Raw genomic sequence first — 57,054 nt, forward strand, 5'->3', positions numbered from 1 at the left:
ATCCAGCCAGTGGAGTAAGACCCCTGGTAGACTACCAGGTAGATAGGCCGGGCGTGCAAGCACAGCAATGTGTTCAGCGGACCGGTACTAATAGGTCGAGGGCTTGACCAGCAAAAGGCGGAGGTTGGAAATTGGAGGTTAGAAGTTGGAAAGACTACTAGCGCCAAGGATAATCCAACCAAAGTGAAAAAGCCTGGGCTTTAAAAAAACAAATCGCTGTGCAGTTTTGAAGGGATAATGAGTTTGGTTATCCAATTTCCAACTTCTAAATTCAAACGTCTAATAAGTTTTCCGGTGACCATACTGGAGAGGATACACCCGTTCCCATCCTACCCCTCCGGGGCACACGCGAACACGGAAAGTTAAGCTCTCTAAGGCCGATGGTACTTGGGCTTATGCCCTGCTGTGTGCCCCGTAGGGGTAGGAGAGTAGGTAGTTGCCGGAATTGATTTTAGTAAGCCTCCTGGTTATGTGCCTGGAGGTTTATTATTATGTATATTTATAGTTAACGCTTGCTTGGTACAGGAAAACAATTATGTACAATAAAATATTACAAGAATGTTAACAAAAATATTACAAGAATGTTAACACCCTCAACTGTTTAAAAAACAAGCCCGGAAGTTTGCGCCAGCAAGGAGGGTTTGACAATTTTTGATGGAATTTCTTCATTATATCAACGTAGACATGACAAAATGTTTGCGTTGATTTTTTTTGTGAATCAGAATGGGGGTATAGAATGAAAATATTCATTACCGGGGCTACAGGGTTCATCGGGACCTATAAGCAGGAGGGGCTTTTGGTTTTAACAACTTTTATATTAACTAGCTGATTGGGGGTTGTTACTATGCCGGGTCAGGAACGGTTGAAAAATGATATATTATCTAACGATTTATGTTCCGCATGCGGGCTGTGTGTGGGTTTATGCCCATATATAAAAACCAGGCGGGACCGGGTGCGGGTGATTTACCCCTGCGGGCTGGACCAGGGCACCTGTTACAGTGTGTGCCCTAAAACCGGGCTGGATCTGGGTGAAATGGACCGGAGGGTGTTTGGCCGGGAAAGGGAGGATCAGGCCTTGGGGGTGCTGCAGGGCATTTACTTTGCCCGGGCGACGGCGGGTAGTAAAGCCCCCGGTGCTCAGTACGGTGGTGTGACTTCGGCGCTGGCCGCCCTGGCATTACAGCAGGGGTTAATAAGCGGGGCGATACTCACCGGTGGCGAGGCGGACAATCCCCATCCGGCCCTGGCCCGCACGGCAGAGGAGGTATATGCCTGCGCTGGGTCCAAGTATGTAGGTGTACCCACACTGGCAGAGCTGAACCGTGCCCTGCGCGATGGTCTGACGGGCCTGGGGGTGGTGGGTCGGCCCTGCCAGGTGGCGGCGGTGCGTAAAATGCAGCAGGGCAATCTACCGGGGGCACAGTTTAATGCCAGCGCAGTGGAGCTGGTATTGGGGTTATTTTGTGTTGCCTCCCTGACCCCGGACTTTTACAATTTTTTAGCCGAACAGGTCAAGGGAGAGAAAATCATAAAAATGGATATCCCTGAGGACGGTCCGGTGGTGGAAACCAGTGCCGGGAATTACCGCTGGTCCATGGATGACCTGCGTCCCTATGTACACAAAGCATGCAATCTATGCCTGGATCTCACCTCTGAGTGGGCCGATATATCAGTGGGGGCCACGGAGTATGATAAAGCCTGGAATACGCTGGTGGTCCGGTCGGATCAAGGGCGTGGTTTATTGGACTTGGCTCTGGAAAAGGGGGTCATCGAGATAAAGGAATACCCACCCCAAAGGTTGCCTGTATTAAGGCGGGCCGCCCTGAATAAAAAAATGCGGGTGCTGACCGGTAAGGGATATCAAGGGGGCCTGCCGGGCTGCCCGGTGGTACCCGAAGAATATCGCAGGCAAATTGAAGTACAGTGGGGAGGTGTCAGCCAGTGACCATTATGGGAGTATGTGAAGAACTGGCCGGAGTGCGGGTGGCGCTGACCGGAAATGAATCCCTCGCCCGGGGCGCCCTGGAGGCCGGCGTAGCTTATGCCGCATCCTATCCGGGTTCACCCACTGCCGAGGTGCTGGGCACCCTGGCCAGGGTTGCTAAAATGTTCAATCTTTATGTAGAATGGTCGGTTAATGAGAAGGTTGCCATGGAAGGGGCGGCGGCCGCCTCATTTACTGGATTGCGTTCGCTGGTGGTTATGAAAGCCGACGGTCTTAATGTGGCTTTGGACTTTGCCAGTGCCCTGGCTCTTTCGGGTACCCGGGGCGGAATGGTTATTGTGGTGGGGGATGACCCTGGTGCCCACTCCAGTGTGCGGGAAGAGGATTCCCGCAACCTGTGCAAGGCATTGCACCTGCCCATATGGGAACCGTCTTCGGTGCAGGAAGCCAAAGACATGACCCGGGAGGCCTTTGCTTTATCGGAAGAATTAAAACTACCCGTGGTGGTGCGCTGTGTCACTCGAGTGTGCCATGCCAGCGGGGACGTGGAATTGGGGGAAATAGCCCGCCCTGAGCGCCGGCCCCAGTTCGGCCGGAATGACCGGGTGATTACCTTTTCCATTCAACTGCATGCCCGGCTGGAGCAAAAATTGTCCCGGGCGGCCGTTATGGCCGGCGACTCGATATTTAACATGTATACCGGGCCTGATAAGGCTGCCCGGCTGGTTATTGCCAGTGGTCCCAGTGCCATGTACGCCCGTGAAGCACTGGATATGCTGGAATTGGCCGGTAGTGTGGGGGTGCTGAAGCTGGGTATCACCTGGCCACTGCCGGAAACGCTGCTGCTGAATTACCTGAAAAACGCTTCGGAAGTGGTGTTTACTGAAGAAGTAGAGCCCTTTGTGGAAGATAATGTCCTGGCCCTGGCGGCCAGGCACTGGGATGAGCTGGGTAGCATCAGGTTTTACGGTAAACGAAGCGGGCATGTGGCCGGCCCGGCGGGAGCCGGCATTGGTGAGTTGAATCCAGATTTACTGGCTGACTCACTGGCTAAAATATTTAATGTGCCCCGGACTGAACAGGCCGTGTTGACTTCCCAAGAGGCCGAGGCGCTGCTGGGTGAAAAGATGCCGGGTCGGGAACTGGCCCTGTGTGCCGGGTGCCCGCACCGGGCCTCCTTCTGGGCTATCCGCACGGCTTTGGAGTTGGATGGCCGGGAAGGTATCGTTCTGGGGGACATCGGCTGCTACACCCTGGGGATAGCAAGGACGGGCTACTATTTGCTGCAAACAATGCACTGCATGGGTGCCGGGGTAGGTATAGCCGGAGGTTTGGGCAAGCTGGACCGTTTCGGATTCAATAAACCCGTAATTACCGTGGTGGGGGATTCCACTTTCTATCACGCTGCAATACCGGCACTGGTTAATGCCCGCTATAACCGCGCTAACTTTATGTGTGTGGTGCTGGACAATGAAACCACAGCCATGACCGGTCACCAGCCTCACCCGGGGCGGCAGGCCACCGCCACCGGTGAACCTGCGGATACCGTGTATATGGAAGAAATTATTCGGGGCTTGAACATACCCTATGCTATCTCCGATCCTTATAATGTGGAAGACACCATTAATGCTGTTTGTGACATGCTGCAGCAATCCGGTCCCCGGGTGCTGATAATGAGGCGCACCTGCGCCCTGGCGGCGGTGAAGGGTAAGCAGAAAAACCGGGTGTATGTGGATTGGGATAAGTGCATTGGCGACGCCTGCGGCTGTGGCCGGTTCTGTAGTAAAGTTTATGCCTGCCCCGCCAATATTTGGGACGCAGAACACGGCAAGGCCCGCATCGACGAGGCGGTATGTAACGGCTGTGGGGTCTGTGCCACCCTTTGCCCGCAGCGGGCCATTGTGGTGGAAAGGACGGTGGAATAAATGAGTGCTTTTGTGGAACCGCTGAATATCATCATTACCGGTGTGGGTGGTCAGGGCAACGTGCTGGCCTCTCAGGTGGTTTCCGTGGCTGCGGTGGAGGCCGGGTACAGGGTGGTGGTGGGTGAAACCTTTGGTGTTTCCCAGCGAGGCGGCTCAGTTATGAGCCACGTGCGCATTTCCAAAAATAAAACCTACGGCCCTTTGATTCCCCGGGGACAGGCGGGGGTGATTGCAGGTTTTGAACCCCTGGAGACTTTACGGGTGATGTTTAATTACGCCAACCCGGACACGGTGGTGATTATGAATGACCGCCCCAATTACCCACTGGGCTGTTTGCTGGGGGAGGACAATTACCCTGAACCGGCTCGTATCGAGGATACCATTAGAAGGCGGGTGACCCGGTTGTACTGCTTGCCGGCCACTGAACTGGCCAAGGAGGCGGGCAGTCCCCTGGCGGCTAACATGGTAATGACCGGCGCACTGGTGGGCAGTGGTTTATTGCCCTTTGGGCGTGAATACTTCACTCGAACAATTGAAATTTTGTTTAAGGATGGCGTACGGGATTTAAACCTGACCGCCTTTGAACTGGGCTACCGGCTGGTGGCCGGGTAAAGAGAGAGCTGCGTTTGTTCAAAAATTGCTAATGAATATCTTGTGATACTGAAAAAAGCAAGCAACACTGTTCAAAATGGCAGTGTTGCTTTTGATCTGTTCAGTAAAAAGAAAGCAAATAGCGCCCGACTTTACCGCATATAAGCTAACCTTAACAACCCTGTTGGAGGTATCCAGTTGGTTGTATTTCTTTTACTCCATATTTTTTACGCCTGGCTATGCCAATGCCTTAACGACTTCATCCCGCAGTACCTTGACGCCCGCTTTTTCCAAACCGCTAATAATTTCAACCCAACTGCCACCTATATATTCATGGTTTCCCGGCACGGCATAAATACCATACCGTGGTGCCAGCCTGCGCAAAGTATACTCCATATTTTGTTCAATAAAAGGCAGAGGATTTTCATCCACTATATCACCGGGCAACAATATTATATCCGGGTTTAATTTTGTAATTATAACTACCAATTCGTTTAAACGCTTGTTGTGCACTATATTTCCCAGGTGCAGGTCGGAGACTGCCACCACATGCAGCTGTTTAATATTACCCGCCTGTTTGGGGATATTGATGTCATAATGGACCACCTGCGGGTTCCTAGCATTCAACCAACCATAAATTACAATAATTAGTACAATCATAACTACCCCTAAGCCAATCAATGGTGCGGCGGGGAATTGGTCAAAGGCTCCCCGGGGTAGAAAAGTTATATGTTTATACGTAAAACGAACCAGCTCCAATAATCCAAGCACCATAGCGAAATAAACCATGACGGCAAGCCAATAGGAACCCAGTATAGTTAAGAACCGGAATATCTCCGGTGAAAGGAATCTTTCCCCAAAACGTCCCGCTATATAGGACAGGACGATAAACCAGAATATAGACCAGTATAACCCGACGGGCAGATTAGGTATGAACTTTCCTAACAACTGCCACATACGCATACCGATCCAGTAGTTGAGTAATCCGTATATTAAAACAATTATTGATAAGACCAGTATTCGAGCCATACAGGCAACGCCACCTTAACACCTTACACTGCCCATTGTACAAAATTCTCCAAACGCAAAGGTGTCAGCTGTAATTTCCGGGGAGCCTTTTACATGTCTTTGGTAGTCATTAAATCATATCAGATTGTTTTTGCCGGTAAGTTTTAACCCGGTAAGTTTTAACGTATTTTTTAGTATACTTCGTAATATAGCAATAATTGCTGAAGGTTTTTACAGTAGCGCATGAGGCCGGAACTGTAACCTTATAGTCCAATGTATGCCATCGTCAACCTGGGTGCCGGGTAAAAGGAAAAAATCCTGTAATTTAATTCAGGAGGTACAAAACAATGGCAAGAAGAACCATATTGACGAATTCATGGGGGCAGTAACGATCCACAGGAGGTATGGAGGGAATCACGGGAATTGTTTGTATTAGGCCGGTCTGAAAGATAGACCGGCAACCTTTTTTGTTTTATTATGGACAGCCAAACATAGGGGGAATTTAAGATAAGGCATCTACGAAATGGTATTTATGGCCTATCTCCTTTTTTTATAATTAAGTTCAAAAATTTTTGTTGGGACTGCGCGGCAGAAGCGGCGGCTTTACCCATTATTTTGCGAAGATTTGGGTCAATTATCTCTGTTTCTACGAGAGCATAAGCCAATGCAGCCATTCTGGTATCTTTTTCGTAGTCTTGAAGCATGTCCATGTCTGTAAATTTCATATATTTCACTCCGTTGTTATAGATTCATAATACTGTTGTAAAGTACGAGCACCTTGCTTTAATATTTTGGCTTCATCTTCAAAAGCATTTTTAATTTCTTGGTCAACTGCGTTGCTAGCAAAAAATTCACATTTTCTAGCTGCAACTTGAGTTTCTGAAATCATTTTTACAAGGTACGCACCTTCTTTTATTCTTTGAACTGTCATTGGGTCAAATTCTCGTAATTGTAACTTAGCGTTCATTGCTTTAAATAAATTTAGCATTATAAACGCCTCCCTCTTTTAATATTTATATTGTATGCTTTCCAATAAAAATATACATTAAGGAACCGGGTTAATGCCCCGGGTTTATTTTGCTTTTAAGCCGCCGTTTAGTTTGCAGGGGACAATTGTCCCCATACGTTTCACCCAAACACTATATACAAAAAACGACGGACGTATTAAACTTACGTCCGTCGTCAAACTTTTGCCATTACTAGCTTTCCTGGTGTCGGAGGCGGGACTTGAACCCGCACGGTCGCCCATACGCCCCTCAAACGTACGCGTCTGCCTATTCCGCCACTCCGACTTGACCTGTCATGCAAATAAAATTATATGATTATGGCTGCCGTTTGTCAAGGGTGTATATTTAACCATAATAAAATATTGCTAATTACCGACCTGCGACACCGGGGACGCCGTTTGTGCGCACAGGCTGGATTTTATGATCAACCCGGTCACTGTTTGTCGTATAGCCAGGTATAAACCTTATAATTCCACAATACCTTGCGCACAAAATTTCTTGTTTCCGGGTAAGGGATCGCGGCTATGTCTAAGATCCCACCCGATATCTTGTCTTCCTCCAGCCATTTGCGTACATTGCCCCGCCCTCCGTTATAAGCGGCCAGCACCATTATTTTGTTGCCGGCGAATTCATCCTCTAGATTGGCGATATACCAGGCGCCTAGGCGGATGTTGGTTTCCGGGTCAAACAGCAGCTCCGGGTGGTAGGGATAAAGGTTGATTTGTTCGGCAATCCACGCGCCTGTTTCGGGCATGATTTGCATCAATCCCCGGGCATCTTTGGGGGAAACAGCGTTGGGGTTGAAATTGCTTTCAGTTTTCATTACTGCGGTTAAAAAATAAGGGTCAATTCCGGCCTTGTCCGCATATTTTAATATTTTATCGCTGTAGGGCATGGGATAAAGCAGTTTAAGTATACTGGTAAAGTTAACGAGAACCAGTAGTATAAATAGGAATAATATGAATCTGAATTTATTCAGCCTGCGCCTGCGGGCGGTCAATGGTATCACTCCATATTTGCTGCAATTGTTGTAGTGTTTCACCGGGGGTACCGCTGTTGTCGATAACCCTGTGGGCATAGGGAAGCTTGTCTTCCTGGGGCATTTGGGCAGCCAGGCGGCGGGTCACTTGCTCTGCGGTGGCGTTGTCCCTTTTCATTACTCGCTGGATTTGCGTCTTGGCATCCACGGTTACCAGCCAAACCTGGTCAACAATATTATTCATTCCCGTTTCAATGAGCAGCGGGGCCTCGATAACCAGCAGGGGGGCGTCCCGTTTAGTTTTATAATCGGCGATATCCTTTAATATTTCGGCCCTAATGGCGGGGTGTACAATAGAGTTCAGGCGTTTTAGGGCTTCCGGATCATTGAAAACTATTCGAGCCATTTTAGGCCGGTCCAGGGTACCGTCGGCATTTAATATGCCGGTGCCGAAATGCTTGATGATTTGGTTTAGCGCCGGTGTTCCCGGGGCTACCACATCCCTGGCCACCTGATCGGTATCAATTACCCTGGCCCCCATTTCCTTTAAAAAACGGGCCACGCTACTTTTGCCGCTCCCTATATTGCCGGTAAGTCCAACTACTAGCATATCTTATTCCCCCCAAAAAGCAATTATTAATATTTCTTCCGGTTTTATAAGTATCCTGCTGTAGACCTTGCTATAATATGAAAATTTTCGAGAAAATTTTTGTCCGGCTTGCGCCGGACATATGGAATAATAGTGAATTAAATTGTTGTTACAGATTTTTGCACAGTTGGTTTAATAAAGTTTAAGCCTGACCCCTTAATGCATTTTAAATAAACCCAGGGCAATGAGTATAAAACCGGGCAGCGTGGCTATTTTTTGGTTTAGACCTCTATTTCCGGCGCTCATGCCGGCCAGCAGGCCCAGGTAGGTGAGCATGAAATGTCCCAGGCCCACCATCAGGGCAGTGTATAGTATGTTAAAGCCCAGCATGGATACGGCAAACCCGGCGGCGAATGCATCCATGGCCAGGGCCAGGCCCAGCAATACCGCCTCCCGGCCTGAAATTACACCGGAACGGTCCAGGTCGGCCCGGTAGGGTTCCCGCAATATTTGAATAACCAGTCCCAGCGAGCGGATATGGATCTGTATTACCGGGTCGGGTATATCAGCTTCTTTTTCCGTTTCCATTTCTGGTTTGGCCCGGGCTTTTTTACGGTTTTCCTGTAAGGATTGTATCAGCACCCATATGCCGATGGACATTAAAATAACCCCGCCCAGTCTGTGGGCAAAGGTTGCGGAGAAGTAACCGGCTACTGTATTGCCCAGCACCATAGAAACGGCGATGGCTGTCATGGACATGATACTGATAATGGCCAGCGATGTGACGGGCAGCTTTATATTGCGTACACCGTAAGCCACGCCCGCTGCAAAGGAGTCCATGTTCAGCGCCAGCGCAAACACTGCCAGAGCTAAAAGCTCCATTTGACTTTCCCCCCTTGTCGCCATAAATTTTGCTCTTCTCAATACTATGGCGGGGAAAGTCGAAGTGTGCATGAGTGCGCCGGGTGCGCGTGGACTAATGTGTGGCTATTGTTTCCGCTGGCAGGCGGGGCAGAAGTAAGAGCTGCGACCGCTTACTTTCATACGGGCAATGGTGGTGCCGCAATGGGGACAGGGGAGGCCTTCGCGGTTGTATACCCGCAGCAGTTTCTGGTAGTTACCCTTTCGCCCGTCACCGTCCACGTAGTCCCGGAAGGATGTGCCCCGGTTTTGGATCCCTTCCCGAAGCACTTCAATGATGGAGTGGTACAGGTTGGCTATCTCCCGGGGGGACAGCGAATTGGCTATGCGCATGGGATGAAGACGGGCCCGGTGCAGGGCTTCATCGGCGTATATATTGCCCAACCCGGCAATAAAGGTTTGATCCAGCAACAGCGTTTTTAGGCGAACCCGTTTGCGTTTAAGCTCCCGGCGTAATAAGTTCCTGGTGAAATCCTTCTCTAAAGGCTCTGGCCCCAGGTCCTTGAGCCCTTTCACCTGGTTTAATGCCTGCTTGGGGGCCAACTGGATACGCCCGAATTGACGCATATCCGCAAAACGCAGTTGGTTGCCGTTGCTCAGCGAAAAGATGACGTGGGTATGCCTGGGCAGCGGCTCGCCCGGTGCAGCATAGATTAGCCGGCCGGTCATGCGCAGGTGAATAATCAGTACTTTGTCGCTGCTTAAATATAGCAGCAGATACTTGCCGCGCCTTCCCAGACCGGTAATTTTGCGTCCTTTGATTTGTGCGCCAAATTCCTGGGGAGAGGGTTCCCGGATGATTTTGGGCATGGCTATATCCACACTATCAATGGTTAGCCCGGTTAATTTGAGTTCCAGGGTTCTTTTTACTGTTTCAACTTCCGGTAATTCAGGCATGTTCACGGCACCTTTCTAACGTCATACCAGTTGGGGCCCAGTTTTAGATCCACCACCAGAGGCACGTCCAGATGTAGGGCGTTCTCCATGTATTCCCTGACCAGTTTTTTAACCTCGGTAAGTTCATCCGGGGGAACGTCGAATATCAGCTCGTCGTGCACCTGTAAAATCATCTTTGTGGCCATGTGTCGTCTCTTAAGTTCACCATGTATTCTTACCATTGCCAGCTTTATTATGTCCGCGGCGCTTCCCTGGATAGGGGTATTGATGGCCGTGCGTTCGCCAAAGGCCCGGGTTACCCGGTTACGGCTTACAATATCCGGCAGGTAGCGGCGGCGGTTGAGCAGCGTAGTGGTGTATCCTTTTTCCCGGGCCTCGGATATTTTACGGTCGATAAATTCTTTGACCCCGGAGTAACGCTCAAAGTAGCTGCGGATATATTTGCCCGCCTCGGCCCGGGGTACCTTGATATCCCGGGACAGGCCATAATCGCTGATACCGTACACAATACCGAAGTTTACCGCTTTGGCCCGGCTACGCATTTCCGGTGTTACCTGTTCCATGGGTACATTAAACACCTCGGCGGCTGTGCGGGTATGGATATCCTGCCCTTTTTTAAACGCGCCGATCAGGTTGGCATCCCCGGACATGTGTGCCAGAATGCGCAGCTCAATTTGCGAGTAATCCGCAGTCAGGATCAGATTACCCGGACGGTGGGGGACAAATACCTTCCTTATCCTGCGCCCTTCTTCCAACCGGATAGGGATGTTTTGTAAATTGGGATTTGAGCTGGACAGCCTGCCGGTGGCGGTCACATCCTGGTGAAAGGTGGTGTGAATCCGGCCGCTGGTGGGGTTAATCAGGCCGAACAGCCCGTCGATATAAGTTGATTTAAGTTTGGCCAACTGGCGATAAGCCAAAATTTTATCCACGATAGCGTGGTTTGGAGCCAGTTCCTCCAGTACCGAGGCATCGGTAGAAAAACCGGTTTTGGTTTTCTTAATTACCGGCAGCCCCATTTTATTGAATAATATGTCACCCAGCTGTTTAGGTGAGTTGATATTGAATTCCTCACCGGCCAGACGGTAGATTTCCAACACCAGGCCCTCGATTTGCCGGCCGGTTTCTTCAGCCATATTGCATAATATTTGGGGGTCTACAGCTACCCCTTCCATTTCCATATCCGCCAGTACCGTCACCAGCGGCAACTCCACTTCGTAGTACAACCGGTCCATACCGGTTTCCACCAGTTTTTGCTGCAGGAGCTGTTTAAGCTGCCACAGAGTGTCCACCCGGGCCGCTGTGGCGGCTTCACCTCCGGTGGGTAAAACCAATTGCAGGTACTGCAGGGCCAAATCCGCCAGTGAATTTTGGGACATGCTGGGATTAAGCAGGTAAGCGGCCAGTTGGGCATCAAAATCAAGATTCCTTAGTGTACGGTTATGACGATGCAGCAGCCACAACACCTCTTTACCGTCGGCGCAGATTACTTTTACCCGGGGGTCGGAGCAAATATCGGCTACAAGGTCCAGCGCTGCGACTTGTTCCTTTACCGGTAGAAGGTATGTTGTACCAACGGGGGAGATGGACAGGGCCGCATAATTAATTCCTGCTTCCCGGGTGCCGGAAAGATCCAGTGCCACCATGCCGGAGGCAATACAATTACTCCTTATTTGACTTAATTTCTCCTCAGATGACACCCGTCGATATTTAGCACAATATGTCTTGAGTTCGTCCTGGCCGTTCTTATTATCTTCCAGGCCAGCTTTATTGATGATGTTATGGACAAGAGTCTTAAATTCCAGTTTGCTAAAAATATCCAGCAGGGCCGGGTAATCCGGCCCCGGCCATTTAAACTGTTCCATATCCATATTTAACGGCACACGGCGGTCAATGGTAGCAAGTTTTTTAGATAGCTGCGCCAGATCCCGGTGTTCTATTATTTTGTTTCGCCAGCGGGTGGGTAACTTATTGGCTTCGGCAATTACGTTCTCAATGGTGCCGTATTCCTGAATCAGCTTAAGAGCTGTTTTTTCGCCGATGCCCGGCACGCCGGGAATATTATCGGAAGTGTCTCCCATTAATCCTTTTATATCAATGATTTGTGGCGGGCTGACCCCGTAACGGTCCCAGACCCGTCCTTCATCATATTCCTCCATTTCGGTTATGCCCTTCTTAGTTAGAAGCACCCGTACCCGGGGTGAAACCAGTTGCAGGGCGTCCCGGTCTCCGGTTAGTACAATTGACTCGATGCCCTTGCCATCGGCAAAGCCGGCGAGGGTACCGATAATATCATCGGCCTCAAAGTTTTCCAGTTCCAGGGTGCAGATACGCATGTGGTGCAGCACCTCTTTCAGCAGTGGGAACTGGGAACGTAGCTCGGGCGGGGTAGCTTTGCGCTTGGCCTTGTAATCTGTGTAGGTGGCATGCCTAAAGGTGATTTTGCCTTTGTCAAAGGCCACCGCAATATAGGTTGGTTCTAATTCCCTCAGCACTTTAAAAAGCATATTGGTGAAACCGTACACAGCATTGGTAACTGTGCCATCACTGGTGGACAGCGGTGGAATGGCATGAAAAGCCCGGTGAACCAAGCTGTTACCATCTATAATTAGAAATTTTTCAGGGGACATACGGCACCTACCTTTTAGTTTTAGATACTGGTTCTATTCAAATATTTTCACCGGATAAGTACAAAATACCTGCTTATGTTAAGCCGTTAATGGACCTGGCATTACCTGGCATTTATGAAACAAATTTTTTCGTGGCAGGATTTTTTAGTTTAACGGGCGAAGTATGTGTAATCCAGGCACGGTCAGCCAAAGCGCAAAGTACCTTTAAAGGTTGTCCCCGGGGAGGTAGGTTCAAAGTGCCCAAGCGTTTATTGATTTTAGTATGTGCGTTATTGTTTGTATTTAGTTCTTTCAAACCGGCCGAGGCCGTTGGGGACCTGGAAAATGGCGCTGCCATGGTGCTGGAATTAATGGATTTGATGCATCAATACCACATCAGCAATCCGGATGTTTCGGTTTTGACCAACGGGGCGATTCAGGGTCTGCTGGACAGCCTGGAAGATCCTTATGCCGATTATTTCAGCGATGAAGAGTTGCGGCAGTTTACTGATGCTATCAATGGTGATCTGATGGGAGTGGTTGGCATTGAGGTAATGGCCGGCGAGGGATATCCCTTGGTGGTAGGTGTAATACCCGGTACCCCGGCTGCCAGGGGCGGTGTTAAGGCCGGTGATATTATTGTGGCCATAGACGGGCAAGACATCTCGGGCTGGCCATTGGTTGATGTGGTTGAAAAAATACGCGGCCCCAGTGGTACAAAGGTGGTACTTAAGCTTCACCGCGGGGATGTAACTTTGGATATTGAGCTTAGCCGGGCGGATGTCCATGTGCCTTCGGTACAATATGAAATGCTGGCCGGAAAAACGGGGTATATCAGCGTAGCTTCCTTTGGTTCCAGCACCGGCCGGGAATTTGATGATGCTGTACGCAGGCTCCAAGGGCAAGGTATGGAAAGTTTGATTATTGATTTGCGTAATAACGGCGGTGGCTTTGTACTGGAAGCGGTGGATATACTGGATAACTTTCTTGCCGAAAATACACTGGTGGCCAGTATTGTGGACGGCAAGGGCAATCGGGAGGATATACGCAGCCAGAAAAAGCCTGTAATAACCTCTTTGCCCATGGTGGTTATCGTCAACGACTTAAGTGCCAGTGCCGCTGAAATACTGGCCGGAGCGCTGCAGGATTATAAAATGGCCACCTTGGTGGGCAATGTAACCTTTGGCAAAGGTGTTGTGCAAACAATTATACCCCTTAGTTCCGGGGGAGCCCTGAAAATGACGGTATCTAAATATCTGACCCCGGCTGGTAATGATATTGATAAGGTAGGTTTAACTCCGGATCATTATGTTTTTACAAATGAGCTGCAAAGGGAAGTGGCCTGGCAAATACTGCATCCCGGGGATATACTCCGCTTAACCGTAGAGCCCGGCACGGGCCGGGCGGCTTTAAACGGCCGGGTATTGGATTTGGCTATTAATGTTGAGAAACGAGGTAGTATTTACTTGCTGCCGCTTCGCCCGGTGCTGGAAGCGTTGCTATATCAGGTATTCTGGCAGGACGGTGTGATCAAGGTTTTATCGGATCAAGGGGAAGTGCTGAGCATAAATCTCAACGGGGATGGTATTGACAGCCGGAATGAAATTATTTTAAAAGGCGGAGTAAGTTATCTGACTGAGAATATTTTAAAGCAGTTGAATATTGATATTATTAAGGATGAAAACAAAATCGCTTTAACTAGATTAAAGTGACGGTAATAGTCATTACCGGTTTATAAGGGAGGTGCTTTGAGTGCCGGATAGACAATGCTTGAGCGGTAAAGGAAATAAAGCTGGTATGGGAAATGGACGAAAAGGTAAAGTGATTGATATAAATAAATACCGCTGGTATCGTGCAGGGCAGCATCTCCGTACAAAGCTGGCCGAGTTTGCCGACCATGAAATGCTCATGGATGAGGTTGGTATAGCTAGAGGACTATATTTTAGTGTTATGGATCCGGATTTGGTGGATGAAGAAGACGAATTTTTAATGGAGCGTTTTTTTGAATGGTTCATATTTGATTACCGAATTCGCGGTAGAACATTATTGGAGTATGTTAAAATGGCCGGTAGATTTACCGCTGAAGAGAAAGAGCTGCTGGATAGATGGGGTAAAACCAGAAGTTCAATATACCAGGTGGTACAAGTCAGTGATGATGCACATGCCATAACTTTAAACGATTTGATCAACGGCGGTAAGGTGGTGGTCCGGGACCCGGATGTCGTGCGGGAACTGGTGCCGGGACAGGTTTTGTTTATCAGGGTCTTACCGGTGGGTGATGAATTCGAATTTTCCACCGGCGGGCTAATTCTACCTGCCTATAGCAAAGATTACATCATAAGCCGGATCAAGCTGGACGCTCGTCTCTACTGGAGCAAAAAAGGCGGCCAGGGCAAGTGGAGCACTTATCTACAGAGCCGGGCCCACATAATTAATGCTTTGGTAATGGAAACAGCGTCCATTGTATGGAGTCTTGAGGAACATTATGAAAAAAACATTGGTGTAAATGCCATTGACCAAGGGGAGCCCAATCCTCAAGTAGCCCAGCATGTTACCAATTTATTCTTGGATTATTTCTATCACCGCTGGATAAATGAGCCAATGGAAATTTTACAGGGAAGGACACCTCTTGAGGCTTCCCGTACCAAAGGCGGGCGTAAAAAACTGGAAACACTGCTGCGGGAACTGCTTAAGATTGAAAAAAACAGGGCCCAAAAGGGCGAACCTTATTATGATATGTCAAAGGTTTTTAAAAGACTGAATCTTCCCCTTGACGAAAATTCAACCGCTGAGAAAAATAGATCCAAGAATCCACCTTCATCTTCAGGAGCTGGTAAAGGTTATGCCGATGTTGCCCGGTTGATTAGGAGCGGTTTGACGGAAATGGGTTATCCCTCCAAACAAGTCAGTAAAGCTGAAAAGCTGTGGCGGGATTACAGCCAGTTGGTCTCTCCGACTTTTAAAAAGCCGGAAACCTGGGCGGCGGCGGTTATTTATGCCGTAGCCAAGGGTACAGGCGATAAACTAGTAAATCAAAATACTCTGGCCCGGCAGTACAATATATCAGCTTCTGCAATTTCCAGTAACTACAGGAATATTTGTCGCACCTTGCAAATAGATAAAGATGAGGAAAGGTAGCGTAACTTAAAAGGATTTAACGTTATTGCCTTTGGGGGTGTCCGAAACTGGAGTTTATTAATGTAGTGCTGGAGTTTTTAACCCATGAGGTAACCGCATTTATAGCTTCGCTGGGTTACTGGGGTATTGCCCTGGGCATGGCCATTGAAAGCGCTAATATACCTTTACCCAGTGAAGTTATTTTGCCCTTTGGCGGATACCTGGTTTCCACCGGACGGCTGGATTTTTTCTGGGCCGCTATGGCGGGAACGCTTGGTGGACTGGGGGGATCTATTCTTTCTTATTACATCGGTTACCGGGGCGGAAGGCCCTTTTTGCTGAAATACGGGCGCTATATAGGCTTTTCTCAGAAACATTTCAACCAGGCCGAAGCATGGTTTCACCGTTATGGTGAGGCCACAGTTTTTTTTACCAGATTAATGCCTGTAGTTCGTACTTTTATTTCTCTGCCGGCGGGCATTTCAGGCATGAATTTTTTTAAGTTTGTATTTTATTCCTTTATTGGTTCGCTGCCCTGGTGTTTTTTCCTTACCTATCTGGGCGTGAAGATGGGCGAAAACTGGATGGCTTTAAAGCCCTGGTTCCACCGTTTTGATTTTGTAATTGTAGCTGTAATTATAGGTGGTTTGCTATGGTGGTTTGTACGCAAAGGACGTAAGCAAAAGGTTCATTAACTTGACACAACTAAAAATGCGAAGGGGAACAGGGTTGTTCACCTTCGCATTTTTTATTGCGGTTCGTTTCATAATAACCTTTAGTCTACAACACCGGGTCCCAATTTAAGCAGTTCACTGACGGTTACCAGGCTGTAGCCTTTATCGCGCAGCCCGTCAATCACGGCGGGCAGTGCGGCCGGTGTGCGATCACAGGTGTCGCTGGCGTGCATTAATATAATGTCACCGGGACGTACATTTTCCACAACTCGGTTGACGATTTGTTCCACTGATTTATCCTTTTGCCAATCCAGGGAATCATTGCTCCATTTGATGGACTTATAACCTAAATCATCTATGGTTTTCCGTACCATATCGTTCCAGTCGCCGTTGGGGGTGCGTATCAGGTTGGGTTCGGCACCGGTCACTTCTTTGATGGCCTTATGGGCTGTCATTACGTCATTTTTAATCCATTCCGGGTCGTGTTCGCTGTAGTTGACATGTTCGTTGCCGTGACTGGCGATTTCATGCCCTTCGGCAGCAATCCTTTTTGGAAATTCAGAATGCTTTTGTACCCAAGGGCCGCTTAAAAAGAAGGTTGATTTAACGTCCTTCTCTTTTAAAACGTCCAGTACCGGTCCCGGCACACGGGTGCCCCAACTGATATCGAAGGTTAACGCCACAACCGGTTTGTCAGTCTGTACTTTATAAATTTCAAAGGGTTTGGGTTCTACATCCGTGGCTATGGTGTTTTGCTGTAACATCGCCATAAACAGGCCGGCGGTAAAAACCAATAGTGCGCCCAGTAAAAGGTTGCGCTTCATCCTTTTCAGGTTCAGCAGGTAAATACGCATCGTCCTCACCTCTTTTTTACATTTCACGTTATTAATATGGTATTTCCAGGGAAAGGACGTTATGTTATATTTTTAGCTGTTCTTTAAAGCAAATTATACCAAAGGCGGTGTTTTGGTTGTTCATTGTGCAAGCGATTAAGGAACTTTATGGTTTTGTGTCCAACTATACAAGGAGGTTTATGTTTTGCTTGCCGGCAGTATTAATACTATCCTTAACCTGTGCTCTTGTGCCGGCCGGAGCGAATACCCCTAATATTAACGCCCGAGCCGCTATATTGATGGACGCCAATACAGGCCAGGTCTATTATGCGAAGGAGGCCGGAAAAAGCAGGGAACCTGCCAGTTTGACCAAGCTGATGACCGCTATTCTGGCCGTGGAGAGCGGCAAGCTGGATGAGGTGGTCGAGGTGAGCCAGCGGGCGGCTTCGGTTTCCGTAGGTTCCACCATTGGCTTGAACAAGGGCGACCGCATCACCCTGGAGAATTTGCTCAAGGCGGCCCTGGTTACTTCGGCAAATGATGCAACAGTGGCTATTGCCGAACATATAGCGGGCAACCATGACAGTTTCGTATACCAGATGAACAGAAAGGCGGTATTGCTGGGTGCCAGGGATACCAGATTTGTAAATACCAATGGTTACCATGACCCGCAGCACTATAGCACTGCTTATGATTTGGCGCTGATTACCCGCTATGCCCTGCAGAAGCCGTATATCAATGAGCTGGTTTGCACCAATGAGACCGTTATCAGGTGGGTTCGTCCTGAAAAAGATAAGGAGGTCCACAACACCAACCGTTTGCTACGTACCGGTGAGGTGGAGGGTATAGACGGGGTTAAAACAGGCAGCACGGCCAGGGCGGGCAACTGTTTGATAGCCTCGGCCACCAGGGGGGACAAGCGGCTTATTGCGGTGGTCCTGCATGCCGGAAACCGGTACCGGGAAGCGGCAAAATTACTGGACTATGGTTTTTCAGAGGTGCGGCCCATTACAATTTTCCCGGCCGGTAAGGTAATGGCCGGTATGCGGGTCAAAGACGGTGTTTATAATACTGTGCCCCTAACGGTGGCAGATCCTGTTCGGGTTAATCTAGCCAAAGACCAGCTGCAAAGTATCAAACTTAATATATTGATGGATGACGAAGTAACCGCACCGGTGCGTCAGGGGCAGTTGCTGGGCTATGCCTTGTTTACAATAGATGGTTACCGGGTGACTAAAGTTCCCCTGGTGGCGGCCCGGGAGGTACCGCCAGCATCATTGTTCGCCAGGATTATGTACTGGTTTTCAGGTTGATAATAATTTTACCGCCTAACTGCTCCTTAACAACCGGGGCAGTTTTTTTTCCCGTAGCTTGCAATTGTGATATAGTAAAATGAGGGTTATCAAGATAATACATACCAGGGGGGAAAAATGGATGCAGTACAGGCAACTGGGCCGTACGGGGCTTAATGTGTCGGTTATCGGTTTTGGTGGCATTCCCATACAGCGGGTGTCTGCCGGGAAAGCTGCGGACATTGTGCGCCGGGCATTGGACAAGGGAATCAATTTTTTTGATACCGCCCGGGGATATACCGATAGTGAAGCTAAACTGGGTGAGGTATTAAAGAAAAACAGAAAGGAAGTAATCATTGCTACCAAGTCAATGGCCCGGACCAAGGAGGGTATGGCCTCTGATATTAAAAAGAGCCTGGATACCCTCGGTGTTGATTATATTGATCTTTATCAATTGCATAACGTAAAGGACCGGGCCGCCCTTGAGCAGGTTTTCAAGCCGGATGGTGCAATGGCCGCTCTAAAAGAGGCTAAAGCTGAGGGTGTTGTAAGGCATATTGGTATCACAGGGCATCTTAGGAATTACCTGGTGGAAGCTCTAAAGTCGGGTGAGCTGGAAACGGTACAGTTTCCCTTTAATGTAGTGGAAGCTGATGGAGCCGGGGAGCTGTTTGAACAGGCAAAGCAATCAGGTGCAGGGATTATTGTGATGAAACCACTGGCCGGAGGGGCCATTAAAAACACGAACCTGGCGCTGCGCTTTATCCTGGAATATGACGTGGCCACTGTCATTCCGGGCATGGATTCGCTGGACCAGGTTGATGAAAACGCAGCGGTGGGCCGGGATATGGTTCCCCTGTCCGAAAGGGAAAGAGAAATCTTGGAAGAAGAGGCCCGCACATTGGGAACTGCTTTTTGCAGGCGTTGTGAATATTGCCAGCCCTGCCCCCAGGGCATTGACATTCCCATGGTTTTTCTACTGGACGGGTACTACACCAGGTATAATTTAAAAGAATGGGCCAGGGAACGTTACTGGACTTTACCCACCAAGGCGGATGCCTGTGCCCAGTGCGGTGAATGTGAGGAAAAATGCCCTTATAGCTTACCCATACGACGTATGCTCGGGGAGTCTTCAGCAAGGCTGGGGGTTAGATAAACTGCTGGCCCGGACGAGAATTAGACTTGGAAAGATCATGTTCCACAATTCACAGGATAGCTCTGTCCTTTTTTTAGCTTAAACACAAAAACAATTCATGGCTTAAAAAAGGACATGATTATGGTCAGCATTTGAGTAATTTTTATGGTAATTGTTCCTTTATCTAACAAGTTCCTGCTTCGTCCGTAGTAGGTTTAGGAGTTTCAGGAGTAAATTAGGGTTGATTTAACAAACTGTTCTTTGCTTGTTTTGGTTTAAACAAACTTTCATTACCTAACATAACTATCAAAGAAGACGCTACTATTCCCCACATAGCACTATTTATAGTGAAAGTAATATTGGTTTGGGGGTCACGTGGATATGTCTTTCCAGGTCCGACATTTGCGAGCAATCCTCTGAAACTACCTAAACCTATGACTCCTGTTAAGAATCCCTTCAATAGGAAATTGTCTTTACCTGTTAACAACATCATGTACACCAAAGGAATGCCTAATATGGATGAAGTTACGAAGTCTCCGCCAACACCAAACAATTTACCTTGTTTACTTAGTGCCTTGGATTTAGGCATAAAAATACCACTTATAACTTCTCCATATCTTTTAGATTCTATCTTTTTACGGAATAGTACTTCGTTGGCAATAGCTTTAGGTATGTTAGCTAGAAATCCGCATAAAAAACCCAGGGTTATTCCATCTTTAATCTTTTTCATGCCTGACCTCCCGGAATAAATATTCAGTGTTATGTTTTCCGAATGCCAGGGTTTTATGTTGGTTGATAATACTAGTTGTTTTTACTCCATCCGTGGATATACCTAGGCATGATGTCCCATATATACGTATTTTTGTTGGATTGGAATAAAAGAAAGTTGATTTATTCCCCTTGACATTTTGAACGTTTTACGGCATAATAAGTTCTGCAGCAGTTGAAACAAAAGTAGGGGTGCATAGCTCAGGGGGAGAGCACTTCCTTGACGCGGAAGGGGTCGTAGGTTCAATTCCTACTGCACCCACCACACGAATACCTGCAAAGCCGTTATATACAAGGCTTTGCAGGTATTTTTGTTTTTTATGATACTTTATTTGGGTTCCGTATAAAACCCTTAATTCACGCGGCTTTCCGCAACTATTCAGGCAGATAGTCAGGCAAAAAGTCAGGCAGAAAAGGCAGCCCATCTGGGTTGTCTTTTCCATTCGGTTTTGTGTTAGAACGGCCCCGCGCATAATGCTTCAATGAGCGTTGCCCCGGGCGTAAGCCGCTTTTATATAATGCTTACATATAGTTGGCAAACAAAAATAACGACAAGGCGAACGCTTTGTTGTTTTTCTTTTAAATCGAGGGGGTCATAAAAATTGATCGTACAAGGGCGCACCCGTGGTCACCTAACAATTGAAAATGACGTAGCTGATGGCTTGTTGGAGGTAGGTGGGATAGATCTAGCCGGTTTTTATGCGGCGCTAAAGAGGTTTATTGATCGACGCGAATCCTATGATAACAAAAGCACTATGCCATTTACGGTTGAATATTTTTGCAAGAAATTTAAGATTGGCAAAAGCCGATTTTATCGCTTAGCGGAAGTGCTTTGGCAAGTGGGTATGCTTGACATAGATAAGGATCGCAGCGGCAAGGGCTGGCGCAATGTCTATATTGTGCATGATTGGCCTGGCTATGATGGCCCATTAAAAAAGATTAGAAGCGGCTCTTTTAGATACAATAAAAAAGAATTTACCGATACTGAGGGTAATTCTGATTTGGGACAATCTAAAGCTGAAAATAGTGGCCAAATACAACAAAAGCCGTCTGATTCAGGAATACCCGATTCGGGAATACCTGCAGCGGATATTCCCCCAGCGGAATGTAATAAAATACAACATATAGAAAAGACAAATATTGTTGTTGTTGATGTTGTCGAGCCGCCTGCCGAAAAAAAGCAAAAGGAACCCATAAGGGAAAAAGTGGCAGCCAATGGCACAACCATAACTGAACTTCAGCAGCAGGCTGAAAAAGTATGTGGTGTACGGATACCACCAGAATTGTTAACTTACCTGGTGACTGAATACGGCATCGAAAAAGTGAAAGCGAAAATCAATATGCTCGGAAGCGTTGAAACTATAAACGCACCGGGCTTTCTTATTGCCGCCCTGCGGGATGATTTTAAATTAATGCCCGGGCGGCCACAACTGCAACAACAAAAAAGAGCTTCGCCCGGTGGCCGGGTTGTCCAGAAAAACATTCAAACCAGGGCTAGGGAGTCGGACACTACAAAAGAGCAGGAACGAAAGAAGCTGATCCAGTCGCTTTACATGAGCTGAAAGGAGCTGAAAACATGTTTGAAAATCTTCGTGACCGCTTTGGTAAAATTCCGGCAAAATACCAGTGGGCGGTAATTGCTGGCCTGGCGTTCATGGGGGCAGCGGCCATTCTTATTCTTGATGTATGGTTACTAGGTACTGCGGCAGCATGGCTACATTGTGCCGTCACTAAGCTTGGCAGCGTTTCTATTTTCGCGACTGAAGCTGAGAAAGCGGCCGGAACCAATGCCTTTGATGCCGTCGGCTGGTACTGGCACCATCCTTTTTTCGTGGCTAAAGCCTGGCTTTTTGAAGCGGACAAGCTATCTAACCCGGAGGTTCGCACCTATTGGCTTTTTCTGAACGCTGGCCTTGGTATCCTGGGCCTGATCGGTGCAACCGCCGGTAAAATTCAGATTAAAAAGCGAAAAAACAATACCGAGCATCGTGACATCAGAAAGCTAAAATTCAAAAATGTTCGATACGATATTAACCGATACCTGGAAAAGACTCCGGAGAATCGATACTTCCTCGGCCTGGATGACCGGCGGCGGCCTGTGAACGTATCTGTCTCCGACATGTTCGAGCATATTCACATCTTGGGCGGTTCCGGAAGCGGCAAAACCGCCTTCGGCGTTACGCCTATTTGTATCCAGGCCATCAGGAAAGGCGCTGCCTTAGTAGCAATAGATTTTAAGGGGGATCGCCAGGCCATCCAGTTACTTGCCAGGGAAGCTGCGGCAAACAACAAAAGGTTTTACATTTTCACGCTTGACCAGCGGGAAAAATCAAACACATATAACCCGCTGGCCACTGGCACCCCGCTGGGCAAAGCGGAACGGATCATGACAGCGCTTGAGCTAGTTTTTGAAGGAGAAGCGAGGTTTTACACATATGTGCAAAAGGCAACTTTTATCCCGCTTTTGGCTGCTCTTGATGCTCAAGGTGTTTCGTATACTCTCTCTGACATATACGAAATACTACAAAATCCAAAACTGGTTTTCAAATTGACTGGTCAGCAGGTGGATGAAAATCAGATCAAAGGTCTAACGGCTGCGCTTTTACCTTTTGCCGAAATTGAACAAATAAACTTTGCCCAATCGGATATAAACCTAACAGAAATAATGGGAAATGGCGATGTGGTATATTTTGATCTTCAATCTGCATTAGCGCCGGAGGCCAGTTCAGCGCTAGGGAAAATGATTGCCCAGGACTTGCAATATTTGAGTGCTCCCCGGACACAGCAGTCTCGACCGGTCGTTATAGCGATAGACGAATTTCAAAATATGGCCTGCTTGGCGTTTCGTAACATAATTTCAAAGGTGAGATCAAAGAACTATGCTTTGATACTGGCCAACCAGGCCATGGGCGATCTAATGGCTGTTAGTGATGATTTCACCAACACTATCCAGGTGAACACTCGCACCAAAATCATTTTTAACGCCGACACTCCTGCTGATGCTGAGTTGTTTTCGCAATACACCGGCACGGTATTGCAGACGGTTATGAACCACAGCAAAAACAAGACCCAAACTCATGGCTTAATGCCTGGTTGGTTTAAGGATGACCAGCGGCAAACCACCGGTGAAAGCAAAACTGAAATAGAGGTGCCGCTGCTGCACCCCAATCTTTTCAAAGCCATGCCCCCGGGCAAATCGGTGGTAATCAGGCGCGGCCAGCTGGCCACGATGGCCAATCATGCATACCTGATTTCAGAAGCTGAAAAAGACCGTCTGGAGCAACTACCGTTGCCGGAGCCTGTATTTATACTTAGGGATGATAGGAGTGTGTTTATGATGGATGATATGTTAAAAAACGCCAAAATAAAGTTGGCAAAACAATCTGATCAGTCGGGAAATCCACTGCAACCAGACAATCAAAATAAGGATGAGACACCAAACGCTGGCAAAAATGAAGGTGCTGCCGAGGCTAGTGAAATCGCATTATAGCCATACAGCAACCGCCATAAATGGCAGTTGCTGTATAGCTGTTGCCCGGTCACACATCGCAGAGGCACCCCGCAGAACAGCCCCTCGCTTCGCGGCGGGTGCTGTCTGCGTTATCTCTCTGCGATGTGCCAGGTGGCTTTGGCCCGCGTTGTTGCTCGCGTTCCTCCGCTATGGTCTACTGTCTTGCGGTAGACCATAGCGGAGTTAGAGCAGTCCCCCCACCAACGGTTCGTAGCTCACTTCGTTCGCACGATCCGTAGGTGGCGCTCCGGCCTTCGGCGGCACCCGCTTCGCGGGCAAGGGCATTGCTTCGCAATGCCTGCCGCACTCGGCCTCCGGGGTTCACTTCGTTCACCCGGCCTGCTCCAGCGTCCCTACCGGGACGCATAAGGGGAAATGGGGCGCTGCCCCCTTTCCCCTTAAAATCCCCTTACCCCCGCCGGGGGTTATTTAACCCCCGGACCCCCTTTGGGCTGCGCCGGGGTATCGTGTGGTGAGCACCGTTGTAGTAACCACACATGCGGGAAGTGGAAATGAACGCCTTACATTGGGTACGGTGTTATGAAAGGAGGCTGCTATGCCCAGGAAAAGGTTCTCCAAGGCGAAACAGCTTACGGTGCGGGACAAAAATATCCTCACCGACCTGGCCCGTTGCCGGGTATTGTCCGCTGAGCAAATCAAAAAAGCTTATTGGCCCACGGCCAAAGAGCGTACCTGTGATGATCGGCTGAAACAATTGCAAAAAGCGGGATATATTACGGAGCATACCGTAAATGACGAAAAGCCGGGTAGCTCTTTGAAGGTGTACAGCCTTTCCACCAAGGGTAAACGCTGGGCCACCGGCCCGGAAGGACCGGGCCTGGATAAAAATATTGTGTTCACCCATCCGGGCAAGGCGAATGAGATAGTACACCAGGTTAGGACAAATGATGTCTATTTTCAGCTTAGTGATAACGAGAAGGCAACCTGGCGAATTGGTGATGCGTTGGAAATAGAACATGGCGTTTATGCCGGTGGTACCGGTATGACGGTGCCGGATGCAGCTTATACCGGTGACGATGGTGAGGAAATTTATGTGGAAACAGACTGTGGCAAGTATACACCCACGCAGATCCGGGATAAGGTGGCGGGCTTTGGCGATAAAAAGGTGGTTTGGGTGTGCCCTGCAGGGCGCGAACAGACGCTGGTAAGGCACGGGGCAGCAGGTGATTTTGTGACGTACGTTGCGTAAGGGGGTGGTGGTGGCTGGTTGTTGTTACTGAGCGAGATAATCAGGTTTTTATGTTTATTGCTAAGTGGCGGTTTGTAACCTTGGAGCAGCTGTTTAAAGCCGGTGTTTTTTGTAATGCACATAATACAGCCTATAAACGGTTACTGGTCTTGCGGCGGGGCAAGTTCATAAACTGCGGGCAGTTGAGTAATGGCCGGATGTATTATTACTTGACGCCACGGGGTGGTGAGGCAGTGGGGCTTACTGTACCGTGGTACTCGAAAATTTATCGTAACGCCGGGGTGGATGTGGTGTTAAAGCATTTGGTGGCTTGTGATTTCGCCCTGGCGCTGGGAGTTGAGTATTTGCCGCGCCGGGAGGTATTGGACCGGTTGATGGCTGCGGACTATGATGTGTTGGCCGGCTGTTTTCGCAGCTCGGATTTGTTTTTTGAAAAAGACGGTCAGTTGAATGTGCTGGTGGTGGATTACCAGTATTCGCTAAAGTATCTGGCGGAAAGGGTTAGGCTGTATAGCCGGCTACCGCCTGAAGTACGTGGGCAGTTGGTGGTTAATTTTCTGGTTTTTTCTGAAACGAGGCAAAAGCGGGTTCTGCAGTTGGCGGCGGATGCGGGGGTGAGGGTTAAGGTACTGAGGGCTAATTGGAAGTATTAAGGGGGTAATGTGGTGAAAAATCATGCCTTTGAAATTAGTCGGCGGGTGTTGCAAAACACGTTAATGGAGCTGTTGCCGGGGCCGGAGGTGCAAGGGGAGCCGTTTTGGGCCTTGATGTCTGTTGAGGTAAGTGGGGAAACCACGGGTAGCTTTTATGTCAATCAATCAGTTATTCCGTTGTTTTTAGATAAGGGCCAGGCTGATAATTTTTTAAGTTTGACCAAGCAGGAAGATTTGGCGGTTAGGGGGCTTAGCCGTAAGCATTTGCAGGTGTTGTTGGGGTTCCAAAAGCATGGCCGGGTGCAATTGGGTATTTGTGTACCCGGGCTTGAGTGTTGTGGTAATTATAAAGTGTTTACTCCTACATTGGAACAGTTTGAGGAGCTGCTTAAGGAGTTAGGGTTCAGTTCTGATAACGTTTAGGTGGCCAAGAGGTGCCGGACCGTCGCTTTTGGGGTATTTCTTTGGGGTAAGACGCGACCGTCCGGCTGGGCTGGTGGTGGGAGTATGTTCCAGTCTTTTCTTTGGAGTTTGTTTTGTGATCGCGCAGGCTTTCACGCAAAAAACGCGTCAAAGCCTGCGCTGAGCCTGTCTGTGATAAAGTGATCGAAATTGGGCGGCGGCCGCCGCCAGATTGGGGTGACCGGCAGGTCACCCCAATCTGCGGCAGCGCCGGTGCGGATGCTGCCGTATAGTGGGCGATGTATGTGCAATGGAGAATATTCGATGCGCTTTGTGACGGTGGTGTGCTTGTCTGGTTATCGGTGGCTATGGCACAGCGTGGCTGATTGTAATAGCAGTGGGCATTGTCTATCGGTAACAAGGCTGTAGGGTGTGGATTGGGGACGTTGGATGTTTTAGTTTATGCTGGCTAATTTATTTTTGGGCGCTAATTCCCGCCACCCACTTTCGCTACCGAGCCCGCTTCGCGGTCTCGGTTTAACGCTCATGGCCCCTTCGGGGCCACCGTGGGTACCCGGCGGAGCGCGGCTTTGGAGTTTTTCTTTGGGGTCTTAATATGGATGCGCCGCTAACGCGGCGCTTTGATTATATTTTTCGCCTTTCGGCGGCCTCATTATAGCTGCCCTGTGACGGCAGGTAAAGGGCAAGGGCCTGCGGCATATCCTCCCGGCCCGTTGGGCCGGTCCGGTATTCCTCGGCCTCGCGCTTCGCGCGACCCTTTACCTACCGACACAGTGCTGCTGGTTCGGCCTTAAGCCGAAAGGCAAAAAAACGCGGGGGGATTTAAAAGATATTTGGGGATTACTAATCCCCAAACCCCTTTTGGGGCTTCGCCCGGGTATGAGTTCGGTTAGTGTTTTAAAGGAGGGGTTTCGTATGAAGGTTATTCTGGAAAATGAACTGGAAAAGTGCGCCTGGGAAATTATGATGGCAGCCCATCATAAGTGGAAGAGAAATTATGGCAGTTCGATGTGTGACTATTTGGATTTCTATTTTGAGGATATTTACAAAGAGGAAGCCGATAAGGCGGTGAACGACGAGGTTGATCGACGGCTGCGGGATAAGTTTGGCGATGAGTTTTTTGTTAGCGAGGATGAATATGTAAAATCGGAATTAGAAGTATATGCACTTGATGAATTGACTGATGAGGAAAGGCAGCAGTTGGAACAAGATTTTCGTGAGGATTACGAGTATGTGTGGGAGCAGATTGAAGACGAAAGAGATTATCTGTTGGAGGATGTGAGGCAAAAATTGAGAGGCGTTTATTATACTTTTTTCAATGGACCACAAAGGCTGACGATTATTTATAACGGTGAGGTTATCCAGGGGGTTGATAATGGGCAGGAATGTGAGGCGTGAAGGTGGTTGCTTGTTGGAGTAGGAGGCATTACACCCGCTATGCTTAGCGGCGAAGGGTGTAATGCTCCCGGCACCACCCCAAAGGGCAGTTACCAACATTATAGCTTGCCTTTGGGGGTGAAGTAAATCTGACTCCAGGGAGGTGCGTTATTATTACAGGCAGGCGGTGTTTGGTTGAGGATGCAATTGCGGGACATGTTTATCGGCTTTTAGCCGGTTTTGTGGCAAAACACAATATTTCGGTTGTATACATGCCGGTGAAAGAGCTAACAGTGGGCTATATTGACGGCTTATTTATTCACTCGGATATTGATGATGCTATTTTTATTGATAAGGATTTACCCTTGGCGGAAAAGTGTTTTGTTTTAGCTCATGAATTCGGACATTATGTGATGCACCGCAGACAAATGAATGCTGTTTGGGAAAAAAATTATTGGTCGGGCAGCAATAGCTCCTGGGTGGTCAAGAAGGAAGCTGAGGCGGATCGCTTTGCCTACCGGTTGCTTGATTTAGCAAAAAGGTCGGTACAAAGTGAAACGGGGAGGGGTTATTGTGAAAGCTGTTGAGTGTACCGCCGGGTATGTTGAATGCACTGCAGGGCAACATATTAATTCAAATTTAATTAAACTGCGCGAGCTCATAGAGGAAACAGTGCTATTAGATGAACCAGTGGACGGATGGTGGTCGAGATTATTCAAAGAGCTTTCCCTGATTGATTATACGGCTGTTCTAGCGATTGTAATTACCGGTTATGACGAGGCCAAAAAGCAAACAAGGCCATGCAGCCACGAACAGGAGGGATATTAATAGAACGGCAATGGCAGGGTGTTAATACCCAAACTCATTTGTTGGAGAATAAATTATTATCCATGGTTCATAAGCTTATTGACCCTGACTTAAAACAATGTCTTCCCGAGGAATATAGGAAGAATAGTCCACTGGATACACTTGAAAATGCACGGTCATGGCTTTCTCCCATATATGATCCTGACGATGGGCCGAAGTACAATGAGCTAGTCGATGAGCTTGATTGTCATTATAATGACCTTTTACAGGTTGTTCCAGTTGAAAAACAAGGAAGTTTCTGTGATGTCTTTGGTCTCTATTTGGATTGTATGAATCAATTGTGTGCTATGGAAAAGGAAAACTTTTATAAAACGGGACTGCGGGATGGGTTTTTGTTGGCGGTGGAGCTGCTGGCGGTTCAAGGCGAAAATAAGGCCATAAATAAAACTGGCCTTAGGAACTACCCTTGATAGGCATAAAAAAGCTCTTTAAACGGCCTTCACGGGCTTCTAAGAGTGTTTATTAGCTAATCAGTTGGGTAAGGTTGACAGTAAGGCTGTGTAGTGGCCACCAGGTGGCCCCTGCATAGCCACCAACATGAAAGGGGGTGCTGCCGCGGACAATTTTGCGTCTTGTATGTGGTATAATGTGCTAAAATCGCCAAAGGGGAGGAACTTATCATGCGGAAGGTTTTAATTGTGCCTTTAATTGCCGTGATTATGCTTGCTATGACTGCGGCCATGGCCATGGCCGACAGTAAAGAGCAAATAGACGTATACGACCACCAGAAACAGCTTGTCAAATCCGTAGTATTTATAGTTGGCTTTGAACAATACTTCGTTGATGGACAAACGCCCGGTATTTCGATGGACGCCAAGCCGTTCATTGAAACAGGCCGCACCTTCGTGCCAATTCGTTATCTATCCAACGCCCTGGGCGTTACCGATGATTATATCGGTTGGGAAAGCCCCAAAGTAACCTTGGACGAGCCCGGCTTTCCGGTGGTGGAGTTGGCCGTAGGCAGTAAGACCATAAAAAGTGACGGCCAGGCCCAAACCATGGACGTTTCTCCGCTTTTGAGGGAAGGCCGCACATATCTCCCGGCCCGGTGGGTGGCCGAGGCCCTGGGCTATGAAGTCGAGTGGGATGCACAGAATCAGGTAGTACTTTGTTGGCCCAAAGGGGCAGCTAAGCCGGACGTGAGCAGCATAATTCAATATATCAAAAACCAAACCCCGGCAGTGCCCGTAGCACCGGTGCAGCCGACCCAACCGGAGCTACCGGCAGGTCCGGCAGGTGAAACCCGGCCCTTTAGCGGGAAACCGCTTGATCCGAATGATTATGTAGTTGCCGAGAGAAAGGCCATACCAGCGGAATTCAAACTGCCCGGTGCCAGCATCATGGAAATGACAGTAGAGGAACTGCGGCAAAAACCGGTTATGATGGGCGAAGCTAATGATTATAAAATTATTTATAGCGTAGATGTGCAAAAGGACATGATTTATGTAAAGCAAGCCGCAACCGGCCTTGCACCGGCCAGATTAATACTTGCCAAAGACAACGACCTATCAGTACAACGTGATAATACTCTAAAAAAATACAGCAGCAACCCTTTTACCCACGGCTACTATGTTAGCCTGGAAGCTGATCCGGGCGGCGGTACTAAAATCGAAGACGTAACTCATGTCATACTGTTATATTACGACCAAGCCCTGGCAATTAAAAACCCTCTTTACAAAGGAGGTAAATAACCAATGCGTTTAAAAAAGTTAATACTTCTGCTGGTAACTCTGCTGCTGCTCCCGGGAACGGCCTTGGCCAATCCCCAGGAGCAGTTTATTTTACAGGAAATTAAGGTGGGACACTTTGACGTATGGCAGCACACAGACGGCACCTGGCAGGATACCGATCATGACGGCGAAGTTGATCCATATGGACTTAAAGATAAAAAAGTGCCCGAACCACCATACACCTATCCTGATTCGCAATACGCAAACCAATTTACACCCACCAGGGTGGAGATAACAAAGATAACCCAAGCATCAAACTTGACGGATGAAGAACTAAAAAAAGCTGGCCGGTCGGAAACTTGGAGGGTTTTCAATGAAAATTATCTAACCAAACTCCCCAACGCCTACTCCGCCGCCAAAACCAGCGAGGACATCGCCCAAGGCACAGTCAGCGTCGAAAAAACCTTCGACCTGATGCCTGAATTGCTCGACCTAAAAGACCCCACCGTCCGTGCCGAGCTAGGCATGACCGACCGTGACTTCTCCGACATGGCCCAGGGCTGGCGTTGGTACACGCCGGTGCTGATAAAGTGGTACGGGGTACCCAAGGTGGTGGTACAACCCCCTGATTTCTCCGTCACCTTAGACCGGTACGAATTTAAAGACATGAACCCCGGTGACAAGATAACGCTTACAGCCACATTTAAACTAAACGAAAACCACCCGCAACCTGAAAGGGCTAAGCTGGGTGCTTTTCATGTTACAGGGACGGAATACACCGCTACAATGGTACCGGTTGAACCAAGCGATGCCCTTGACAGCAACGGGATTATTAAATTTAACCCCGGCGAAACAAAGCAATACAGAATAACCGTAACGGTCTCCACCAGAAACAGCGTAGTTCAGGCCAAGATTTGGCCCGCAGACACAACAATTGACGCCAACTGGACTAACAACCGTGCCGAAGCTCAAATCAGGCTAAATCAAAACCTTTGGACAGAACCGATTAGTAATACAAATCTGGAAACCCGGGAAGGTAACTCCGTTAACGTAACCGCAAGAATCCATAACGACAGCGGCAGCATGATTGTAACCCGCGTTATCTGGACCCTGGATGGTAAAGTAATCAAGGACATCAAGGACTTTGACGTTATAAGCCAGGGGGACAGCTCCATAACCGTTACCCCCGGCGTTGGTGAACATAATCTGACCGTAGAAGTTAACCCTGACAGGAATAAACCCGTAAACGAGGCAACTTTCGCTGATAATAAAACTACCTATACCATTAACGTAGCACCGCAGCGGGAAGAAGCGTCAGGGAACATCCAAATAATTGGCCCTGATGTATGGGATTGTTACAAAGAACAAAAACTGTATTCCTTCACAGTAAAAATATCAGGTTACTTACCATATGAGCGTTACCGGGACCGTGACGGTAACGTGCGTTACCGGAGTAAAACGTATAATATGACGGTCAAAACCAGCGGTGAAGGCGTTGAAACATACCAATGGACGCCGAACAACCAGTTCGGGAACCCGCAACTAACCAGGCCCGTGGTGAAAAGCTGGTCGGAGGGCTATTCGGCGTCCTCGGGTTCTTTCACCAAGAGTTTTCATTATGTGTTCCCGTATGTTGGAATGCGCGGTTTCTCCGATTCAACACTAGTGATTGAGGCAACGGACAGTAGATTCGGTACTGCACGCAAGGTGGTAACTATAAAACCGACACCGGTGAAAATCCCGGAATATAAACTTACACTATAGAAAGGGAGTTAAAAATTATGAAAAAGCTGACCATCTTAATTTCTCTAATTATTGCGTTAACAATGGTGCCTTTGGGGTCATTTGCTAATGAACCTGTTAGTGAGAAAAGTATCACTGTTCAAGATTGTATTGTGAAACTTATTTATGACAATGAAAACAATCCCCAGGAAGAAGCTAATTTTTATGGCCTGCGCCATATTTGCGAATCTTTTGGTTACGACGTTGAGTGGGACAGCGGCCAAAATTATGCTATAGTCACCGGGGGAAACGGGAAAACCCTCACTGATACTGATGGGAATAACATTGATGCTCTAGTAATTAGACCAGGAGCTTATGTAATCGAGTTGCTTGATGAAAGAAACGGAAAATTAGATGAATTACCTGCCGGTTATGAGCCGTTCATTGAGAATAACCGGTTATATGTGCATAGCTCTGTTTTTGAGAAGTATTTTGGCTTAAAGGCTGTTATTGATTAGTATATTGGAAAATGACGGTCCGGGTTTTACCCGGGCCGCTCATAGACCAAAGGGGGGATATCAATGTGCCACAATGATAATAGGGTGGAAGAAGCCATGGCAAAAGCCAAATACAAGCAACTTGACGATGGTACATATTACGGGGAAATTCCAGAATATCCAGGTGTGTGGGCTAACGAAAGGACACTGGAAGAGTGCCGGAGGGTTTTACAGGAAGTTCTAGAAGAATGGCTTATACTAAAAGAATTTGAAAATTCCCTGGAAGAAGTAGAAATAACGCCGGAGGAAGAAGAGGCAATAGCCCAGGGCATAGCCGAATTAGATGCCGGTTTGGGAGTAAAGGCTAAAGATGTATGGAAGGAGCTGGGGTTATTGGAGGATAATGATCAACAGAAAAAGGATGGTGATTAATATGCCGGATAATGAGCTATTAGAATGGCTCAAAGCAAGGCAACGTTTTCCGATTGGGATAACGAAGAGGACGGTATATACGACAAATTATAAACAAATCATATTGCAGTGGGAAAACTACCCACTCTTATTTTTTGTAAGGAGGCATGTATGAAATTTCGCGTTGATGGGCTGGGTTTTTTCGGCAGCAGGCAATATGATACCCTGGAGGAAGCCAGGGCCAACATATACGATAAAAAAGGGCGTAAGGGTAATATCACAGTGGAACTGGCCGAAAAAGAATATGTCAGCTTAATAAACAGTTACAACGTTCAACTACAAAAAAACATGGGCACAATCCAGACTTTACAGCAGGAAAACCAAAACCTTAAAAATCAAATACTCCATCTGCAAAACACATTGATACGTCCAGAAGTTGTGGAAGAAATAAGACGCCAGGCCCATCATAAGCTGAACGCTGAAGTAAAGGCCAGGGAGAAGATAACATTAGAATTGACTAATCAGCTTGAAGCAATGGCCAAACGGGAGAAAGGCTTGAGGGATGCCCTGGGCAGGTGGCAGAAAAAGGCTACAGGCGAAGATATGCGGCCACCTAAAGATTTGAAACAGAAAGGATTTCAATGCAATATAATAAAAAAACGTTTAGTAAAGGTATTTTTCCTGGAAAAATACCTGCCCCTCCCCTTTGATACCCAACTGGGTGAGGTGGAAAAATACGCGCTACAAGGACTGTCGGAGAAAGTTCAACTTAAAAAGATATATTTAGATCGGGGCAAATGGGTGGCGCGGTTTGAATCACATGAACCGCTGGAAGAAGGCTTTTAAAACCTGGCATTCTATGGTATTATAAAAATATATATCTAACTAATTTTACTTTAATGTAACCTTCATGCTTATGCGTGATGCTAAACGGCACGAAGGAAAAACCTCAGCTGCAAGCGTGATGCTGGCATTTTGCACAGCTGATGGTTATTTGCAGGGTTCTTCTACTATTTCATCCCCTGGAAATAGTACGGATGGAAGCTCCGGAGCATGTTGCAAGCGAATAGCGCAACTGCTGAAGAACTGGCCCCAGGTAAAATCTCTGGCGTTAAGCGGGTGCAACTTGGGGAGCGAAGCCAATAGCGATGAGCTTGGCTTGCGGACAAAGGCTTAAAGCGATGAGTTAAGCCTAACATTTGAACCTGGTCCAGATAACTAAGCTGGCATATCAATGTCGGCACTGCGTGCAACAATGATATAGCCAGACGGAGTTTTAGTAGGGTTAGTGTGGCACAGGTGTTAAACGATTCGCACATTGAAAATTTATCACCGGTGCCCGTCTCTGTTGACGGAGCCCATTTATAAAAAATTGCGGATAGCAATTTTTTATAGGGCGGAGTTAAACAGAGACGGGCTGAAAAAGCCCGTCAAAGTCACGGTAGCGTTAGGTTCCAGGGGTCGTCCAAGAAGAAAACCGCGAGAATTGATGGCTGGGGCTTTAGATTTCTTTTGCATTTTTAGGGGCCAGATATAGTCTGAGCCTTTTTTGATTTTATGGGGATATAAAAATATTTTTACATAATTAAATATATTGTTCAGTTTATTTTACCGGCTGTGTAGCCGGTTTTAAATATTTTTGGGGGTGGTTTTTATTGCCATCAGGTATACTTTCAAAAAAACTGGTGTTGGGACAGTGGACAACCTGGGAGCTCAATTACAGAAAATAATCAGGGGAGCTAAGCAGGGTAGTAATGAAACTAAATACCGGTATATTGCTGCTTCGGAAAGGTTTATTCGGTTTGTGGCCGTAAAGTTTAAACTAAAGAAATTGCAAAACATCCAGGAGAAACATTTGCAGGCATATGTGGAGGATATGAGGCAACGGGGATGTGCGGATAAATATATAAAAACTGATATAGCCGGTATCCGGTATTTACACCGGCAGATACCTCAGACCAGGTATGAATTGTTGGACGGCAGGGTTGCCAATAAGAAGTACGGGCTGGGCAGCACTCCGGACGGGCGAGCTGATCGGGCTTGGACGGAAAGGGAGTTAACGGATATGAAGGCTTTGGCCATGCAAAGGAATAAGCCTAATATCGCCCTGGCTCTGGAGACGGCCAGGGCCACGGGGATGCGCTTGGATGAGTTCTCTAGCTTGCGCCGGGCGGAGGTTGAGGCTGCGCTAAGGACTGGTGTTTTGCATCTTACTAATACTAAGGGCGGCCGGCCAAGGGATATCCCTCTTTCCCCCAGGACTATAGATGCTTTTAGGGCAGCCCTAAAGCTTAGTAGCCGGGGGAGTTATGTGTTTACGCTGCCTGGTATGAAGGTGCATAAGTTTAAAGAGGCGGTTAAGAGTTTTATTTGGCGGCACCGGGGATTGTTGCAAGATCCTAACCGCAATCGTACTGCACAAAACGTGAAGCCCGGTGAATTTGCTGCCCTGGCTGTCCATGGCCTGCGGCATACTTTTGCCAGGGAGTTCCTTATTGAAAGGTTCAAGGAGAACCTTGAAATGGGCCTTGACAGGGCCAGGGCTGAAAAGGAGGCCCGGAAGGTGACTTCTATGGTGATGGGGCATAACAGGGTTTCGGTTACTTTGATTTACGCGCCGAAGGGGTTGTTGGATGGTGTTGAGCAGGGGAACTTGTGTGGTGGCCACTGCAATGGCCACCGTTGATTGTTGTTTTGGATATATATAGAGGGCGGCATTATGAAAAATATGGCTAGATTTCCCACAGCTATAACATTTTATAAGTCCCTATCATGCTATTATATGAATAGTGGGGAAAGTTTATTATTTTTCATGGAGGTGTTTTGTGTGCAATTTTATACTGTACAACAAGTGGCCAAAATTTTACATGTTAAAAAAGATTATGTTTATGAGTTAATACATCAAGGAAAATTACAAGCGATAAGAATGTCAGAACGCCGAATTCGCATTTCTCATGAGAGTCTAAATGAGTTTACGCAAAATCATAAAGTCAAGAAGTTTAATTAATCTTCTTGACTTTCTTTATTATCTCGACTGTCTTCACAAACCGTAACATAAAATCCACCTTCGTAATAATAGTCCCGGCTATTAATATCATCCAAAATTGATGTGCTTTCAATGTGGAAAGTTATTTTTTTATGTGGTGCTAATAATGTAACAGTGATTTCTGGTTCTGGAAAAGGTGGTAAATTAACTCTGTGTTGCATTAACCGAGGAATAAATACACATCCCCACCTTGGTTCCCAAGGTCCTGAGCAAAAATTATGTTTATAAAATTCATTCCATTTTGCCCATTGAGCTGCCGATGATGAAAACATATGTTCAATTCTATCAGTGTACAAATATATTAACAGGTCAGCATATTGGCTAAAAACATCTATAGACTTAAACCATAATTGGCCTATAGGTTTATTAGGTTCTACAGAGTAAATGTCGGGGACTGAACTAATAAATTCTGCTTCATGTATGGTTTTTCGTCGCCCCGTAGAAAAGTTTCCCCATACACGCATAAAAAACCACCAAACTGCTGAAGCGATTTCTTTGTTACATGGAGCAATTATAGTGATATTATTATCGTTGTATTTGTCTAGATTTCCATCAGACAAAATATTTACAAGATACCATGTAAATAAAAAAGATCTCCCGGGAAGGAATGGGCCGAATAAGTAGTTATTCCATATACTTTTAAAAATAAAGTCACGTACAATACGTTGACGAACCTCTTGGGGTTCGACGGAAAAGGGAGATGGGACCGGATTAGCTATTAACCATTCGGTTATTCTATCTGATAAAGTTATTGTTTTGCTAGAAAAAAATTTTGTTTTAATTCGAGCGTCAGGATTAGGTACTTTCTGAAATTCTTCTGCGCTGAAAAGATAGGAAGGCGCTATGCCTAGCAACTCAGCGGCATGGGCAACAGTTAGATTCGCGGCTACTCGTCTATGGCCGAGCACGAAAAATAAAGGAATTGGCATAATATACACCTTTTTCTCTGCATATTTTTAAAAAATGACTAAAATTGACCAAAAATTCCCTTAGACCCTATTTGTCTATATAGAACACCCTAATATACTATATTCTCTATACTAGAGAATATAGTATAGAGAATATAGTGCTTTTAAATATTCTTCATTCATTTTATATTTTTGAATTTTGTTTGTAAAGTTGTTCGGTTTAGGCGGAACGGAAGGAGGTAGCGAAGCTATGCCCAGCCAAAAAATTGCACAAAACGCAAATAAAAAAGGAAAAACAAGGAAAAAGGGGGAAGCTATCAAAAAGCTAGCGGAATTCATCATTGGTGATCCTGGCATTTCGGTTAGTCAATTGGCTGGAAAAATTGGCGTAACGGCAAGTAACATAAGGACTGCACTAAAAAAACTAAAAGAAAAACCAAATGAATATGCCGCCCTTTTGGGGATAGATGGTAATTCTATGGCTGAAGCGTTTGCAGTGAGAGATGATATTATAAAAGCTCAAAAACGTTCGAGAAAAAATAAGATAAAACGGCACCGCCCTCCTAAAGAAAGAAAATCTGCTCGCAAGTTGATCTGGCGTGGAAAAGCAAACTGGCCAGCCTCAATAACAGCAACAAAAAAGAGCCTAACAACCAGCGAGCTAATAAAAGCGTGTGCTCAGCATTATACATTTTGCCCGGATAGCCGAAAATACGAGGGTGATCACGATGTCCTAAATAGCGGGTGCCCGGGACTGCCAAAAACAATTACCTTAAAGCAAACCCAAAACGTGCTATAATTATACCATAAAGGGAGAGATGCCCGTGGCTGAGTATGACCTTATTATCAAGGCCCTGGCAGACCGGTATATGAGCCATATAGCCGCCCTGGTGCGCGGGGTGGAAGTACAAGCCGAGCATATTGAGCCTGCCGATAAAGAAACTGTGGCTGTGAAACGTACTTCAGATGTGCTGGTTAAAATAAACGAGGATGGTTACGAATACATAATGCTGGTGGAGTTTCAGGTTAGACCGGATCGGAAAATGGCCCAACGCCTGCTGGAGTACACGGCCATGCATCACCGGCGTTACGAAAAGCCGGTGTACCCCGTTGTAATAAACTTGACCGGCAGAGGCCAGCAAGATAGCCAGTACACATTTGATTGTGTGGACATAACGGTGGTGAATTTTAACTACCGCCAGATAAATCTCCAGGATATGCCCGGACGTGATTTTCTTTATCGGGGGCCAGTGGGCATTTTGCCGCTGGTGCCCCTCATGCGGCTGGATGACCCGCCTGAACAGGTTTTAGAGAAATGTGCAGCGCGTTTGGAAAGTGAAGTTACAACGCAAGTTGAGAAAGAAACCCTTTACGTGGCACTTGCCGCTATGTCATCTTTAAAGTTTTCAAAGGAATTAATTCTAGAGGTGCTGGAGGTGATTAAGTTGGAAAACCTTCCGCTGTTTGATGGTATACGTGAGGAATGGAAATCGAGAGGTAAGATAATTGGCCGAGTGGATTCTATAATGGATGCACTGGAAGAAAACACCGGTAACAGACCTGTGGAACTGGCTGAAAGGTTAAGCGTAATTGAGGAAGACTACTTGCTTAAAGATTTGTTACGGACTGCAATTAAGGCAACAACACTGGAACAATTCGTGAAAAAGTTGAATGAAATTGAGCAAAGCATAAAAAAACAATAAAGAACGAACTCTAAGCCTCCGGGTATTACCCGGGGGTTTTGCTTTGTTGCTAGTAAATTCTGGCCCGGACGGGGCCTTCAGGGATAGCCCCACAGTGGCAGGCTAAAGGGAGTCGCCACGAAAGAATATGAAAGGTGCGGTGATATGATGGAAATGTACACGGTTGCCGAAGTCTCGAAAAAGTTGAGGGTGCGAAAGTCCTTTGTCTATGAACTCATCTACACAAGGCGGCTGAAGGCTCTGAAACTATCGGAACGTCGTATCCGCATACCTTCGACTGCACTGGACGAGTTTATTGAAAAATTTTCTGAAGAAGATGAAGAAGAAAAAGGAAATTACAAAGCGGCGGGGAAGTAAGACCCTGCCTGATTTTTTCCTGTTCTTTGCCGTTTAAGGAGGAGCGTATGCAAATGGCACAGGTAAAAAGGCGCGGAGTGAACAAGTATCAGATTTCAGTATACCTAGGGCGTGATGAAAATGGCAAACGCATATTCCACTATGAAACTTTCCACGGCACCAAAACTCAGGCCCAGTACCGGGCGGCTGAACTCGAGGTTGAGATGAAACGTCGTACAGGACCCAGGAACGCAGCTATGATGGTGGATGAATACCTCCATTTCTGGCTAAAACGAATTCAAAATTCTGTTGATGAAGGGACCTACAGGACATATACATTCCACGTTAAGAGATTGAATCCTCTGGTGAAAAATCTGCCTATGTACGGGGTGACGGCTTTAGATCTTCAAGACAGGCTTTCGGGCTTATCCGGGCTGAAACCCAAAACTGTAAAAGGCATCTACGGCACCCTTAAGACCGCTATGAGGCAAGCTGTTGCGTGGGGTATTCTTTCGATTGACCCCACAGTAGGGTTGAGGGCTCCAAGGGTGCCAAAAGCTGAAAAAAGAGTTCTGGAGGCCCGCGAGTTAGCAACACTACTTGAAGCTGCTAAGAATTATAAGCATCATGTCATAATTAGGATTATAGCAATTACCGGTATGCGCCTGGGTGAAGCGTTGGCCCTTAAATGGAAAGACGTAGACTTTGGGTCTGGAACAGTTGTTGTGCAGCGGGCAGTGAACACGCATAAACGTGAGCTAAAGCCGGAACCCAAGACCCAGAGCAGTCGCCGGACAATACCGCTGGACGAAGAAACACTCATGTTTTTAAAGGATCTAAAAAATCAGCTACAAGAAAGGGTTGGTTCGAAGAAAATACGTGAAGTGCTTGTTTTTTATGCTGATCACGACATAAATATTCCGGTTAGAGACAATACCGTGCGAAGAACGCTTAGAAGGGTGCTAAAATCGGCGGGGTTGCCAAATATAACTTTACATGATCTAAGGCATACGGCGGGAAGCCTCTTGGTGGCAGCTGGGTACCCATTGCCGTTGGTTTCAAGTTTTCTTGGCCACAGTAGCCCCGCCACGACCACGGCAGTATATTCACATGCCATAGGCCGCGGCATTAATGTAACTGATGCGTTGCATGGTTGTCAGGCAGATTGTCGGGCAGATAACTAAAAATCCTTTTGTTTAGCGGCTTTCAAGTGGGTGCTGATTCTTCAATTCCTACTGCACCCACCAGTAAAATCAAGGGTTCCGGCATCATACAAGTGGTGCCGGAACCTTTTTTGGTGCCCGATTGGTGCCCAAAGTGAATACATACTATCCTAATCGAACATAATTCTGCATAGATTAATTTCCCGGGGTAAATAATTTATCCAGTTTGGAAATGGCACTCCTTTTTAACTCTGTTGAAACGTGGCTATAAATATCCGCTGTAATTGCCAGGCGGGCATGTCCAAGGAGCTCTTGCACTACTTTAAGGCTTTCCCCTTCTTCCAAAAGCCTGGTAGCGAATGTATGGCGGAGGGAATGCGGGCTAACACCATCAATGCCGGCCTTTTTGCACAAAATATTAAACTTGCGGTTAAAGTTGCGGGGTAGTATTTGTGTGCCTTTTTTGGTGCAGAATACCGGCATTTCCGGGCAGTGGTTACCTTCACTAAGCATATTTTTCCGGTGTTCCTTTAGGGCAGCAATTACGGCACCAGAAAGCGGTATTATTCGGTAACCGCTTTCTGTCTTTGGCGCTTGGCGTGTTAAGCCTGATTCTTTTGTATAGGTAACTCCTTCTCTTACCTTAAGGATGCCTCCATCAATATCAACATCTTTCCAGCACAACCCAAGCAATTCTCCGCGCCTTAACCCGGTGCCGAGAAGTACAATAAAAGCTGCGCTGAGCCGATCACCTTTTAGAGCAGCTATAAATGCGTTTTGCTCATTCAAGGTCAAGGCTCTGGTTTCTGGTTTCTTTATTGACGGGAGCACTGCTGATTTGCTAACATTTCTTATAACAAGTTGGTTTTTTACGGCCTGTTCAAGGGCACCGTGAATAACCTGGTGGATTCTATGGACCGTGGCCGGGGATTTTCCCTCGGCTGTTTTTTTATTGTAGAGCTTCTGCAGGTGGTCAGTTTTTAATTCCTGAAGCGTCATCTTGCCAATATTGGGTATAATATGGTGGTCTATCATGGTGTTGTAGTTTTCATATGTTGTCGGCCGTAGCCGCTGTTTTTTATATTCTTGTAACCACGTTTTAAGCCAATCGCCGAGTGTGGTGCGGTTTAACTCAACGTAATTACCCCGGCTGAAATCGGCTATTAACCTCGCCATGTATTCTTCTGCTTCTGCTTTCCGTCCTTTGTACCGCCGGACTATCCTTTTCCGGTTACCGGTGGCCGGGTCTCTCCCTGCCTCAATGATTATTTTCCATTTGCCTTTGCCGTCAGGCTTTAAATGGCCAGCCATATGTTCACCTCCTGGTTAATTGTGCATTAAATACAAACTGTAGTGAACTAACATGGTAGTTAATTGTGCTATCACCCCTTTCAAAAAAAGCTTGAAACAAAACATATGTTTTATTATACTATAAACAAACAATTGTTTGGAGGGGGTTATTTTGACCAAGGCTAAATTGCAGGAAAACAGCAGGGAATCTGCACTGGAAAGGGCACTGGCTGAAATTGAAAAGAAATACGGAAAAGGCGCTATCATGAAACTGGGGGAAAAGGGAGCAAAAGTGGACGTTGAGGTCATCCCAAGCGGGATACTGCCGTTGGATATTGCAGTTGGCATTGGCGGGCTTCCCCGTGGCCGGGTGATGGAAATATACGGCCCGGAGTCGTCCGGAAAAACAACCGTAGCATTGCATGTTATTGCGGAACACCGGAAGAATATCACCGTATGGGGAAAAACTTTCCCTTCCCTGTACCTGGTTCCTGTCTCAACCCGGAATGCCTTATTAAAGTACCACCACAAAAACATGGTTTTTACAAACGCAATGCCATAGACGCTAATTTTAGCGGTCGAATTTTGATCCGCCGGTATTACTGCAAATACTGCGGCAAGACCATTTCCTACCTGCCTTCCTTTTGTCTGCCATATTTTCAATACACCATTGAGACAATCCTTATGGCTTTGTGCTATATATTAGACTCCAATCACTCTCTCCGAGCCTGTTTAAAGCTTTTAAAGAACCTGGGATGGTCTTTGGCCCACCTGCAATTCTATGTGAAACGGTTTTTAAACAACCAAAACCGCATTAAAGTAGGCCTGCGCCAACTTATCCCCGGTATTATCCTGCCGCCGGACGAACAGGACAAAAGAAAAGGAGCCCAAAAAGTACTGCGCATTGTAATAACCGGATTTCCCCAAATCCAAACCTTTCAGGCAAGGTTTCATAAACAATGCAGATACTCTTTCATGGCTCCTTAGACATTATTTTAGCATATCCGTAGCCGCTTGTGCACCCTCGAAGTGCAAATGTCAATACCAACACAACTTTTGTCTGTGCTGCGGCGGGGTAAAATGTTATGATTACCGGAAACGGCGCCCAATAATGGCTTCAAGCGCTTGAGGCTTTCGGAACTCATCAAAATCCACCCACTCTCCACGGGCTACTTCCTGCTGGGCGGTTTTAATTTCGGAAATTTCTTCTTCGGTAAAGTGGTCTTCATTAATCGGCAGCAGTTTTTCGTTAAGCAAAGTTTTAAGTAATTCGGCTTTTTCAGCTTGTGAAAAGGTTCTAATTTGTTCAACAACCTGTTTGACCCGGGAAAGCGCCATTTTAATCACCCTGTTTCAATTCCTTAATTAGGAAGGCTAAATTCTTATTCAGATTTTACCCATGTATCGAGTACATCATTCAGTATTCTTAGTTTGTCCGGCGGTAGTTTTTGCACCTTTTCACACACCCGGCGGACCTCTGGGGGTAACTCCGGGGGGTGGTCGGAGGCAAAGAACTCGGAGAGGGTGATGCCAAGGGCCTGACAAATGCGGGAAAGAGTATCTACGGTAGGTTGCTTGTTCTTTGATTCTAATTGCCCAATGTATGCTGCGGAAACGCCAGCTTCCAAAGCTAATTTGCCTTTGCTCATACCAGCGGTTTCACGCAATGACTTTATTTTATCCCCAACATTCATTAGATCACCAACATTATAAACTATAGTTTCAGTTTAACATAAAAAACCAGATAAATCCTAAACTATAGCATTGACTATGCATAAACTATAGTTTATACTAATACCAATTCGGAGGTGGTGACTTTGCAACTAGATTTCGGACTTAGACTTAGTAGATATCGTGAAGCAAAAAAGATGACATGTGCTCAGCTTGCCGAAAGTGCCGGGCTTTCAGTTACGTTCATCAAAACGCTTGAAGAAGGAAAGAAAAGTCCTACACTTCGGACAATGGAAAAACTCGCCGCTGCCCTGGGCGTTAAGGTAACCGATTTGCTCGATGAGCAAGCCAGAGAGGTGAGCTGATTATGAAAGTAGCTCACGTAGGGGATATCCACTGGGGCCTGAATTATCCAGGCCCCGCACCGGATTCCCGGTTTAAGGATATAACTGCGGCCATGGATTGGGTGGCGGATCGGATTATTGAAGAGGGCTGCAAGTTGGTACTTGTGGCCGGTGACCTGTATAAAGACGCCCGGGTGTTTTTGGAGCGGGCCAGTACCGAGATTGCCGCTGCTTATAACTGGCTCTATAAACTCGGCAGTGCAGGTATCGAAACAGTTGTTATATCCGGCACCCCTAGCCATGACCCGGTTGCCGCCTATGAATTGTCAGGAGTTCGTAGTTGCTAAAAAAAGTATATTATCCAACTCGAAGTCCAAGGATAACTAAATCCCTTTCTATACCGTCGAAAATGGCTACTCTGGGCAAATAACCCCATTGTTCAAAATTAAATTTCAAAAATAACTGTAAACTTGGTTCGTTGTGACTAAATATAAATCCAAGAATTGTAGTAATTCCTAATCTTGGAGATTCTTGAATTGCCTTGGACAGTAATTTCTTACCTAAACCCTTTCCTCTATGCTGTTCAGCAATATAAATACTAATTTCAGAAGTGGAATTATAGGCTGGCCTGTTATAAAAAGAAGAGAAACTTAACCAACCCAAGGTATTACCCCCGTCCTCTACAACCCAGATAGGACGATTATTGGGGTTATGTTCACGAAACCAAGTTAATCTACTTTCAACTGTTACTGGGGTAGTGTCAGCTGTAATCATCCTAGAAGAAACAGTTGAGTTGTAAATATCTACTATAGCTGGTAGATCGTTTTCAGTAGCTAGTCTTATATTCAAAGTTGTCTCCTCCAACATTTTGATTAGATTTTATCAAATCTTAAATGCCATTTGAATATCGCATAACAACCATTAAGTGACTAACACGGAGGTGTAAGCATGACGGCTGAGGATTTCCGCCGGGTGAAGGCCTGGCTATACAGTATACCGCGGCTGAAAATAGCCATAGAAAACCTCAGAATCGAGCTGGAGAAGCTGGACACACGGGCCGCGTCGCCGCCCCGATGGGTATCCAATCCGGCGGGGACCTTCAGCACCGGTGGAATTATCGACAGCCGCCAGGTCAGGTGGGTGGAGTTCATGGACGAGTACCCGTTGCGGAGGCGGGAAATAGAGCTGGACATCCATGAGAGGCAGCAGCAACTGGAATGCTTTGAAAGGGTGATGGATATGCTTCGGAAAGAAGACGCCAGGCTAGTGCAATTGGTGCGAAAGAAATATTTGGAGAAGGTGCATGACCGGGATATTTGGGAAAATGTGCTGTACACAAGCAAGGCAACATTCTACCGGATGAGGATATATGTGGTAGAGGCGTTTTATGAATGTCTCCCGGGGCAATTTGCGCATCGCAATGCAAGTTGAGACTTTATTGAGACCATTTTGCCGGGAAAATGTGGTATGCTTGTATCATGGAAAAGCCGCCCCATGGGGTTGGTTTTTTAAGCAAAGAAAAAGACCCAGATTAGGATATGGGTATGCAGGAAGTAGATTGCGTTGTGGTGGACATTGACGAAACAAAAGAAATTTGTTCTATGCGGTTTTCGGACATAAAGAATCGTGGCTCGCAGTATGCTAGGTTAAGATGATTAATGGAACAGCGATATAAAAAGCAAAAGCGCCCCTTCCAGGGCGTTTTGCGCTTATTTACTTTAAATATGTTACTTACCGTAGTATGGGAAAAACCCAATCCCAAACACCAGCAGAATCAGCACCAGAAAGAGAATAAAGCTGCCATCGAAGTACGGTGCACCAACGGTTCCGCTCATTAACACATTCCTCCTTGGCTAATGAATATTGTACTAAAATAATATGCATGTGCTAAGAAAGGTGTTAACGCATAACCGGTGAGATAATGTACCAATAAACAGGTAATTATATGGGTCCCGGTACCATAAAACGGAGGATGGTGCACTACCTTAAGCTTCAAGATAACCGTGTTCTCATGTCCAGCCGGTTCAATATTTCAGCCATTGTAACTCCATAAACAACAGCACCTGTAAAGTCTGTTATTGCCGTACCTATGGTAAGCGGTGTAAGCTTGGGCACATCTGCAATATACGTTAACCCGTATATGGTAAACCAGGATATAATGCCGAAAAGGATTCCCTTAAAAATATAATTTGTACTTGTCACCAGCTTGGAAATTAGTAAAGCAAAAACCGATCCCAGGAAACCTACAAATATTAACTGGACCGCGAGAAAAAACAATAATGATAAAGTATTAACAGGACTGTGGCCTGTAATAATTATGCTGGGCCAATCCAAAAACCGTAAATTGGCTATACCGAGGTAATAAGAAATGTAGCTTATTATGTTCATTAATATGCCGCCGGTTAAACCGGCAATAAAGCCTCTGGTGATGACATCTTTAATAATAACCAAACGAACCAACCCCCCGCTATATTTTTAGATATTCTGTCCGTTAGTATTTAAAGTAATTCCATCTGAATATACTTAAAGAGGATGTTCAAAAAGTAGGCCTTGGTGCCAGGTGTTGAAATACTCTAGTTTTTCAACACCTGGCACCAGCGTGAACACCGCAAAAGCCGGCTAATGTGTAGGTCATAAGATGGCCTCGCGTAGGCTTTTCGAACAGCCTCTCAAAGGCTGCTCTTTTGCCGGGGCGTAGTTATTTTGGTTATCGGCTCTAACTTAAACGAAAAACGCCCCTTGCGGAGCGTTTTTCATTAATTTAGCATTTTCCACCGTAGGGGAAAAAGCCGATGCCGAATACCAGCAGAATCAGAATCAAAAAGAGAATAAAGCTGCCGTCAAAGTAGGTGCCACCACCGGAACCGGTTGCTCCAAAAGCCATTAAACATGCCTCCTTAATAAAGGTTTTATTGTTAATAACGGTATATAATATGTATAGAAGGTGGAAAGTGTTACCGCGTTGACCGCCGGGGTGTTATAAAAGTGTTTGTATAAGAGTATTGAAGGAAATCAAGACAATAGGGAGAATAAGAACGACTAGAATAAGAACGGCAAAAGTACAAGTTCAGTCATGCCACCATAAAATACAGGGGGGAGGGAAATCATTGCTTGAAATCCTTTACGACCCGTTTGTGTTAGGTTTCATATTAATACCCGGCTTAACTATAATTCTATGTGGTTTTGCAAATTGGCGTTTGGAAAACACGCGCATGGTCACCGGTATGTGCTTTTTAGTCAGCGCCATGCCGGCTTTCGGAAACATTGGTTTTTTGGTGCTGGCCGCCATATATACGTTCATTGGCTTTTGCAGTGCCTTTATTGCATTGAAAATTAAAAAAATGTTGGAAAGAAGAAAAGGTCAGCCCGTTGAAAGAAAACCTGCCGGACAGAATGATAATTAAATGTTTAATTTGTTTGAAAATTTTTCGCCAAAATATTGCGGGCGAAATTGTTTAGTAATATAATAGTATAAAGAGTCCATCCAGTTTTCCCCCGGGTCACTCCGGGGATTTGTTTTTTAAATTGATTTTATATATTGGCAAAACTGGGGTAAACTTATTCTAAAACAAGATAAAACATGTGCAATCTGTTTGCTTTTTATGTTAAAATTTTATATTAGCAAAACCCCGGGAGGTAATAACATGTTAGACCATCAGTTACTTATTTTCGTTACCGTTGCGGAAAAAAAAACTTTTCCCGGGCAGCGGAAACCTTAAACATTTCCCAACCTGCCATTAGTCAAAATATACATGCCCTTGAGGATTACTATGGAGCCAAATTGTTTGAGCGCTCCAGTAAGAGAGTGGAGTTAACCCAGGCGGGAGCCACTCTGTACGGCTATGCAACTGAAATTTTGGAACTGCATAAAGTGGCCGAGCGGGCTGTATCCGATTTGGTGGAGTTGGTGACCGGGAATCTGACCATCGGGGCTAGTTTCACGGTGGGAGAGTATGTATTGCCGCGTTTGCTGGCGGCGTTTACCCAAAGGTATCCCGAAGTTAAATTTTCTGTAATGATAGGCAATACTGAAATGGTACATGAACATGCCCGGGATACCAGTATTGATATTGGGCTAGTGGAAGGTTTAGTGGAGGACTCGCAGTTAAAGGTTACTAAATTTTTGGATGACGAGCTGATTTTGTTTGTATCCAAAAACCACCCGCTGGCTGAAACTACTTCCATCAGCCCCGAGGAAATCGCTCTGAAATTGAAAAGCGTGCCTTTTATATTCAGGGAAGAAGGTTCCGGTACCCGGCTGGCGGTGGAAAAAGCATTACAAAAACTTGACTTTAAACCGGAACACATCATCACCCTGGGTAGTACCCAAGCCATCAAAGAGGCGGTGGAGGCGAACCTTGGTGTTTCCATGCTATCTAAATGGACACTGCGCAAGGAATTAAAACTGGGCTCGATAAAACCCATCAGGTGTTGCAACCCCATCACCCGCGGCTTTTATTTGCTGCAGCACAAGGAAAAATTCCAGTCCCGGGCGACCGCCGAGTTTGTAAAACTTGTGTTGCAAAATGACCTTACCGCAATCCTAACCAAGTTTTAATATATAAAATGGCCTGTGTTTTGGCGCCCCCAAGGGGCGCCTTATTAATGCCAAAAGCGCCGCTTAAAACACACGCGGCGCTTTAATAAACTAAAGTATTCTCTGGCCGAATACATTTTGGGACCATGCATATCGGGCACACTCAGGACATATTTCCTGGACACTGGTTTGTTCATTGATAAAATCAATGTGCTTGGCGGTGGCATAGGGCTTTCCGCAGTTCTTACACGTAACCATGGGTAAGCGGCTCATCAGAGCGCCACACATGCGCATCTCCCTGTATCCTCCGGTATCTTCCAGGGTAATGGCACCGGTGGGACAGTTTACGGAACAAGTGCCGCAGCCGATACATTTGTCATCCGGCCTGTGGAAGTCGGTTTGGGGATTTGTACCGGTGTCCCGGTTGCCAACATAACCCAGTTCCAAAGCGTTGGCCCCAATTTGCTCCCGGCAAACATCAACGCATTGACCGCAGGCTATACACAGGTCACAGCGCAGGCAGCGGTTGGCCTCATTTTGGGCCGCCTCTTCGCTGACCGCCAGCATAATTTCTTCGAAGGTATCTTTTTTCTCAATCTGATATAAATGATGAAGATCAATTTGGCTGGTGTTTGATCTTTGTGCGGCGCTGATATGCACAGGCGGTATGCTTTCCCTTTTAACGGGATAGTTGATACCTGCTGAGGGCTCCTGCCCTCGCAAATAGGCGTGCATGGCAGCTGCGGCCTTTTTACCTGCGGCCATGGCTTTAATGGCCGAAGCCGGTCCTGTAACTGCATCACCACCGGCAAAAACACCCGGCATGGTAGTTTCCATGGTCTCCGGATTAACCACAATGCGGTTGCGGTCTGTTTGTACCTGCTCTGTACCGGCTAAAAATGACAGGTCCGGTTGCTGGCCCGTGGCAAAAACAATTAAATCCGCATCAATTTTATAGTTTGAATTCTCCACCGGTACCGGCTTGCGCCGGCCACTTGAATCGGGCTCGCTGAGCTCGTTGCGCAAGCATTCCAGGTGGGTGACCCGGCCATTTTCGCCCCATACTTTAACCGGTGAAGTTAGGAAATCAAAAATAACCTGCTCTTTTTCAGCATCTTCAATTTCTTCCTTTAACGCCGGCATTTCTTCCCTGGTACGCCGGTAAACAATTCTTGCTTCCCGGGCCCCCAGGCGTAAAGCCACCCGCACGGCATCTATGGCAACGTTGCCTCCGCCGACGACAATAACTTTTTTGCCGGTCAAGTCCGCCACTTCGGGCAGGTCGCAATCCCTTTGATCGGTTGCATTCACCCGGTTGTCTATGCCGTTTAGTTTCAGGTTCACCGTACTTAAAAAGGTGATACCGTCCATAACACCCTTTAAGCCCTGGGGGTTTTCCAGGGGGATGGCACCTTTCCAGGCGCCCGGCCCCAAAAATATAGAGGCGTAGCCCTGCTGCCGCAGTTCACGGATGCCGTTTTCCCCGTTAATGGGGGTGTTGACCTTGATTTCCACACCCATGGCCCGAATGCGGTCGATTTCATCCCTGAGCACCTTTCTGGGCAAGCGGTAGGAGGGAATACCGTAAGCCAGCATGCCCCCGGGCTCGGGCATGGCTTCAAATATGGTAACCTCATAACCCCGGCGGGCCATAAAATAAGCAGCCGCAAGCCCGGCCGGGCCGCCCCCGACCACGGCAATTTTTTCGCTGTATAACTTTTTTGCCGAGGCGGCGGGCACTGCCGGGTTAGCGAAACACTTATCATAGGCCAAGCGTTTAAGGGCACATATGGAAATGGCCTTATCCACCGCAGCCCTGCGACAGGCCTTTTCACAAGGATGTTCGCAAATTCGGCCCAGGCTGCCGGGTAAAGGTACATCTTCCCGGATAAGCTCCAATGCCTCGGTATATCTGCCCATGCCCACCAGGGCAATATAATTGGGGATGGAGATACCCGCCGGGCAGGCCGCCTGGCAGGGAGCCTGCACAAGTTTTGCACATTCGGCATCGGCGCATACATGATTATCAATGTGTACTTGAAAATCTTTTTTATATTGTGTTAAGTAATCAATTACCTTTGCGGCCACCTCTTTACCGGCACCGCACTGGCACATATTCAAGACCCTGCCGGCCTGTTCACGGATAGCTTCCAGCGTGCCCGGGTAGGCTTTCCCTTCGCTAATTAGATCAAGCAGGTCGCATATTTCATTAAAGCTACGCCGGCATACACTGCAGTATTTTCCTCCGGTTAAAAAAATCATCACATGGCGTTTTGTTTTTTTAACCTTGCATCCCTTATCTTCCATAGAAACACATCCTCGGTTAATCTGTTTGGATTAAACTGCCAGATAAAAATTAGTGCATATCCTGGCCGGAAACAACTTCCCTGGCAAATCTAATCCGTTTGGTTTCCGGTACATTATCCGCCGGGCCGAAAGTTAATGCGTTGGTGGGGCAGGCGGTGACGCAAGCGGGCTTCAGGCCTGCGTCAATGCGTTCCAGGCACAGATCGCATTTGACTGCTTTACCCTTTTGCCCATCCCATTGGGGAGCACTCCACGGGCAGGCCATAATGCAGCTTTTACACCCGGCGCAGCGGTTTTGGTTAATAAATATTACACCATCGATGTCGCGCTTTTGAATGGCCTTGTTGGGACAGGCCGGTACGCACCAGGGGTCGGCGCAGTGAAAACAGGACAGGAAAACAAAGTTGGCTTTGGGGCGCCCGTTTCTGTCAACCGGACCCACCTCGATAATTTGGTTGGGTTTGGGTCCCACGCTCAGCCCCTTGTTGATTTTGCACTGCACCTGGCAGCTGCGGCAGGAAATACACCTGCTTTCATCTTGGAAAATGGCGTATGCGCTCATGAAAAACCCTCCGATTTTTTATTTTATAATTAAATTGCTTGTACTTTAACATGTACATGCTGCAGTGCCGGGCTACCCCCGATCATATCGGATATGTTTTCCTGCAGCAGGGTGTCGCTGGCACCCTTGTTGTAGCATCTGGTCAGTGCTTTTACTCTGCGGCCAAACCCGTGCACCATGAACACAGCTTCGGGGTGAATTAAATCTGTCACGTGGGCTTTAATGGTATCCCGGCCGCGGGATGAGGAAATCTGGACGGTTTGGCCGTTCTTAATGCCCAGTTTTTCTGCTTTTTTTGTATTGATCCATAATAGGTTTTCCGGCATTAGTTCATTCAGCAGCGGGTTGTTTTGTGTTGAAACATGGGTATGGGCAATGCTCCGGCCTATCAGCAGGCGGAAATGACCTTCTGCGGGCGGCTGTACCGTTTCATATTCAGGGAAAGACGGGTACCCGTTTTCCTCCAGCAAACTGGACACAAATTCTATCTTGCCCGACGGTGTTTTGAATTGAATGCCATCCTCACGGTTCCAGTATAATGGCTCATCGGCCAGGGTTACAAAACCCTTCCCGGCAAAATCATCCAGTGTTAAACCGGTTCCCTGCAGCTGGTAGTTCCACAGGTCCTCCAGGGTTTGGTAAGGGAAGTAATGGCCGATGTCCAACCGGTCAGCCAGTTTTTTAATAATTTCCCAGCCCGGTTTAGTATCGTACCTTGGTGTTACCGCTGGTTTGCGTATATATAAAGATGGCTTTAAACCGGAGTTTTCCTGGATGGAATCCCCTCTTTCCAGATAAATGGATTCGGGCAATACAACATCGGAATACCAGGCCGTTTCGCTAAATTGAATATCAATGGTAACCAGTAAATCCAGCTTCTCAAAGGCCCGTTTATTGTTTTCGTAATCGGGTATGGAAAGCATGGGATCGTGACGCCACACAATCAAACCTTTCACCGGGTAGGGATCCTCGCTAAGTATCACCTGGGGCAGCATTTGCACCACCCCGTGGGCCGGGTCGGGAGTAGGCAGTTTGGCTGTGCCCGCTCCGTCACACCTGGGCACTTTAATATCGGGTAGCTGTTGGTCGGTCAATTTATTCAGGGGTTTTTTACCGAAATCCTTGGCGTTCTTCTTGAAAAAAATACCTCCGGGTGCTTCAATGCTGCCCATCAATGCATTTAACATAATCAGTGCCCGGCGTACATACACTTCGTTTGTATAGTGAGCAGAACGGTAACCGTAATGGAATATCACCGCCGGTTTGGCTGCGCTGGCCTGCCGGGCCAGGGAGATGATTTCCTTAGCGGGTATCCCGGTTTGCTCCTCGGCCCACTGGGGCGTGTATTTTCCTACAAACTGTTTTAGTTCTTCAAAGCCGAGCACCCAGCGTTTGACATAATCCTTGTCGTACAGTTCTTCATTAATTATTACATGCATCAGCGCATAGCTGAGGGCCAGGTCGGTACCCGGTCTAATCATTAAAAATTTGTCCGCTTTGGTGGCGGTAACTGTGACCCGGGGGTCGATATAGGTGAGTTTGGTGCCGTTTTCCAGTGCGCTGGTTAATTGTTTGACCATTTTAAGTTCGATTGACTCGAAATAATTGCGGCCAAATAGAATAATATGTTTTGCTTTAGCTAAATCCACGCTAACGCTGCTATCGGTGTAACCTGTTAAAGATCTGAAGGCAGTATTTAAAGAACCTTTGCAGCAGCTGTCATGGCTAAAGTAATTGGGGGAACCCAGTGCCCGCATAAATGTTTTACTGATGTGGGAGTTGAGCTGGCTTCTTTCTGTATAGGCGATGCTGTGGGCACCGTATTTTTCCTTAATCTCTTTGAGCTTTGTGGCTACGTAATCCAGTGCTTCATCCCAGGTGGCCTCACGCCATTGTCCCGACCCGCGGGGACCTGTTCTAATAAGCGGCTTTTTTAGCCTTTCCTGGTCATTTAACAGGCATACCCCGGCTGCGCCCTTGGGACATATACTGCCCTTTATACCCGGGTCATGCGGATTACCTTCGATTAATTTAACGTTATCGTTATCAACCATAACTTGAATAGGGCATCTAACGGAACACATCAAACAAATGCTGTGAACACTCTGCATGTGCTTACCCTCCCTGAATTTAACAACCATGGTACATTAACCATTCATTTAATCCGGTGAAGTCTAACAATTAAAAATTGTAATTGTAAATATAGTGAAGCATTATATTTAAAAATATCAAACAATTGACACGGCCAGTGTCCGGGCGTTGACAAGAGTTGTGTCTTTTTCAGGACATAGTGCCGGTTTGCTATTATAAACGCCAGGCTTAGGGCGGGCGCTTATTATTTACCGCACATTATCACCTTGTTTTTTGATCATACTGGTAGCACCGCAGGTTACCGTAATAGCATTTTGCAGGAGCACATATAATGTTATATACATAAGGGGGATTGAGCTCATGATGTCACAGTGCCTTTCCATAGGTACCGCATTCCATAAGGATTTGCTTAAAGACACTCTGGGCCAGGAACTAAAGGCGCTTAAAAATAAAGGTTTGGATGTCCGCATGGAGGAAACCCCGGTTGGTGGCCTTACCTTTTTAGCTTGCTGCATTTCCGGCGGTGAACAGGTGGAACCGGTTTTCAAACATCAAATAGCGGGTGTGATTACCGATTTAATTGTTAGTAAGTGGCAGGATAAGCTGCTTCAAGATATAATAAGAAATAACTATTATTATTTCGACGATGAAGAGAAGAGCACTATTTATGATTATGCCCGCAAGAAATTAAACCATAATGCAAAAAAACAGGAAAAGAACAGGCTGTGGATATTGCGCCGGTTGACCGAATACTTGAGTTTTAACAGCGATCTGGTTATTGACGGGTTTGTTCGTTTTCGGCTCAAGGAGTACGTCAACGATTTGTATGACGTGGCGGATCAAGCGGTGGATGATTTTTTAAGCGAGCGGGAATACAATGAATTTATACAGTTATTGCGATATTTTGTGGAAATTCAGGAACCCCGGGCGGATCTGGTTAATGTGGTGCTGCGTCCCGACGGTGTTTTTCAATTGTACGACGAGAAGGGCGGGCTTATAAATAGTGATTACTTAAAAGATTTTATGGTGGACCTGGCTGAAAGTGAAATCAACTATGAAGATTTGCTGATCAGTGCGCTGATTACCATCTCCCCCAAAAAAATTACTGTTCATCAAGGTAACGGTGGTTTTCCCGCAGGTACGCTGGAAACGATCTGCAAAGTTTTTTCAGGACGGGTTGACCGGTGTCCGGGTTGTACGCTGTGCCGGCGGCAATAACGGCCCCTTCCTTTTGGGCTTGTGCGTTGACAATTTATGTACGGTAAAATATAATACTTATTAGCTAAAAGCGCGAATAAAATGCTGTAAATGTAATGATGAGGAAGAGTAAACTCTTACCGGTTCCCAGAGAGAGGGTGCCACTGGCTGGAAGCGCCTTTGTACACGGAGAGTTGAAAACCACCTTTAAACAGCCGTGTTGAACCCGTGGTAGAACATAGTAAATACGGCCGGTTGGCACCGTTACATGCCACTTAAGAAAGGCCCCAAAGGGTCTTAAATCAGGGTGGAACCGTGGGATAATTATCTCGCCCCTGGCATACGTGCCGGGGGCTTTATTTATTACCGGTGACAAGTTTTAAAATTAATATATAAGCTAAACCAGGAAAGGGGTATTGGCAACAAATGATTAATGTAACCCTCAAGGATGGCTCGGTACGCCGTTACGAATCCGGAACATCTCTTCTGGAGATGGCCTTTGATATTAGTCCCCGGTTGGCCAAGGAAACGCTGGTGGCCCGGGTGAACGGTAAATTAACCGACTTGAGCAAAGAAATAAAAGAGGACAGCGCCGTAGAGTTCCTTACCTTCGATAGTGATGAAGGTAAAGATGTTTTCCGTCACAGTGCCTCCCATGTACTGGCCCAGGCCGTGCAAAGATTATTTCCGGGCACTAAACTGGCCATCGGTCCGGCCATAGCCAATGGCTTTTATTATGATTTTGATACAGCCCAAAATTTTACTCCGGAACAACTGGCCCAAATTGAAGCTGAAATGAACAAAATTATTAAGGAAGACTTGCCTTTTTGCCGGGTGGAACTTTCCCGCCAGGAGGCCATGGACAAATTTAACCAGCGGGGGGAACAATACAAGGTAGAGCTAATTAACGATTTACCCGAAGACGCGGTTATCTCCTGTTACCGGCAGGGTGAATTTGAAGATTTATGTGCCGGGCCGCACGTACCCTCAACAGGGCGTTTAAAGGCGTTTAAACTGCTCAATGTGGCCGGAGCCTACTGGCGGGGCGATGAGCGCAACAAAATGCTGCAGCGCATTTACGGTACGGCATTCCCCAAAAAATCACTGCTGGAAGAACACTTGCACCGGCTGGAAGAAGCCAAGCGCCGGGATCACCGCAAACTGGGGGCGGAATTGGACCTGTTCAGTATTCACGAAGAAGGCCCCGGGTTTCCTTTCTTCCATCCTAAGGGCATGATTCTGCGCAATGAGCTGGAGAGATTCTGGCATGAAGAACATAAACGGCGTGGTTATGATGAAATACGCACCCCGGTGATATTGAACCGCGCGCTGTGGGAGCAGAGCGGCCACTGGGATCACTACCGGGACAACATGTACTTTACCCGTATTGATGATGCCGATTACGCCATCAAGCCCATGAACTGTCCGGGCAGTATGCTGGTTTACAAAAGCCGGTTGCACAGTTACCGCGAGTTGCCCATACGCATGGCCGAACTGGGTTTGGTGCATCGACATGAGCTTTCCGGTGTGCTGCACGGTCTGATGCGGGTACGCTGTTTTACCCAGGATGACGCCCATATCTTTATGCTACCCGGGCAGATAAAGGATGAAATTGCCGGTGTTATTGATATGGTTAATGATTTTTACCAGGTGTTTGGATTTAAATATCATGTGGAGTTATCCACCAAGCCTGAAAAGGCCATGGGCTCCGATGAGATATGGGAAATGGCCACAAACACTTTGCAAGAGGCCCTGGAGGCCCGGGGTTTGCCCTACAAAGTTAATGAAGGAGACGGTGCTTTTTATGGTCCCAAGATAGACTTCCACCTGGAGGATTGCCTGGGTCGTACCTGGCAGTGCGGCACCATTCAATTGGATTTTCAGATGCCCGAGTTATTTGACCTGACCTACGTGGGTGAAGACGGCCAGAAGCATCGTCCCGTGATGATCCACCGGGTGGTGTTTGGCAGTATCGAGCGGTTTATCGGTATTCTCACCGAGCATTTTGCCGGTGCCTTCCCGGCCTGGTTGGCTCCGGTGCAGGTAAAGGTGTTGCCCATCACCGACCGCCACATGGATTATGCCCATAAAGTGGTGGAGGCGCTGGCTAAAAATGATATCCGGGTGGAACTGGATGCCCGCAATGAAAAGGTTAATTACAAAATCAGGGAAGCCCAGGCTCAAAAGATACCTTATATGCTGGTGCTGGGTGACCGGGAGGCCGAAGCCGGAGCAGTGGCGGTGCGCCACCGCAGCCAGGGGGACCTGGGCGCCATGCCGCTGGAAAAGTTTATCGAAAAATTGGTGCAGGAAATTAATGATAAAGATTGCAAATAAAACACCGTGCAAGGGGCACCGGGCGGGGAGTTGACGGGGCCGGTGGACCGTGGTATAATAAACCACAAATTGTATATTAAAAGGTTATCAAGTAGAAGCCACTCGCTTCTCACCCCGGAACATCCACTGGATTGTTTAAGGGTTATTACGAGCTACCATAAATGTTTATGATAATTTATTGGTATTTTTTGGCGGGTGCAAACCCGCCTTTTTAATTTGCAGGGAGGTGAAATTTATTTCCAGGGAACACCGGATAAATGAAAATATCCGAGTTAGAGAAATCAGGGTGGTGGATGTTGACGGTAAGCAGCTGGGTGTGCTGCCTACCCGTGAGGCATTCAAGCTGGCGGAGGAGAGGCAGCTGGATCTGGTTGAGATAGCACCGCAGGCCAAGCCACCGGTTTGCCGTATTATGGACTACGGCAAATTTAGATATGAGCAAAGCAAACGGGAGAAGGAAGCCAGGAAAAACCAGCGCATCATCAATGTCAAGGAAGTTAAGCTAAGACCCAATATTGATGATCATGATTTTAACGTAAAGGCTAAAAACGCGATCCGTTTTTTGAAAGACGGTGACAAGGTAAAGGTTACCATTATGTTCCGCGGGCGGCAGATTGTGCACCCCGATCTAGGGAAAAAACTTCTGGAACGGATGGCGGAGCAAGTTACGGATCTGGCCAATGTGGAAAGACAGCCCAAACTTGAGGGCAAAAATATGATTATGATTTTGGCGCCCAAGCAACAGCAGGAGTAGTGCCATATACAGGAAGGAGTGAAGTTATCAATGCCCAAAATCAAAACCCACCGTGGTGCCGCCAAACGTTTCAAAAAGACGGGAACAGGCAAATTTAAGGGCTCGCACGCATTTCACAGTCATATTTTGGGGAAGAAATCGGCCAAACGCAAGCGCAACCTTCGTAAGTCCGTGGTT

60 protein-coding genes, 2 tRNA genes, 2 rRNA genes and 1 other annotated feature (1 of these 65 only partly in view) are annotated in these 57,054 nt (G+C 47.1%); of the genes, 42 read left to right on the top strand and 22 right to left on the bottom strand.

Going from position 1 to position 57,054, the window contains the following annotated elements:
* The 5 genes from LX24_RS11500 to LX24_RS11520 all read left to right on the top strand — a co-directional run.
* Positions 1-111 (top strand): 23S ribosomal RNA (locus tag LX24_RS11500); the annotation flags it as partial.
* 179 nt (positions 112-290) lie between these two features.
* Positions 291-445, top strand: a 5S ribosomal RNA gene (gene rrf, locus LX24_RS11505).
* Between the two features lie 399 nt (positions 446-844).
* Entirely contained in the window at positions 845-1,945 is a 1,101-nt protein-coding gene (locus LX24_RS11510) for a Coenzyme F420 hydrogenase/dehydrogenase, beta subunit C-terminal domain (protein ID WP_166512300.1), read from the top strand.
* 5 nt (positions 1,946-1,950) lie between these two features.
* A complete protein-coding gene (locus LX24_RS11515) occupies positions 1,951-3,870 on the top strand; it encodes a thiamine pyrophosphate-dependent enzyme (protein ID WP_243131729.1) in 1,920 nt (639 codons plus the stop codon).
* Positions 3,871-4,482 (top strand): indolepyruvate oxidoreductase subunit beta, encoded by a 612-nt coding sequence (locus tag LX24_RS11520; protein WP_166512302.1) that lies wholly within the window; start codon positions 3,871-3,873, stop codon positions 4,480-4,482.
* 216 nt (positions 4,483-4,698) lie between these two features.
* Here the strand turns inward: LX24_RS11520 and LX24_RS11525 are convergent, their stop codons facing one another.
* From LX24_RS11525 to polA, 9 genes are all read right to left on the bottom strand, one after another.
* A complete protein-coding gene (locus LX24_RS11525; RefSeq protein ID WP_166512303.1) occupies positions 4,699-5,490 on the bottom strand; it encodes a metallophosphoesterase in 792 nt (263 codons plus the stop codon).
* A gap of 509 nt (positions 5,491-5,999) precedes the next feature.
* Complete coding sequence (locus tag LX24_RS11530; protein ID WP_166512304.1) at positions 6,000-6,194, bottom strand: spore coat protein; 195 nt, start codon at positions 6,192-6,194, stop codon at positions 6,000-6,002.
* A 5-nt stretch (positions 6,195-6,199) separates the two neighbouring features.
* A complete protein-coding gene (locus LX24_RS11535) occupies positions 6,200-6,457 on the bottom strand; it encodes a hypothetical protein (protein ID WP_243131719.1) in 258 nt (85 codons plus the stop codon).
* A gap of 221 nt (positions 6,458-6,678) precedes the next feature.
* Positions 6,679-6,761: transfer RNA gene (locus LX24_RS11540), tRNA-Leu, on the bottom strand.
* 148 nt (positions 6,762-6,909) lie between these two features.
* Positions 6,910-7,485 carry a lytic transglycosylase domain-containing protein gene (locus LX24_RS11545; RefSeq protein ID WP_341473573.1) on the bottom strand — a complete coding sequence of 192 codons (576 nt, stop codon included), beginning with the start codon at positions 7,483-7,485 and terminating at the stop codon, positions 6,910-6,912.
* Positions 7,448-8,065, bottom strand: a complete 618-nt coding sequence (coaE, locus tag LX24_RS11550) for a dephospho-CoA kinase (protein ID WP_166512306.1) — start codon at positions 8,063-8,065, stop codon at positions 7,448-7,450. Before coaE ends, LX24_RS11545 begins: the two co-directional genes overlap by 38 nt.
* A 195-nt stretch (positions 8,066-8,260) precedes the next feature.
* On the bottom strand, positions 8,261-8,926 hold the full coding sequence (ytaF, locus tag LX24_RS11555; protein ID WP_166512307.1) for a sporulation membrane protein YtaF: 666 nt from the start codon (positions 8,924-8,926) through the stop codon (positions 8,261-8,263).
* A gap of 105 nt (positions 8,927-9,031) precedes the next feature.
* On the bottom strand, positions 9,032-9,862 hold the full coding sequence (gene mutM / locus LX24_RS11560; protein WP_166512308.1) for a DNA-formamidopyrimidine glycosylase: 831 nt from the start codon (positions 9,860-9,862) through the stop codon (positions 9,032-9,034).
* A gap of 2 nt (positions 9,863-9,864) precedes the next feature.
* Complete coding sequence (gene polA / locus LX24_RS11565) at positions 9,865-12,492, bottom strand: DNA polymerase I (protein WP_166512309.1); 2,628 nt, start codon at positions 12,490-12,492, stop codon at positions 9,865-9,867.
* A gap of 236 nt (positions 12,493-12,728) precedes the next feature.
* On the opposite strand from polA, the gene LX24_RS11570 reads away from it, so the two are divergent.
* From LX24_RS11570 to LX24_RS11580, 3 genes are all read left to right on the top strand, one after another.
* A complete protein-coding gene (locus tag LX24_RS11570; protein WP_166512310.1) occupies positions 12,729-14,183 on the top strand; it encodes a S41 family peptidase in 1,455 nt (484 codons plus the stop codon).
* Between the two features lie 40 nt (positions 14,184-14,223).
* Positions 14,224-15,609, top strand: a complete 1,386-nt coding sequence (locus LX24_RS11575; protein WP_166512311.1) for a DUF7986 domain-containing protein — start codon at positions 14,224-14,226, stop codon at positions 15,607-15,609.
* Positions 15,610-15,674: 65 nt separating this feature from the next.
* Positions 15,675-16,283, top strand: coding sequence for a DedA family protein (locus LX24_RS11580; RefSeq protein WP_243131720.1), 609 nt, complete (start codon positions 15,675-15,677; stop codon positions 16,281-16,283).
* An 80-nt stretch (positions 16,284-16,363) separates the two neighbouring features.
* On the opposite strand, the gene pdaB is transcribed toward LX24_RS11580, so the two are convergent.
* Complete coding sequence (pdaB, locus tag LX24_RS11585; protein WP_166512312.1) at positions 16,364-17,116, bottom strand: polysaccharide deacetylase family sporulation protein PdaB; 753 nt, start codon at positions 17,114-17,116, stop codon at positions 16,364-16,366.
* 179 nt (positions 17,117-17,295) lie between these two features.
* Here pdaB and LX24_RS11590 point away from each other — a divergent pair, with 179 nt between their 5' ends.
* Together LX24_RS11590 and LX24_RS11595 are read left to right on the top strand one after the other, a co-directional pair.
* Positions 17,296-18,408, top strand: coding sequence for a D-alanyl-D-alanine carboxypeptidase family protein (locus tag LX24_RS11590; RefSeq protein WP_166512362.1), 1,113 nt, complete (start codon positions 17,296-17,298; stop codon positions 18,406-18,408).
* 121 nt (positions 18,409-18,529) lie between these two features.
* Entirely contained in the window at positions 18,530-19,543 is a 1,014-nt protein-coding gene (locus LX24_RS11595; RefSeq protein ID WP_166512313.1) for an aldo/keto reductase, read from the top strand.
* 214 nt (positions 19,544-19,757) lie between these two features.
* Here the strand turns inward: LX24_RS11595 and LX24_RS11600 are convergent, their stop codons facing one another.
* Positions 19,758-20,252, bottom strand: coding sequence for a hypothetical protein (locus LX24_RS11600; protein ID WP_166512314.1), 495 nt, complete (start codon positions 20,250-20,252; stop codon positions 19,758-19,760).
* Between the two features lie 228 nt (positions 20,253-20,480).
* Here LX24_RS11600 and LX24_RS11605 point away from each other — a divergent pair.
* From LX24_RS11605 to LX24_RS11615, 3 genes are all read left to right on the top strand, one after another.
* A tRNA-Val gene (locus LX24_RS11605) sits at positions 20,481-20,555 on the top strand.
* A 337-nt stretch (positions 20,556-20,892) separates the two neighbouring features.
* Positions 20,893-21,852, top strand: coding sequence for a hypothetical protein (locus LX24_RS11610; protein ID WP_166512315.1), 960 nt, complete (start codon positions 20,893-20,895; stop codon positions 21,850-21,852).
* A gap of 14 nt (positions 21,853-21,866) precedes the next feature.
* On the top strand, positions 21,867-23,780 hold the full coding sequence (locus LX24_RS11615; protein WP_166512316.1) for a type IV secretory system conjugative DNA transfer family protein: 1,914 nt from the start codon (positions 21,867-21,869) through the stop codon (positions 23,778-23,780).
* Positions 23,781-23,955: 175 nt separating this feature from the next.
* Here the strand turns inward: LX24_RS11615 and LX24_RS11620 are convergent, their stop codons facing one another.
* Positions 23,956-24,135 carry a ferredoxin reductase domain-containing protein gene (locus LX24_RS11620; protein WP_166512317.1) on the bottom strand — a complete coding sequence of 60 codons (180 nt, stop codon included), beginning with the start codon at positions 24,133-24,135 and terminating at the stop codon, positions 23,956-23,958.
* Between the two features lie 222 nt (positions 24,136-24,357).
* On the opposite strand from LX24_RS11620, the gene LX24_RS11625 reads away from it, so the two are divergent.
* The 14 genes from LX24_RS11625 to LX24_RS11690 all read left to right on the top strand — a co-directional run bounded on the left by LX24_RS11625 (position 24,358) and on the right by LX24_RS11690 (position 35,638).
* Positions 24,358-25,011 carry a replication-relaxation family protein gene (locus LX24_RS11625; protein ID WP_166512318.1) on the top strand — a complete coding sequence of 218 codons (654 nt, stop codon included), beginning with the start codon at positions 24,358-24,360 and terminating at the stop codon, positions 25,009-25,011.
* Positions 25,012-25,091: 80 nt separating this feature from the next.
* Positions 25,092-25,664 carry a hypothetical protein gene (locus LX24_RS11630; RefSeq protein ID WP_166512319.1) on the top strand — a complete coding sequence of 191 codons (573 nt, stop codon included), beginning with the start codon at positions 25,092-25,094 and terminating at the stop codon, positions 25,662-25,664.
* 12 nt (positions 25,665-25,676) lie between these two features.
* Positions 25,677-26,087 carry a hypothetical protein gene (locus tag LX24_RS11635; RefSeq protein WP_166512320.1) on the top strand — a complete coding sequence of 137 codons (411 nt, stop codon included), beginning with the start codon at positions 25,677-25,679 and terminating at the stop codon, positions 26,085-26,087.
* Positions 26,088-27,002: 915 nt separating this feature from the next.
* The gene (locus tag LX24_RS11640; RefSeq protein WP_166512321.1) at positions 27,003-27,485 is read left to right on the top strand and encodes a hypothetical protein; all 483 of its coding nucleotides are present in this window, start codon (positions 27,003-27,005) and stop codon (positions 27,483-27,485) included.
* A 170-nt stretch (positions 27,486-27,655) separates the two neighbouring features.
* Positions 27,656-28,051, top strand: a complete 396-nt coding sequence (locus LX24_RS11645) for an ImmA/IrrE family metallo-endopeptidase (RefSeq protein ID WP_166512322.1) — start codon at positions 27,656-27,658, stop codon at positions 28,049-28,051.
* Positions 28,038-28,292 carry a hypothetical protein gene (locus tag LX24_RS11650; RefSeq protein WP_166512323.1) on the top strand — a complete coding sequence of 85 codons (255 nt, stop codon included), beginning with the start codon at positions 28,038-28,040 and terminating at the stop codon, positions 28,290-28,292. Before LX24_RS11645 ends, LX24_RS11650 begins: the two co-directional genes overlap by 14 nt.
* Before the next feature lie 62 nt (positions 28,293-28,354).
* On the top strand, positions 28,355-28,741 hold the full coding sequence (locus LX24_RS11655; RefSeq protein ID WP_166512324.1) for a hypothetical protein: 387 nt from the start codon (positions 28,355-28,357) through the stop codon (positions 28,739-28,741).
* A gap of 210 nt (positions 28,742-28,951) precedes the next feature.
* Entirely contained in the window at positions 28,952-30,022 is a 1,071-nt protein-coding gene (locus LX24_RS11660) for a stalk domain-containing protein (RefSeq protein WP_166512325.1), read from the top strand.
* Positions 30,023-30,025: 3 nt separating this feature from the next.
* The gene (locus tag LX24_RS11665; protein WP_166512326.1) at positions 30,026-31,765 is read left to right on the top strand and encodes a hypothetical protein; all 1,740 of its coding nucleotides are present in this window, start codon (positions 30,026-30,028) and stop codon (positions 31,763-31,765) included.
* A 17-nt stretch (positions 31,766-31,782) separates the two neighbouring features.
* Positions 31,783-32,241 (top strand): stalk domain-containing protein, encoded by a 459-nt coding sequence (locus LX24_RS11670; protein ID WP_166512327.1) that lies wholly within the window; start codon positions 31,783-31,785, stop codon positions 32,239-32,241.
* Positions 32,242-32,304: 63 nt separating this feature from the next.
* A complete protein-coding gene (locus tag LX24_RS15025) occupies positions 32,305-32,652 on the top strand; it encodes a type II toxin-antitoxin system HicB family antitoxin (RefSeq protein ID WP_166512328.1) in 348 nt (115 codons plus the stop codon).
* Positions 32,653-32,802: 150 nt separating this feature from the next.
* Positions 32,803-33,477 (top strand): hypothetical protein, encoded by a 675-nt coding sequence (locus LX24_RS11680; RefSeq protein ID WP_166512329.1) that lies wholly within the window; start codon positions 32,803-32,805, stop codon positions 33,475-33,477.
* 850 nt (positions 33,478-34,327) lie between these two features.
* Complete coding sequence (locus LX24_RS11685; protein ID WP_166512330.1) at positions 34,328-35,317, top strand: tyrosine-type recombinase/integrase; 990 nt, start codon at positions 34,328-34,330, stop codon at positions 35,315-35,317.
* A gap of 141 nt (positions 35,318-35,458) precedes the next feature.
* Complete coding sequence (locus LX24_RS11690; protein WP_243131721.1) at positions 35,459-35,638, top strand: helix-turn-helix domain-containing protein; 180 nt, start codon at positions 35,459-35,461, stop codon at positions 35,636-35,638.
* Here the strand turns inward: LX24_RS11690 and LX24_RS11695 are convergent.
* Complete coding sequence (locus LX24_RS11695; RefSeq protein ID WP_207706602.1) at positions 35,635-36,615, bottom strand: phospholipase D-like domain-containing protein; 981 nt, start codon at positions 36,613-36,615, stop codon at positions 35,635-35,637. The two genes, LX24_RS11690 and LX24_RS11695, sit on opposite strands and share 4 nt — an antisense overlap.
* A 220-nt stretch (positions 36,616-36,835) precedes the next feature.
* On the opposite strand from LX24_RS11695, the gene LX24_RS11700 reads away from it, so the two are divergent.
* From LX24_RS11700 to LX24_RS11715, 4 genes are all read left to right on the top strand, one after another.
* Positions 36,836-37,384 carry a winged helix-turn-helix domain-containing protein gene (locus LX24_RS11700; protein WP_166512332.1) on the top strand — a complete coding sequence of 183 codons (549 nt, stop codon included), beginning with the start codon at positions 36,836-36,838 and terminating at the stop codon, positions 37,382-37,384.
* Positions 37,385-37,403: 19 nt separating this feature from the next.
* Positions 37,404-38,288 (top strand): Rpn family recombination-promoting nuclease/putative transposase, encoded by an 885-nt coding sequence (locus LX24_RS11705; protein ID WP_166512333.1) that lies wholly within the window; start codon positions 37,404-37,406, stop codon positions 38,286-38,288.
* Between the two features lie 144 nt (positions 38,289-38,432).
* Positions 38,433-38,645, top strand: coding sequence for a helix-turn-helix domain-containing protein (locus LX24_RS11710; RefSeq protein ID WP_243131722.1), 213 nt, complete (start codon positions 38,433-38,435; stop codon positions 38,643-38,645).
* A gap of 53 nt (positions 38,646-38,698) precedes the next feature.
* Positions 38,699-39,808, top strand: a complete 1,110-nt coding sequence (locus tag LX24_RS11715; protein ID WP_166512334.1) for a tyrosine-type recombinase/integrase — start codon at positions 38,699-38,701, stop codon at positions 39,806-39,808.
* Between the two features lie 174 nt (positions 39,809-39,982).
* Here the strand turns inward: LX24_RS11715 and LX24_RS11720 are convergent, their stop codons facing one another.
* On the bottom strand, positions 39,983-41,098 hold the full coding sequence (locus LX24_RS11720) for a tyrosine-type recombinase/integrase (RefSeq protein ID WP_166512335.1): 1,116 nt from the start codon (positions 41,096-41,098) through the stop codon (positions 39,983-39,985).
* Between the two features lie 151 nt (positions 41,099-41,249).
* On the opposite strand from LX24_RS11720, the gene LX24_RS11725 reads away from it, so the two are divergent.
* Both LX24_RS11725 and LX24_RS15030 read left to right on the top strand, forming a co-directional pair.
* Positions 41,250-41,639 carry a RecA family protein gene (locus tag LX24_RS11725; RefSeq protein WP_423244339.1) on the top strand — a complete coding sequence of 130 codons (390 nt, stop codon included), beginning with the start codon at positions 41,250-41,252 and terminating at the stop codon, positions 41,637-41,639.
* Positions 41,534-42,064, top strand: a complete 531-nt coding sequence (locus LX24_RS15030; protein ID WP_243131723.1) for a DUF6431 domain-containing protein — start codon at positions 41,534-41,536, stop codon at positions 42,062-42,064. Before LX24_RS11725 ends, LX24_RS15030 begins: the two co-directional genes overlap by 106 nt.
* A gap of 102 nt (positions 42,065-42,166) precedes the next feature.
* Here the strand turns inward: LX24_RS15030 and LX24_RS11730 are convergent, their stop codons facing one another.
* Both LX24_RS11730 and LX24_RS11735 read right to left on the bottom strand, forming a co-directional pair.
* Entirely contained in the window at positions 42,167-42,424 is a 258-nt protein-coding gene (locus LX24_RS11730) for a hypothetical protein (RefSeq protein WP_166512336.1), read from the bottom strand.
* A 35-nt stretch (positions 42,425-42,459) separates the two neighbouring features.
* The gene (locus tag LX24_RS11735) at positions 42,460-42,744 is read right to left on the bottom strand and encodes a helix-turn-helix domain-containing protein (RefSeq protein WP_166512337.1); all 285 of its coding nucleotides are present in this window, start codon (positions 42,742-42,744) and stop codon (positions 42,460-42,462) included.
* A gap of 150 nt (positions 42,745-42,894) precedes the next feature.
* Here LX24_RS11735 and LX24_RS11740 point away from each other — a divergent pair, with 150 nt between their 5' ends.
* Positions 42,895-43,113 carry a helix-turn-helix domain-containing protein gene (locus LX24_RS11740; protein WP_166512338.1) on the top strand — a complete coding sequence of 73 codons (219 nt, stop codon included), beginning with the start codon at positions 42,895-42,897 and terminating at the stop codon, positions 43,111-43,113.
* Positions 43,114-43,115: 2 nt separating this feature from the next.
* Positions 43,116-43,439: a metallophosphoesterase family protein gene (locus tag LX24_RS11745; protein WP_166512339.1), complete on the top strand. Its 324-nt coding sequence runs from the start codon at positions 43,116-43,118 to the stop codon at positions 43,437-43,439.
* 10 nt (positions 43,440-43,449) lie between these two features.
* Here the strand turns inward: LX24_RS11745 and LX24_RS11750 are convergent, their stop codons facing one another.
* Positions 43,450-43,941, bottom strand: coding sequence for a GNAT family N-acetyltransferase (locus LX24_RS11750; protein ID WP_207706603.1), 492 nt, complete (start codon positions 43,939-43,941; stop codon positions 43,450-43,452).
* A 99-nt stretch (positions 43,942-44,040) separates the two neighbouring features.
* Between LX24_RS11750 and LX24_RS11755 the strand changes: the two genes are divergently transcribed.
* Entirely contained in the window at positions 44,041-44,523 is a 483-nt protein-coding gene (locus LX24_RS11755) for a hypothetical protein (protein WP_166512341.1), read from the top strand.
* Between the two features lie 561 nt (positions 44,524-45,084).
* On the opposite strand, the gene LX24_RS11760 is transcribed toward LX24_RS11755, so the two are convergent.
* Both LX24_RS11760 and LX24_RS15185 read right to left on the bottom strand, forming a co-directional pair.
* Positions 45,085-45,543: a YqhR family membrane protein gene (locus LX24_RS11760; protein ID WP_243131724.1), complete on the bottom strand. Its 459-nt coding sequence runs from the start codon at positions 45,541-45,543 to the stop codon at positions 45,085-45,087.
* 310 nt (positions 45,544-45,853) lie between these two features.
* Entirely contained in the window at positions 45,854-45,976 is a 123-nt protein-coding gene (locus LX24_RS15185) for a hypothetical protein (RefSeq protein WP_279233216.1), read from the bottom strand.
* A gap of 118 nt (positions 45,977-46,094) precedes the next feature.
* Between LX24_RS15185 and LX24_RS11765 the strand changes: the two genes are divergently transcribed.
* Both LX24_RS11765 and LX24_RS11770 read left to right on the top strand, forming a co-directional pair.
* Entirely contained in the window at positions 46,095-46,496 is a 402-nt protein-coding gene (locus LX24_RS11765) for a hypothetical protein (RefSeq protein ID WP_166512342.1), read from the top strand.
* A gap of 332 nt (positions 46,497-46,828) precedes the next feature.
* Positions 46,829-47,650 carry a LysR substrate-binding domain-containing protein gene (locus LX24_RS11770; protein WP_423244340.1) on the top strand — a complete coding sequence of 274 codons (822 nt, stop codon included), beginning with the start codon at positions 46,829-46,831 and terminating at the stop codon, positions 47,648-47,650.
* 90 nt (positions 47,651-47,740) lie between these two features.
* On the opposite strand, the gene LX24_RS11775 is transcribed toward LX24_RS11770, so the two are convergent.
* From LX24_RS11775 to LX24_RS11785, 3 genes are read right to left on the bottom strand one after another with little or no spacing between them, the layout of a single operon-like run.
* Entirely contained in the window at positions 47,741-49,936 is a 2,196-nt protein-coding gene (locus LX24_RS11775; RefSeq protein WP_166512343.1) for an FAD-dependent oxidoreductase, read from the bottom strand.
* A gap of 49 nt (positions 49,937-49,985) precedes the next feature.
* Positions 49,986-50,498, bottom strand: coding sequence for a 4Fe-4S dicluster domain-containing protein (locus tag LX24_RS11780; RefSeq protein ID WP_166512344.1), 513 nt, complete (start codon positions 50,496-50,498; stop codon positions 49,986-49,988).
* A gap of 29 nt (positions 50,499-50,527) precedes the next feature.
* Positions 50,528-52,609 carry a molybdopterin-dependent oxidoreductase gene (locus LX24_RS11785; RefSeq protein WP_166512345.1) on the bottom strand — a complete coding sequence of 694 codons (2,082 nt, stop codon included), beginning with the start codon at positions 52,607-52,609 and terminating at the stop codon, positions 50,528-50,530.
* Positions 52,610-52,949: 340 nt separating this feature from the next.
* Here LX24_RS11785 and ytxC point away from each other — a divergent pair, with 340 nt between their 5' ends.
* From ytxC to rpmI, 4 genes are all read left to right on the top strand, one after another.
* Positions 52,950-53,807 (top strand): putative sporulation protein YtxC, encoded by an 858-nt coding sequence (gene ytxC, locus LX24_RS11790; RefSeq protein ID WP_243131726.1) that lies wholly within the window; start codon positions 52,950-52,952, stop codon positions 53,805-53,807.
* An 86-nt stretch (positions 53,808-53,893) separates the two neighbouring features.
* Positions 53,894-54,126 (top strand) — a binding site (T-box leader).
* A gap of 86 nt (positions 54,127-54,212) precedes the next feature.
* Entirely contained in the window at positions 54,213-56,123 is a 1,911-nt protein-coding gene (gene thrS, locus LX24_RS11795; RefSeq protein ID WP_166512346.1) for a threonine--tRNA ligase, read from the top strand.
* A gap of 226 nt (positions 56,124-56,349) precedes the next feature.
* Positions 56,350-56,877 (top strand): translation initiation factor IF-3, encoded by a 528-nt coding sequence (gene infC, locus LX24_RS11800; protein ID WP_166512347.1) that lies wholly within the window; start codon positions 56,350-56,352, stop codon positions 56,875-56,877.
* 30 nt (positions 56,878-56,907) lie between these two features.
* Positions 56,908-57,054: the 5' portion of a 50S ribosomal protein L35 gene (gene rpmI, locus LX24_RS11805; RefSeq protein ID WP_166512348.1), read on the top strand. It continues 45 nt past the right edge of the window; only the first 147 of its 192 coding nucleotides appear in the window; its start codon is at positions 56,908-56,910; its stop codon lies off the right edge, out of view.

The sequence above is a fragment of the Desulfallas thermosapovorans DSM 6562 genome, from assembly GCF_008124625.1.
Taxonomy (GTDB): domain Bacteria; phylum Bacillota; class Desulfotomaculia; order Desulfotomaculales; family Desulfallaceae; genus Sporotomaculum; species Sporotomaculum thermosapovorans.

What these genes read in the sequence shown, in the direction of transcription:
- LX24_RS11510 (WP_166512300.1), top strand. Translation starts at nt 845, where the DNA reads ATGCCGGGTCAGGAACGGTTGAAAAATGATATATTATCTAACGATTTA.
- LX24_RS11515 (WP_243131729.1), top strand. Translation starts at nt 1,951, where the DNA reads ATGGGAGTATGTGAAGAACTGGCCGGAGTGCGGGTGGCGCTGACCGGA.
- LX24_RS11520 (WP_166512302.1), top strand. Translation starts at nt 3,871, where the DNA reads ATGAGTGCTTTTGTGGAACCGCTGAATATCATCATTACCGGTGTGGGT.
- LX24_RS11525 (WP_166512303.1), bottom strand. Translation starts at nt 5,490, where the DNA reads ATGGCTCGAATACTGGTCTTATCAATAATTGTTTTAATATACGGATTA.
- LX24_RS11530 (WP_166512304.1), bottom strand. Translation starts at nt 6,194, where the DNA reads ATGAAATTTACAGACATGGACATGCTTCAAGACTACGAAAAAGATACC.
- LX24_RS11535 (WP_243131719.1), bottom strand. Translation starts at nt 6,457, where the DNA reads ATGCTAAATTTATTTAAAGCAATGAACGCTAAGTTACAATTACGAGAA.
- coaE (WP_166512306.1), bottom strand. Translation starts at nt 8,065, where the DNA reads ATGCTAGTAGTTGGACTTACCGGCAATATAGGGAGCGGCAAAAGTAGC.
- ytaF (WP_166512307.1), bottom strand. Translation starts at nt 8,926, where the DNA reads ATGGAGCTTTTAGCTCTGGCAGTGTTTGCGCTGGCGCTGAACATGGAC.
- mutM (WP_166512308.1), bottom strand. Translation starts at nt 9,862, where the DNA reads ATGCCTGAATTACCGGAAGTTGAAACAGTAAAAAGAACCCTGGAACTC.
- polA (WP_166512309.1), bottom strand. Translation starts at nt 12,492, where the DNA reads ATGTCCCCTGAAAAATTTCTAATTATAGATGGTAACAGCTTGGTTCAC.
- pdaB (WP_166512312.1), bottom strand. Translation starts at nt 17,116, where the DNA reads ATGCGTATTTACCTGCTGAACCTGAAAAGGATGAAGCGCAACCTTTTA.
- LX24_RS11590 (WP_166512362.1), top strand. Translation starts at nt 17,296, where the DNA reads ATGTTTTGCTTGCCGGCAGTATTAATACTATCCTTAACCTGTGCTCTT.
- LX24_RS11595 (WP_166512313.1), top strand. Translation starts at nt 18,530, where the DNA reads ATGCAGTACAGGCAACTGGGCCGTACGGGGCTTAATGTGTCGGTTATC.
- LX24_RS11600 (WP_166512314.1), bottom strand. Translation starts at nt 20,252, where the DNA reads ATGAAAAAGATTAAAGATGGAATAACCCTGGGTTTTTTATGCGGATTT.
- LX24_RS11615 (WP_166512316.1), top strand. Translation starts at nt 21,867, where the DNA reads ATGTTTGAAAATCTTCGTGACCGCTTTGGTAAAATTCCGGCAAAATAC.
- LX24_RS11625 (WP_166512318.1), top strand. Translation starts at nt 24,358, where the DNA reads ATGCCCAGGAAAAGGTTCTCCAAGGCGAAACAGCTTACGGTGCGGGAC.
- LX24_RS11640 (WP_166512321.1), top strand. Translation starts at nt 27,003, where the DNA reads ATGAAGGTTATTCTGGAAAATGAACTGGAAAAGTGCGCCTGGGAAATT.
- LX24_RS11655 (WP_166512324.1), top strand. Translation starts at nt 28,355, where the DNA reads ATGGTTCATAAGCTTATTGACCCTGACTTAAAACAATGTCTTCCCGAG.
- LX24_RS11660 (WP_166512325.1), top strand. Translation starts at nt 28,952, where the DNA reads ATGCGGAAGGTTTTAATTGTGCCTTTAATTGCCGTGATTATGCTTGCT.
- LX24_RS11665 (WP_166512326.1), top strand. Translation starts at nt 30,026, where the DNA reads ATGCGTTTAAAAAAGTTAATACTTCTGCTGGTAACTCTGCTGCTGCTC.
- LX24_RS11670 (WP_166512327.1), top strand. Translation starts at nt 31,783, where the DNA reads ATGAAAAAGCTGACCATCTTAATTTCTCTAATTATTGCGTTAACAATG.
- LX24_RS15025 (WP_166512328.1), top strand. Translation starts at nt 32,305, where the DNA reads ATGTGCCACAATGATAATAGGGTGGAAGAAGCCATGGCAAAAGCCAAA.
- LX24_RS11680 (WP_166512329.1), top strand. Translation starts at nt 32,803, where the DNA reads ATGAAATTTCGCGTTGATGGGCTGGGTTTTTTCGGCAGCAGGCAATAT.
- LX24_RS11700 (WP_166512332.1), top strand. Translation starts at nt 36,836, where the DNA reads ATGCCCAGCCAAAAAATTGCACAAAACGCAAATAAAAAAGGAAAAACA.
- LX24_RS11705 (WP_166512333.1), top strand. Translation starts at nt 37,404, where the DNA reads ATGCCCGTGGCTGAGTATGACCTTATTATCAAGGCCCTGGCAGACCGG.
- LX24_RS11710 (WP_243131722.1), top strand. Translation starts at nt 38,433, where the DNA reads ATGATGGAAATGTACACGGTTGCCGAAGTCTCGAAAAAGTTGAGGGTG.
- LX24_RS11715 (WP_166512334.1), top strand. Translation starts at nt 38,699, where the DNA reads ATGGCACAGGTAAAAAGGCGCGGAGTGAACAAGTATCAGATTTCAGTA.
- LX24_RS11720 (WP_166512335.1), bottom strand. Translation starts at nt 41,098, where the DNA reads ATGGCTGGCCATTTAAAGCCTGACGGCAAAGGCAAATGGAAAATAATC.
- LX24_RS15030 (WP_243131723.1), top strand. Translation starts at nt 41,534, where the DNA reads ATGGGGAAAAACTTTCCCTTCCCTGTACCTGGTTCCTGTCTCAACCCG.
- LX24_RS11745 (WP_166512339.1), top strand. Translation starts at nt 43,116, where the DNA reads ATGAAAGTAGCTCACGTAGGGGATATCCACTGGGGCCTGAATTATCCA.
- LX24_RS11755 (WP_166512341.1), top strand. Translation starts at nt 44,041, where the DNA reads ATGACGGCTGAGGATTTCCGCCGGGTGAAGGCCTGGCTATACAGTATA.
- LX24_RS15185 (WP_279233216.1), bottom strand. Translation starts at nt 45,976, where the DNA reads ATGGCTTTTGGAGCAACCGGTTCCGGTGGTGGCACCTACTTTGACGGC.
- LX24_RS11775 (WP_166512343.1), bottom strand. Translation starts at nt 49,936, where the DNA reads ATGGAAGATAAGGGATGCAAGGTTAAAAAAACAAAACGCCATGTGATG.
- LX24_RS11780 (WP_166512344.1), bottom strand. Translation starts at nt 50,498, where the DNA reads ATGAGCGCATACGCCATTTTCCAAGATGAAAGCAGGTGTATTTCCTGC.
- LX24_RS11785 (WP_166512345.1), bottom strand. Translation starts at nt 52,609, where the DNA reads ATGCAGAGTGTTCACAGCATTTGTTTGATGTGTTCCGTTAGATGCCCT.
- ytxC (WP_243131726.1), top strand. Translation starts at nt 52,950, where the DNA reads ATGATGTCACAGTGCCTTTCCATAGGTACCGCATTCCATAAGGATTTG.
- thrS (WP_166512346.1), top strand. Translation starts at nt 54,213, where the DNA reads ATGATTAATGTAACCCTCAAGGATGGCTCGGTACGCCGTTACGAATCC.